Origin of the sequence: Porphyromonas sp. COT-290 OH3588, assembly GCF_000769075.1 — a bacterium.
Taxonomy (GTDB): Bacteria; Bacteroidota; Bacteroidia; order Bacteroidales; family Porphyromonadaceae; genus Porphyromonas.
The window spans coordinates 1-57,671 of sequence record NZ_JRFC01000024.1 but is presented as its reverse complement, the minus strand read 5'-3'; the positions used below and the strand labels follow the sequence as shown (position 1 = coordinate 57,671).

General features: G+C 50.0%; 33 protein-coding genes and 1 riboswitch (1 of these 34 running past the window's edge). Of the genes, 20 read left to right on the top strand and 13 right to left on the bottom strand.

What is annotated here, in order from left to right; genetic code table 11:
* The 7 genes from rnr to HQ48_RS06445 all read right to left on the bottom strand — a co-directional run.
* A protein-coding gene (gene rnr / locus HQ48_RS06475) for a ribonuclease R (RefSeq protein ID WP_044232525.1) crosses the window boundary here: on the bottom strand, positions 1-1,603 show its 5' portion. The gene continues 623 nt to the left of window position 1, outside the view; only the first 1,603 of its 2,226 coding nucleotides appear in the window; it begins with the start codon at positions 1,601-1,603; its stop codon lies beyond the left edge, outside the window.
* Between the two features lie 243 nt (positions 1,604-1,846).
* The gene (locus tag HQ48_RS06470) at positions 1,847-3,298 is read right to left on the bottom strand and encodes a CCA tRNA nucleotidyltransferase (RefSeq protein ID WP_044232522.1); all 1,452 of its coding nucleotides are present in this window, start codon (positions 3,296-3,298) and stop codon (positions 1,847-1,849) included.
* A gap of 152 nt (positions 3,299-3,450) precedes the next feature.
* Positions 3,451-4,812, bottom strand: coding sequence for a dipeptidase (locus HQ48_RS06465; RefSeq protein ID WP_044232519.1), 1,362 nt, complete (start codon positions 4,810-4,812; stop codon positions 3,451-3,453).
* Between the two features lie 712 nt (positions 4,813-5,524).
* A complete protein-coding gene (locus tag HQ48_RS06460; RefSeq protein ID WP_044232517.1) occupies positions 5,525-6,808 on the bottom strand; it encodes an anaerobic sulfatase-maturation protein in 1,284 nt (427 codons plus the stop codon).
* On the bottom strand, positions 6,805-7,464 hold the full coding sequence (gene bioD / locus HQ48_RS06455) for a dethiobiotin synthase (RefSeq protein ID WP_044232515.1): 660 nt from the start codon (positions 7,462-7,464) through the stop codon (positions 6,805-6,807). Before bioD ends, HQ48_RS06460 begins: the two co-directional genes overlap by 4 nt.
* A 21-nt stretch (positions 7,465-7,485) precedes the next feature.
* Entirely contained in the window at positions 7,486-9,789 is a 2,304-nt protein-coding gene (locus HQ48_RS06450; RefSeq protein ID WP_044232513.1) for a bifunctional (p)ppGpp synthetase/guanosine-3',5'-bis(diphosphate) 3'-pyrophosphohydrolase, read from the bottom strand.
* Between the two features lie 32 nt (positions 9,790-9,821).
* Positions 9,822-10,790: a calcium/sodium antiporter gene (locus HQ48_RS06445; RefSeq protein ID WP_044232565.1), complete on the bottom strand. Its 969-nt coding sequence runs from the start codon at positions 10,788-10,790 to the stop codon at positions 9,822-9,824.
* A gap of 1,083 nt (positions 10,791-11,873) precedes the next feature.
* Here HQ48_RS06445 and HQ48_RS06440 point away from each other — a divergent pair.
* The 4 genes from HQ48_RS06440 (at position 11,874) to HQ48_RS06425 (ending at position 18,083) form a co-directional block, all read left to right on the top strand.
* Entirely contained in the window at positions 11,874-13,388 is a 1,515-nt protein-coding gene (locus HQ48_RS06440; protein WP_044190668.1) for a cell wall metabolism sensor histidine kinase WalK, read from the top strand.
* A 53-nt stretch (positions 13,389-13,441) separates the two neighbouring features.
* On the top strand, positions 13,442-14,179 hold the full coding sequence (locus tag HQ48_RS06435) for a response regulator transcription factor (RefSeq protein ID WP_044190671.1): 738 nt from the start codon (positions 13,442-13,444) through the stop codon (positions 14,177-14,179).
* Positions 14,180-14,274: 95 nt separating this feature from the next.
* Positions 14,275-17,199 carry a pitrilysin family protein gene (locus HQ48_RS06430; RefSeq protein ID WP_044232511.1) on the top strand — a complete coding sequence of 975 codons (2,925 nt, stop codon included), beginning with the start codon at positions 14,275-14,277 and terminating at the stop codon, positions 17,197-17,199.
* A gap of 158 nt (positions 17,200-17,357) precedes the next feature.
* A complete protein-coding gene (locus HQ48_RS06425) occupies positions 17,358-18,083 on the top strand; it encodes a Bax inhibitor-1/YccA family protein (RefSeq protein WP_044232509.1) in 726 nt (241 codons plus the stop codon).
* A gap of 98 nt (positions 18,084-18,181) precedes the next feature.
* Here the strand turns inward: HQ48_RS06425 and HQ48_RS09510 are convergent, their stop codons facing one another.
* Together HQ48_RS09510 and HQ48_RS06415 are read right to left on the bottom strand one after the other, a co-directional pair.
* Positions 18,182-20,305: a YncE family protein gene (locus HQ48_RS09510; RefSeq protein ID WP_044232506.1), complete on the bottom strand. Its 2,124-nt coding sequence runs from the start codon at positions 20,303-20,305 to the stop codon at positions 18,182-18,184.
* The gene (locus HQ48_RS06415; RefSeq protein ID WP_152568340.1) at positions 20,292-22,238 is read right to left on the bottom strand and encodes a TonB-dependent receptor; all 1,947 of its coding nucleotides are present in this window, start codon (positions 22,236-22,238) and stop codon (positions 20,292-20,294) included. The genes HQ48_RS09510 and HQ48_RS06415 overlap by 14 nt, the downstream gene beginning before the upstream one ends.
* Positions 22,239-22,707: 469 nt before the next feature.
* Here HQ48_RS06415 and HQ48_RS06410 point away from each other — a divergent pair, with 469 nt between their 5' ends.
* Entirely contained in the window at positions 22,708-22,953 is a 246-nt protein-coding gene (locus HQ48_RS06410) for a hypothetical protein (RefSeq protein ID WP_044232504.1), read from the top strand.
* Between the two features lie 17 nt (positions 22,954-22,970).
* On the opposite strand, the gene HQ48_RS06405 is transcribed toward HQ48_RS06410, so the two are convergent.
* From HQ48_RS06405 to HQ48_RS06395, 3 genes are all read right to left on the bottom strand, one after another.
* Entirely contained in the window at positions 22,971-24,185 is a 1,215-nt protein-coding gene (locus HQ48_RS06405; protein WP_044232502.1) for a DUF5074 domain-containing protein, read from the bottom strand.
* Between the two features lie 417 nt (positions 24,186-24,602).
* Positions 24,603-24,818, bottom strand: a riboswitch (cobalamin riboswitch).
* A gap of 96 nt (positions 24,819-24,914) precedes the next feature.
* Entirely contained in the window at positions 24,915-26,744 is a 1,830-nt protein-coding gene (locus HQ48_RS06400; RefSeq protein WP_044232500.1) for a RagB/SusD family nutrient uptake outer membrane protein, read from the bottom strand.
* A 12-nt stretch (positions 26,745-26,756) separates the two neighbouring features.
* Complete coding sequence (locus HQ48_RS06395) at positions 26,757-29,897, bottom strand: TonB-dependent receptor (RefSeq protein ID WP_235300207.1); 3,141 nt, start codon at positions 29,895-29,897, stop codon at positions 26,757-26,759.
* A 1,204-nt stretch (positions 29,898-31,101) separates the two neighbouring features.
* On the opposite strand from HQ48_RS06395, the gene HQ48_RS06390 reads away from it, so the two are divergent.
* The 11 genes from HQ48_RS06390 to HQ48_RS09050 all read left to right on the top strand — a co-directional run bounded on the left by HQ48_RS06390 (position 31,102) and on the right by HQ48_RS09050 (position 50,980).
* Positions 31,102-32,469, top strand: coding sequence for a zinc-dependent metalloprotease family protein (locus HQ48_RS06390; protein ID WP_044232496.1), 1,368 nt, complete (start codon positions 31,102-31,104; stop codon positions 32,467-32,469).
* A gap of 73 nt (positions 32,470-32,542) precedes the next feature.
* On the top strand, positions 32,543-33,361 hold the full coding sequence (locus HQ48_RS06385) for a VanW family protein (RefSeq protein ID WP_044232561.1): 819 nt from the start codon (positions 32,543-32,545) through the stop codon (positions 33,359-33,361).
* 54 nt (positions 33,362-33,415) lie between these two features.
* On the top strand, positions 33,416-34,816 hold the full coding sequence (locus tag HQ48_RS06380; RefSeq protein WP_081969745.1) for a DUF4105 domain-containing protein: 1,401 nt from the start codon (positions 33,416-33,418) through the stop codon (positions 34,814-34,816).
* On the top strand, positions 34,817-36,376 hold the full coding sequence (locus HQ48_RS06375) for an alkaline phosphatase family protein (RefSeq protein ID WP_044232494.1): 1,560 nt from the start codon (positions 34,817-34,819) through the stop codon (positions 36,374-36,376).
* 76 nt (positions 36,377-36,452) lie between these two features.
* A complete protein-coding gene (gene secA / locus HQ48_RS06370; protein ID WP_044232493.1) occupies positions 36,453-39,749 on the top strand; it encodes a preprotein translocase subunit SecA in 3,297 nt (1,098 codons plus the stop codon).
* A 148-nt stretch (positions 39,750-39,897) separates the two neighbouring features.
* Positions 39,898-41,064 (top strand): alpha/beta hydrolase, encoded by a 1,167-nt coding sequence (locus HQ48_RS06365; protein ID WP_081969744.1) that lies wholly within the window; start codon positions 39,898-39,900, stop codon positions 41,062-41,064.
* Between the two features lie 6 nt (positions 41,065-41,070).
* Positions 41,071-42,087, top strand: a complete 1,017-nt coding sequence (gene ruvB, locus HQ48_RS06360) for a Holliday junction branch migration DNA helicase RuvB (protein WP_044232490.1) — start codon at positions 41,071-41,073, stop codon at positions 42,085-42,087.
* 24 nt (positions 42,088-42,111) lie between these two features.
* On the top strand, positions 42,112-43,617 hold the full coding sequence (locus HQ48_RS06355; protein ID WP_200879866.1) for a lipopolysaccharide biosynthesis protein: 1,506 nt from the start codon (positions 42,112-42,114) through the stop codon (positions 43,615-43,617).
* An 873-nt stretch (positions 43,618-44,490) separates the two neighbouring features.
* Positions 44,491-44,670 carry a hypothetical protein gene (locus tag HQ48_RS06350; RefSeq protein WP_044232487.1) on the top strand — a complete coding sequence of 60 codons (180 nt, stop codon included), beginning with the start codon at positions 44,491-44,493 and terminating at the stop codon, positions 44,668-44,670.
* A gap of 24 nt (positions 44,671-44,694) precedes the next feature.
* Positions 44,695-47,292 carry a hypothetical protein gene (locus HQ48_RS06345; protein ID WP_044232485.1) on the top strand — a complete coding sequence of 866 codons (2,598 nt, stop codon included), beginning with the start codon at positions 44,695-44,697 and terminating at the stop codon, positions 47,290-47,292.
* A 502-nt stretch (positions 47,293-47,794) separates the two neighbouring features.
* A complete protein-coding gene (locus HQ48_RS09050) occupies positions 47,795-50,980 on the top strand; it encodes a hypothetical protein (protein WP_052409001.1) in 3,186 nt (1,061 codons plus the stop codon).
* Between the two features lie 206 nt (positions 50,981-51,186).
* Here the strand turns inward: HQ48_RS09050 and trmD are convergent, their stop codons facing one another.
* Positions 51,187-51,864, bottom strand: coding sequence for a tRNA (guanosine(37)-N1)-methyltransferase TrmD (gene trmD / locus HQ48_RS06335; RefSeq protein ID WP_044232552.1), 678 nt, complete (start codon positions 51,862-51,864; stop codon positions 51,187-51,189).
* A 112-nt stretch (positions 51,865-51,976) separates the two neighbouring features.
* On the opposite strand from trmD, the gene HQ48_RS06330 reads away from it, so the two are divergent.
* The 4 genes from HQ48_RS06330 (at position 51,977) to HQ48_RS06315 (ending at position 57,467) form a co-directional block, all read left to right on the top strand.
* Positions 51,977-52,717: a 16S rRNA (uracil(1498)-N(3))-methyltransferase gene (locus HQ48_RS06330; protein WP_044232483.1), complete on the top strand. Its 741-nt coding sequence runs from the start codon at positions 51,977-51,979 to the stop codon at positions 52,715-52,717.
* A gap of 55 nt (positions 52,718-52,772) precedes the next feature.
* The gene (locus tag HQ48_RS06325) at positions 52,773-54,647 is read left to right on the top strand and encodes an oxaloacetate decarboxylase (protein WP_044186824.1); all 1,875 of its coding nucleotides are present in this window, start codon (positions 52,773-52,775) and stop codon (positions 54,645-54,647) included.
* 496 nt (positions 54,648-55,143) lie between these two features.
* Positions 55,144-55,770: a DUF3575 domain-containing protein gene (locus tag HQ48_RS06320; protein ID WP_044232481.1), complete on the top strand. Its 627-nt coding sequence runs from the start codon at positions 55,144-55,146 to the stop codon at positions 55,768-55,770.
* Between the two features lie 122 nt (positions 55,771-55,892).
* On the top strand, positions 55,893-57,467 hold the full coding sequence (locus tag HQ48_RS06315; protein ID WP_152568336.1) for a hypothetical protein: 1,575 nt from the start codon (positions 55,893-55,895) through the stop codon (positions 57,465-57,467).
* Positions 57,468-57,671: the final 204 nt, after the last annotated feature.

The window sequence follows — 57,671 nt, the reverse complement described above, 5'->3', positions numbered from 1 at the left end:
CCTGCGCTCGTAGGCGATAGCCAAGACGTCCTGCTACCTCGGCCAGCTGAGTCATCTTCTCTTGGTCTGGCTGGTCGTGCACTCGGTAGACGAACGTTTTAGCATTGCCAGACTCTGGTCGCCCAATAGCGAGAGCTACGGTCTTATTGGCTAGTAGCATAAACTCCTCAATCAATTGATGTGCCTCTAGGCTCTCCTTGATGTAGACAGATACGGGTCGTCCCATCTCATCAATCTCGAAGCGAACCTCTGGGCGATCGAAGGCGATACTTCCATGCTCGAAGCGTCTAGCCCTGAGTTTCTGCGCTAGTGTATTGAGCTCTAGTACCTCCGCTTTGAAGTCCCCTTCCGCTCCTTGGATCATCTCTTGAGCCTCTTCGTAGGTGAAGCGACGGTTGCTTCGGATTACACCTCGTGTAATGCGAGAGTCTATAATCTCTGCCTCGGCGCTCATCGTGAAGACACAACTGTAGCTATACTTGTCTTCGTCTGGGCGGAGTGAGCAGAGCAGATTGCATAGACGCTCGGGCAGCATCGGGATAGTACGGTCTACGAGATAGATACTCGTAGCTCGCTTGTAGGCCTCATCATCTATCTTGCTACCGGGACGAACGAAGTAGCTCACGTCGGCGATGTGTACCCCAACCTCTACTAAGCCGTTGTCTAGGTGACGGATAGAGAGCGCATCATCGAAGTCCTTGGCATCTCGTGGGTCGATCGTGAAGGTCGTAACGCTACGGAAGTCCTCTCGGCGTGCTAGCTCCTCGGGGGTAATCTCGTCGGTTAGCTCATCGGCAGCACGCTCTACCTCCTCGGGATAGCTATATGGCAAGCCAAACTCTGCAAGTATGGCGTGCATCTCGGCATTGTTGTCCCCAGCTTTTCCTAGCACATCAACAACGGTCCCATGCGGATTTTTGGCTCGCTTGTCCCAACCGAGTATGCGCACGATCACTTTGTCGCCCTTGTGTGCTCCATTCATTTGGTCGATAGGAATGTAAATGTCTTGGCGTAGCTCTCGGCTTTCGCTGACGAAGAAGGCATGGCCACGGCTGACCTGCAAGTTGCCTACATAGGTCTGCTCGCTACGCTCTAGAATCTCATCGATAATGACTTCGCTCTCTCGGCGGCGGCCCTTGGGCGTAGAGATTTTTATGCGCACACGATCTCCGTGCAGGGCTCTCCCTGCTGCTCGCTCGCTAAGAGGGATTGGCTCGCTACCATTGTCTGGCTCGAAGTAGTATCTACCCGAGCGACAAGTAAATTGACCCTCGAGTGTTTGTCCAAGTGCGGCGAGGCGATAGCGCCCCATCTCGACCTCCTCAAGTAAACCAAACATCACGAGCGACTCCAGCACAGATACGATCTGTCGCTTCTGTGCCATAGAGGTCTGACCAAATAGGTAGCAAACCTGTTTGTAGTTGAATACCTTATTAGGTTCTTGCTCAAACAAACGGCGGATAGCCTCCTCGATTTCTAGATTTGTAATGCCTCGTCTAGTAGATCGGGTGGAGGTGGTTGTGGCTGTTTTCCGTGAACTTACTTTGTGCTTCGTCTTTTTATCTTTCGTTTGACCCCTCACGGGTGTTTTCTTTTTACTCATATAAATTCTATGTCTTGTGTCTAAATGACGCCCCTTAATGGGTCTGATGCCTCCCCTAGAAATATGCAAATAAGGCGACATCCCATTGGACGGCACCACAAAGGTACGCCAAAATCCCCGATTTTCACCACTTTAGCATTCAGTTTGTCAAGCAAGCTGCTTGTTACTCTAGGCTATCGTAGTATGCAATAAGCTCCCGTAGATCCTACGAGAGCTTAATTTATAGTCCATAATTGGGGTCGACTAGACTTGCTTGGGCTTTAGCCCGAGTTGTTCCGCTTGGCCAAGCATATACTTGTATGCGGCATCATACTCGTTGGGGATCTCACCCTCTAGGATCGCATCTTTGATTGCATCTTTGATTAGCCCCACTTCCTTGCAGGGAGATAGCCCGAAGACTTCCATGATCAAGGCACCATCCACAGGGGGCTGGAAGTTGCGTATGCGATCTTTCTCCTCTATATCCTTGAGCTTCTGCCTAACGATGACGTAGTTGTCGAGGTACTTCTTGACACGAGCGGGATTCTTGCTCGTGATGTCAGCCTCGACCAGCATCATCAGGTCGTCTATGTCGTCCCCTGCCTCGAAGAGTAGGCGTCGAATGGCTGAGTCGCTCACCCCCTCGTCCACCAATGTAGCAGGGCGCATGTGTAGCTCCACGAGCTTCTGTACATACTTGAGTTTGCCGTCTAGGGGCAGTCTAAGGCGACGGAAGATCTTTGGGAGCATCTTAGCCCCGACGTAATTGTGGTTGTGAAACGTCCAACCTAGCCGTCTATCAAACCGCTTCGTACGGGGCTTGCCTATATCGTGTAGGAGTGCCGACCAGAGTAGCCACAGATCTCCGTCTTGTCTGCCACGAGCATTAAGTACCTTGGCGAGATTATCCACGACCTTGTAAGTGTGGGTTAGGTTGTCCTTGTGCCCTACGCCGTCCTTCGTTTCTGCTCCTTTGAGCTCTAGCAACTCAGGGAAGACCTCCGCCATTAGTCCTGTCTGCTCAAAAAGCTCTAAACCTACCGATGGGCGAGGGGAGAGGAGGATTTTGTTGAGCTCTACTACGATGCGTTCGGCAGAAACGATCTCGATGCGCTTGGCATTGCGACCAATGGCAGCGAATGTATCGGGGTCGATGAAAAAACCAAGCTGAGAGGCAAAACGAATGGCACGCATCATTCTCAGCGGATCATCGCTGAAAGTAAGATCTGGGTCAAGAGGCGTGCGTATGGTTAGGTTCTCCATATCGCCTAGCCCATCGAAAGGGTCTACTAGCTCGCCGTAGCGATCTGCATTGAGGCATATGGCCAAAGCATTGATCGTGAAGTCACGTCGCTGCTGATCTTCCTCCAGTGTCCCGTCCTCGACCATAGGCTTGCGACTATCGGACGAATAGCTCTCTCGCCTAGCGCCCACGAACTCAATTTCCAAGTCACCTTGCTTGACTTGTGCAGTCCCGAAGCGAGAGAATACAGCTAGATGAGCGCCACGCCCGAGGCGAGCGACTACAGCCTTAGCCAAATCAATCCCTCGCCCCACCGAAACGATGTCTATATCCTTGCTCGGCCTATATAGATATAGGTCACGCACGTAGCCTCCGACCACGTATGTTTCTAGCCCAAGCTCATCGGCAACCTCTCCGATAAGGCGAAAGATCGGCGTATCAATTTTGTCGTATATAAGCTCTTCGTCTATCATTTTGGTTTGTCTTCTGTCGGCAAACTTACTACAAAAACTTCATACCCACGGGTATCATATTTACTCCAAGCCTCTGCACAAAAGAATATTGGGGATAGAGTTATCATGAACCCTACCCCCATGGAGCATAAATTGTCAATGATTGTGCCTACCTATCTGGGAAATCGCTTGTAGAACTCTGCTACAGACTCGATCCCCTTGCGGAAGAAGTCTAGGCGCATATTCTCGTTGGGCGAGTGAATGGCATTGCTCTCTAGACCGAAGCCCATGAGTACTGTCTTGATGCCCAAGACACGCTCAAAGACCGCAATAATAGGGATACTACCACCTCGGCGCACAGCCAATGGGCGTACCCCGAAGGCAACCTCTACCGCCTCCTCGGCAGCTCGATAGGCTGGTAGGTCAATGGGGCAGAGATAGGCCTCACCTCCGTGAGTAGGCCTCACCTCTACGCGAACGTGCTTGGGAGCAATCGCCTTGATGTAGTCCATAAATGCTTGGCTGATCTTGTGGTGATCCTGAGCAGCCACTAGACGACAGCTTACCTTGGCGTATGCCTTGCTGGGTAGGACGGTCTTAGCCCCTTCTCCTTGATAGCCTCCCCAGATACCGCAGACATCGAAGCTAGGGCGGCAGCTATTGCGCTCGAGCGTACTGTAACCCTCCTCGCCCCACACGGCGTCTACATCTATCGCTGCTCGATATTTGGCTTCATCGAAGGGGACACGTGCGATCATATCACGCTCCTCTTGGGTCAGGTCTACCACGTCGTCGTAGAAGCCGGGTATCGTGATGCGTCCTCGCTCGTCTTGGATCTTGGCGATCAGCTTACACAGCTCGTTGATTGGGTTACCCACAGCACCTCCGAAGTGCCCAGAGTGTAGATCTCTATTCGGACCAGTTACCTCTAGTTCCCAGTAGGCTAGCCCTCGCAGGCCAGTGGTCAGAGAGGGAATCTCGTCGCTGACCATACTAGTATCCGAGACGATAATAGCCTCTGCCGAGAGCATCTCTTTGTGTTCCTGCAAGAAGGCTTCTAGATGTGTGGAGCCAATCTCCTCCTCGCCCTCGAAGAGGAACTTGACATTGCAACGCACCAATCCTAGTTTAAGTGCAGTCTCGAATCCCTTGACTTGGATCATCGACTGTCCTTTGTCGTCGTCTGCACCTCTAGCCCAGATACGTCCCTCACGCACCTCTGGCTCGAAGGGGCCACTCTTCCACAGCTCTAGAGGCTCTGCAGGCATGACGTCATAGTGCGCATATACGAGGATACTAGGTAGATTGGGGTCTTGTATGTACTCTCCATAGACAATCGGGTGTCCCTCGGTCTGATAGATCTCTGCCTTGGTCGCTCCGAGAGCAAGCAAGTGCTGGCGCCAGTGCTCGGCACAGCGTTGCATATCGCCCTTGTGCTCTCCTTTGGCACTGATGCTTGGAATGCGAATTAACTCGAATAGCTCCTCAAGGAATCGCTCCTCGTTGGCTGCAATGTATTCCTTAATTTGACTCATAGGAAGATATTATTTTGGAAGAAGTTGATAGCTAATGTCCTGTTCACTCGGGTAAATTTACGCCTTTCTGATTCAAGAAACAAACAGCGGATAGGGGTAAATGCCAAGGAGTCTAAGCAGTAAAGATCAATCCACTGCGGATATGATTGACGGGAGAGCTACGTTTTTCATCTTTTTAGTTAAATAGTGTAAAGGATTAACCCTCGTATTGCGGTAGGTAAGAGGACGCCTATGAGGAGCTTGGTTGTATACTTGATGCAAATTGGTGGGAAGATCTTGAGGCATTGGAGGACTGATTAGCCAAGGTGTGCCCACCAATCGAGTAAAATTGATGGGAAGAAGTGCCAAGCGATAAGCCGAAAATCTATGAGATCGCCCAGATATTTAATTTATATTATTGTTTAGCAGTCATTTGTGTTTCTGGCGTTTTGGACGGTTGTTTTCATGCTACTAGGGGAGAGGTGCGCCAAAGAGATCAGGTGCCGTGTAGCGCTTTCTAGGGGGGAAATACGCAGTCTGGTGTTTTTTTCTAGTTGTTTAGATGTGTTCCCATCAACATGCTGAAATCTGAGCTAAAATCTAAAATGGCAGTGCGCCACAACACGCAAACAACGCAGCAGTTTGCTATGACGCACCACCATCGGGATAATATGGCTGAGATACTAGAGATTTCGGTAGAACCTCTGTCTTAGTGTAAGTGCTCGATCGAGCTTCACAGCTCTCTACGAGCGATTGCCTCCATGACGAGTGATGCGGGTTTGCCTTGCATCAAGCAGGCCTTCATGTAGTCCATATAGGGGGCTACGTGTTCCCAAAACTGATAGTAACCAGCGCAGAGATAGTTGTGTCCCGCCTCGCCATCTCGGCTATTGGCGAAGCGATTTTTGGGGCACTCCCCATTGCAGGCGAATAGGTATAGGCACGTTCGGCACTGCTCTGTCAGCCCCTCTTGTTTGGCTCTGCCGAAGCGTAGCTGCTCCTCGCTGCTCATCATCTGCCCGAGAGAGCCCTCAAGCACGTTGCCTAGATGATAGCGTGGGTAGACGTAGTGGTCGCAGCTATATACATCGCCCGTATGCTCAATAACTCCAGCATGGCCGCAGGCAGGGGCCAACGTACAGACTCCGGGGGCTACACCTAGCCACCCAGCGAGTGTGGCGTCGAACATCTGCACGAAGATCTGACCCACATCTCGTCTGACCCATTGGTCGAAAACACCCGTCGTGAAGTCGCCCCACTGCTCGGGTAGCACGCTGTATGGTGCTAGCTCTATCTCGCCGCTATCATGCATCAAGCGCTGCTCAATCTCTCGATGAATGAAAGGCGCCTCTACCTGCTGATAGGCCTTAGCGCCACGGCGAATGCGCTCGACAATGGGGGTAAATTGAATGAACTGAGCTCCCGTCTGGCGTAGGAACTGGTAGTAGCGATCGGGTTCGTCGGCATTGAAGCGATTGACCGTCGAGAGAATATTAAACTCCACGCCCATGCGCTGCATCAGCTCAATGCCACGCATCACACGAGCGAAGCTAGGCGCTCCTCCTTGCGTACGGCGGTAGCGGTCGTGCTGCTCCTCTGTCCCGTCGAGGGATATCCCGATAAGGAAGTTGTGCTCAACGAAGAAGCGGCACCATGCCTCGTTGAGCAAGATGCCATTGGTCTGTAACGTATTCTCTACCCTACGGCCTCGCGCGTAGAAGCGTTGTAGATCAATGGCTTTTTGGTAGTACGAGATCGGGCAGAGCAGAGCCTCGCCTCCGTGCCAAGTGAAGACAATCGTCTGACCTTGAGGCTGAGCCTCGATATACTGTTTGATGAACTCCTCCAGCACTTCCTCGCTCATACGGGAGAGTTTTTGGGGTGCCTTTTGTGGTGTGAAGAGCTCCTCCTTCTGTAAGTAATAGCAATAGTCGCAGCGCATATTGCACGAAGCCCCCGGAGCCTTGCTCATGATGTGGAAAGGCTTTGCCCACGGCGAAATCGTCTGTGCACTCATTGAGCGACCTCCGTCCACGCTTGCATCTGTATCAACTCTGTTTCGGGGAAGTGTTTGGCTAGATACTTCTCCAAATAGCTGAGCGTATCTTCCTCAATCAGCTCATCTACTTTGGGGTATCTGTTGTAGATCAGATAGGTCACTTCGATGCCTCTAGATTGGCAAACCTCTAGGCTCAGGAGCGTATGGTTGATGCTCCCGAGGCGGCCACTAGTCACCAGAGCTATTGGGTAGCCTCGCTCCTTGACGAAGTCAATGGTTAGATAGTCTTCGGTGATCGGTACCATCAGTCCGCCTGCCCCCTCGAGCAGTACAAGCTCGTAACCATACTCACCGAGTAGGCGCTCTGTCGCTTTGTCGATCACGGTGAGGTCAATCTCCCGATTGTCTAGACGAGCCGCAAGATGTGGCGAGGCTGGATAGCTGAAGATGATGGGGGCGGTCGCTCCACTCTCATCGGCAGCCTGCCACCCCTCTCCAAGCAGCCGGCGGTGTAGCTCGATATCCTCCGAGCGATCATCGTTGCCCGTCTGTATCATCTTTTGGGTAATGGCCCTCACTCCTCGGTCGGAGTAGAGCTTTTTGAGCAGAGCTGTTCCGTAGCTCTTGCCGATATTGGTGTCGATGCCGCTGACGAATAGTACTTTTCTTTGCATAGTTCTCTCCACGGATGTCGATTAACTCATGAGCTGCGCCGTGCCGTGTACACGAGATACCATCATCAAAGATCTGTTGTTGCGCAGCAGAACTTGACTGATACGGTCAAGCTCCGAGAGCTGATGTACCATTAGGGTTACGTGCCCCTCGAAGATACCGTCCTTGGCGCATATATTGATGCTGGTGATATTGACCTTAAACTCCTCTAGTAGTGTCTGAGTGATCGAGTGCAAGATGCCCGCCGAGTCCACTCCCTTGACCGATAGCGTTGCCTCGAAGAGTGACTCGTGATGCTCGCCCCACTCCGTGGAGACGAGTCTATCGCCCTGACTGCTCTTGATGCGCATGGCTCTCTGGCAAGATTTGTCATGCACCTCGACGATATTCTTGTCCGAAACGATGCCGAGAACATCATCACCCGGTATTGGGTGGCAGCACAGAGCTACTCGATAGTTCAGGCGTCCCTCCGTCTCCTCTAGTATATACGTGCTTTTTCTGTCTATCACGCCAGAGGAGGTAGGCTCGTTGGTCTGGCGCTTAGCCTTGGCGGCTTTGCGAGCTGCCGTAGTACTCTGGTTTTTTACCCCAAAGAGCGAGAGGAAACGCGAGATATAGTTCGGTGCCTCTGGCTCATCTTTCATGATTAGGCGGGTATCTTCGTCCAGATTGACCTCACCAACGCCCACGGCGTGGAAGAAGTCATCTTTCTTCTCATAGCCATACGAGTGAGAGAGTCGGTCAATCTTGGAGGCTGTCACCGTATCCCCTCTGTCATGGAAGAGTTCTGTGACCATCTCTTCGCCTCGCTGTGTCCCTTCTCTCCTCTGTCGGCGCAGGGCTTCTTCAATCTTATACTTGGCTCGTGCCGTCGCCACGAACTCTAGCCACTCCTTGGCTGGTCGGGTGCTTTGGCTATCGAGGATCTCTACTTGGTCACCTGTGTTGAGGCGTGTGGAGATGGGTTTGACGTGGTGATTGACTTTCGCCCCGATACATCGATCTCCTAGGTCGGAGTGAATGGCATATGCAAAGTCTAGTACCGTCGCATTAGCTGGCAGGCTTAGGCTACGGCCCTTGGGCGTGAAGACCAAAATATCTTGCGTGTTGAGGCTGAGCTTGAGATTGTCGAGGAAGTCCATGGCACTTGGCGTAGGTACTTGCAGGACTTCTCGTATGGTGTCTAGCCACTGCTCTAGCTCCCGATCCTCCTCTACCTGAGTTCCCTTGTAACGCCAGTGAGCCGCCACTCCTTGCTCTGCTATATCATCCATACGTTTGCTACGGATCTGAACCTCTATCCAGCGACCGTCTGGCCCCATGAAGGTAGAGTGTAGTGCCTGATAGCCGTTGGCCTTGGGGTTGGAGAGCCAGTCCCTCAGCCGATCTGGGTGAGTACGGTAGATGTCGGTGATAGCAGTGTAGATATCCCAGCAGCGGTTCTTCTCGGGGTAGCCGTCGGAGCTATCGAAAACGATACGCACGGCGAATAGGTCATACACTTCCTCGAAGGGAACTCCCTTCTCCTGCATCTTGCGCCAGATCGAGTAGTTGCTCTTGGTGCGGGTCTTGATGTCGAAAACGATGCCTTTCTTCAGTAGCGAGGAGATGATTGGAGCGGAGAATCGCTCGAATAGGTCTTGTCGCCCGGCCTCGCTAGCTGCTACTTTCTCGCTGATGTAGGCGTAGCGATCTGGTTGCTCGTAGCGGAAGCTCAGATCCTCCAGCTCGGTTTTGATAGAGAAGAGTCCGAAGCGATGTGCCAGTGGAGCATAGACATAGAGTGTTTCGCCGATGATCTTGTATTGCTTGGCGGGGAGCATTGAGCCGAGCGTGCGCATATTATGCAGACGGTCGGCTATCTTGATGAGGATCACACGGGCATCATTGCTCATCGTGAGCAGTAGCTTGCGGTAGTTCTCTGCTTGTATCGACTCGGTGGCTTGGAAGTTCTCTCCCGATATTTTGGTTAGTCCGTCTACGATACGTGCTATATTATCCCCAAAGCGAATGCGTATATCCTCGACTGTGTACTCTGTGTCCTCTACCACATCATGTAGCAGGGCACAGCAAATCGAGGTAGAGCCTAGCCCCATCTCCTCGCAGATGATGCGTGCTACGGAGATAGGGTGTAGGATATAGGGCTCTCCACTACGACGCCTCACACCTCCGTGGGCAAGGCGAGCTAGGGTGAAGGCCCTGTTGATGATGTCTACCTTCTTGCGGTGATTACTCGCAAGGTAAATATCTAGGAGGGCTTTGTACTCCTCCTCTATCCGCATCTCCTCCTCGGGGGAGAATACGGGTTCGTAGGTATCGGTGACCATGACGGACTGATATTAGAGGTTACTAGACGAGGCTATATTTGGCTGAAAAGGTAAGCATTGTAGGCGATGAAGCAAGCGAATAGGATACCTCCCTCTAGGCGTGTAATGGTACGTTGCCCAAAGAATATGCCGAAGACGTAGAGGAGAATACTCGAGAGCACCATGACGAGGAAGTCCACGACCGTGACGCCCGACATCTTGATCGGTGTTACGGTGGCGGTAGTGCCGAGGATAAAGAAGATGTTGAAGAGCCCTGAACCGACTACGTTGCCCACGGCAAGCTCGGGTTCTTTTTTCAATGCAGCCACGACCGAGGTGGCAAGCTCTGGCAGAGATGTCCCCATAGCTACAAGGGTTAGACCGATGAATGCCTCGCTAACACCGAAGCTGCGAGCAATAGACGACGAAGAAGAAACGAAGAGATCCCCACCGAAGATGAGTCCTGCTAGCCCTCCTATGATGAGAGCGATGAGTAGCCACATTGGTTTACGCTTCTTGCTTGGGTCGCTCTCCTGCTCAATCTCACCAGCAGACTTAGCTATAGAGAATGTATAGGTCAGGAATATCAAGAAAAAGCCTAGTAGTGCTAGTCCCTCGCTTCTGCTGAGGAAGTTTTCTTGGCCAATCAAGCCACTAAATAGGGTATCCCAAGCAATCACGGCGAAGACACACGAAGCCAAGATGAGCAGAGGTATTTCTTTGCGCACAGTGCTGGCAGTGATGCTTAGTGGCGTTACCAGAGCCGTGATACCTACGATGGCTAGGATATTGAAGATGTTGCTCCCAACCACATTGCCGATAGCGATGTCTGCGCTACCCTTGAGCGCAGAGGTCAAGCTAACTACGAGCTCGGGGGCTGAAGTCCCGAAGGCTACTACGGTAAGGCCTACCATAAGCGGACTAAGCCCCATACGCCTTGCTAGAGCTGCGGCGCCGTCCGTTAGCGAATTGGCACCACCAATAATCAATACGATACCTAGGACAAAAAATAGTAAGTCAATTATCATAAAATAGAGTTTTTAAGCCTTATCAACCATTACGTGGCATGTCAGAAAAATTACACAGAGAAAATCTTTCGCTCGAGCATTAGGACACGAACAATTTTATACGGATTCACTCCTCGAGCAATCCTCCCCTTGAGTAACAAAAGTAAGCCACTAGTCGATAATAAGCAAATATTGTTCTATCATAATTTGAGGAGTATCTAGCCCCGTTGTTCCGTTGCCTGAATTTATATTTTAGACCAATTTTCAGAATGTTGGTGGGGAAGTATTCGTTGCTTAGACGAAAAAGTATAGGCCTCATATTTGCCCTCTAGGAGGCGCTACATGGCGACGGACTGCGCTGGTGTACTTCGACTCAGTCTAGTGAAAACAGTCGCTTAAAACGCTTGTTTTGTAAGTCGCTGTTCTCTATGTGTATAGATTCTTCTCTTAGCCGATTTTATAGATTTAGGGGCTTATTGTTTGCCATTCCTTCCCATCAATTCTCTCAGATTGGTGCACACATCTTGGTAGATGAGCCCATAGAAACGAAAAAGTCTTCCCTTCGATTTGGCCGAAGATGTAGGTAAAATGCTCCAAACTGGCCCTTGGAGAGGGTTTCTCTTGAGGATAGTTCGTTTGCACTTTTTTACTTATTTCGATCAAGAATGACCTTGCCGAGATGATCAGCACACCGATTAGAGATTCCCTTCTCGTGACTAGTTAAGAGAGCTCGGTAGGTGTGCTGATGGCACTGTTATGGGATAGATAATACTGGGACTTCATCAGGATTTGAGTAAATATGCTCTCTCTCATCTATGATAAACCTAAAAAGTAAGGGCTATAAGAGGTTGTATAGTTTAATATATGTGCTATTTAGAAATGATTTATGATTGATAATTAGCGGGTTAATTGTCTAATTGTAAAATCAATGGTTTTTCATTACTTTTGCGCAAACTAATAGACTGCGTATAAAGTCTGTTCTAGAGGCGCTTAGTTGATAGGAGGATCATAATCGGGGTAATGAGCTTCAAGATCGAGCCACGTAGATAGAAGTTCAAAGTCTTGGAAAAAGTATTTTTAGACTAGAGGAGCTCAGCTGTGAAGAAGAAGGCAATTTTAGGGGTAGGTTTCACCCTACTACTCGTCTTTATTGTTCTGTTTGGATTGCAGTACACCTATTATCAGCGTGTCATCAGCATCCGAAAGGAGCAGACGCGTCAGATGGCCAAGGATGCGCTTGCCGAGGTCGCTGGGGATATTGAGCTACGTGAGCTAATCCGCTACCTAAACCTAGAGCTCAACGCATCGGTCATGCAGGGTCAGATACCCTCTCCAATACATCTGCCTTATAGACACCAGCAAGAGAAGAAGGCGACGCTGACGGGGATACAAGCCATAGATGGCAATTCTAGCGAAACATTTGAAGACTCGGAGCTGCCGGCCATTAGCAATCGCATGATGCAGACCTATCTTATGCGCCGAGATCATCTAGACGAGTATATGCTCAGGCATCTCTACGAAGAGTACTCCTACGATAGCATTCCTCAGCTCATCAACCCTCGCTTCATGACCCAGCAGCTACGCACACGACTCGATAGCAAAGGTGTCTGCGAGGCTTACAACATCATGCTCTGTGACGCCAAGGGGCGCAAGCTCTACGAGTTTACACAGCCGGGTATGCTACAGAAGGATCGTAATAACGAAGATGTGGTGATTCAGCGCCTCTTTGTCAAGCAGAGTAACCCAAACCAGATGACCCCATTCCTGCGCTTGACCCTAGACTTTAGTCCGAGTCGTAGTGAGATGCTGAGCTTTGCGCTCCCCGGGCTTATCTCTACCATTTTCGTTTTGATATTGGGAGGCTTCGTGATTACGATACTGGTAAGGCATCTATCCTTCCAGAGCATGAAGACGAGCTTTATCAACAATATGACGCACGAGCTCAAGACTCCCGTTAGCTCTATCAAGCTAGCCTCAGGGCGTCTGCGTGATAGAGATGTCATAGAGCAGCCAGAGAAGCGCTCCAAGTTCATCTCTATCATTGAGCACGAGACGGGGCGTATGCAGCTGCTTATCGACAAGGTATTGCAGTTCTCCGTGCTCGACGGTAAAACTAACCCAATGCCTCTGCGCGAGCTAGAGCTCAATGAGATTTTGCTCCCCGTGGCTGAGATCTATACGGCTCATGCGCAGAACAAAGGAGGCGATCTGACCCTCGACTTGGAGGCCTACGATACATGGATCAAGGCCAATAAGGTACACCTGACCAACGTTATCTTCAACCTGCTCGACAACTCGGTCAAGTATGCTCACCCCGATAGACCTCTACAGCTTAGGCTGGCTACCGAGAATGTAGAGTCCTACATCAAGATCGTGGTCGAGGATAACGGTATCGGTATCCCCAAGGATAGCCTCAAGAAGGTCTTCGAGCGGTACTATCGTGTCCCCACGGGGCATAGGCACGACGTCAAAGGTTTTGGGTTGGGCTTGGCCTATGTGGCTTCCGTCATCAAGCAGTTTGACGGGCGGATCTATGCAGAGAGTAAGCCAGAGGGTGGCACACGCATTGTGATTAAACTCCCCGTGAGCCAAGGGAGCTATATGAGCCAATAGAGTTAAGTAGTTTAGTTACGGATATTTCAATAAATTAATTATAGGGTAAACTTATGGGAAATCAACTAAGAATTCTTCTCTGCGAGGACGAGGAGAATATAGGTAACATCTTGGTAGAGCTTCTAGAGAAGAACAACTTCGAGGTAGATCATTGTCGTGACGGTCAGCAGGGTTGGGAACACTTCCAGCAGAAGGAGTACGACCTATGCTTGCTAGACGTCATGATGCCTCAGAAAGACGGTATGACGCTCGCCAGAGAGATCCGTGGTGTCAATAAGGCTATGCCAATCATCTTCTTGACAGCTATGGGTATGCGTGAGAATATCCTCGAGGGCTTCCACGCTGGAGCTGACGACTATATCACCAAGCCATTCAATATGGAGGAGCTTGTGTTGCGTATCGAGGCCTTGCTTCGTCGTGCTGGCACCCTCTCTAGGGATATGAATGAGCCACAAGAGGTGTATCAGCTTGGTAAATACAGCTTCAATACCACCACACAGCAGCTTTGCCTCGGTGAGCATATCATTCGCCTAACTACCAAGGAGAGCGAGCTACTGACCCTGCTCTGCCAGTTTGCCAATAAGACCCTCGAGCGTAGCCATGCCCTCAGAGAGATTTGGGGCATCACAGAAACTCAGGTAGATCCCGAGCATGCTTTCTCCCAGCGTAGTATGGACGTTTATGTAACTAAGCTACGCCGTATGCTAGACCTTGATCCGACCATTGAGATCAAGAACGTACACGGTAAGGGCTACAAGCTCGTAGTGCCTCCTGTCCGCAAGCGTAAATAATCATTTGAGTACCTATTGAGTAGGACTGTGATAGTGACTAGAACCAGTTGCTACCTCAGTCCTATTTTCTTTTCATCAACTAATTATATAGGATTATGAAAAAGTCTATGCTGATCCTTACAGGTGTGCTTACCCTATCGGGCCTGAGCGCACAGGAGTACAAGACACTCCAGAAAACAGATCCTGCCGGCTACAAGTACGAGGAGGTCACCGACGACCCCACGCACACCCGTGTCTACACGCTGGAGAATGGCCTAACCGTGTATCTTAGCCGCAACCCCAAGACACCACGTATCCAGACCTACATTCCGGTGCGTGCTGGCTCCAACCATGACCCAGCCGACAACACAGGGCTGGCACACTATCTAGAGCACATGCTCTTCAAAGGCACCAGTCGTTTGGGCGCCCTCAACTGGGAGAAAGAGCGTGTCGAGCTGAAGAAGATTAGCGATCTCTACGAGCAGCACAAAGCTAGTAGCGATAGCCTAGAGCGCCGTCGCCTCTATCATCAGATCGACTCGATCTCTACTATTGCTGCTGGGTATGTGTCGGCCAATGAGTACGACCGCCTAACAACCTCTATCGGAGCCCAAGGGACCAATGCCCACACTTGGGTAGAGGAAACGGTCTACAAAAACGACATTCCCGCCAATGAGCTAGAGCGCTGGCTACAGATCGAGAGCGAGCGATTTGGCGAACTGGTGCTACGCCTCTTCCATACCGAGATCGAAGCCGTCTACGAGGAATTTAATATGGGGCAGGATCGTATCAGTAGCCGTGTCTTCGAGCAGATGGGTAAGGCACTCTTCCCAACGCACCCCTACGGACAGCAGACGACCATTGGGACGAGTGAGCACCTCAAGTCACCCTCTCTCGAGGCCATTGAGCGTTATTTCTACAAGTACTATGTACCCAACAACTATGCTATCGTACTGGTGGGCGACCTTGAGTACGACAAGGCCATTGCTCTGGTAGATAAATACTTCGGCAAGAAGCCTGCTAAGCCTCTAGAACACCCAAAGTTCGCACGTGAGCTACCCATCGCCAAGGCTCAGACCTACGATGTGTACAGCAAAGATCCCGAGTACCTCTTCCTAGCCTATCGCCTAGACGGTGGTACGGGCTCTATGGACGCTGCCTATCTGACATTGGTAGATATGATTTTGGCTAATGGTAAGGCTGGGCTGATCGACCTAGACCTCAACCAAGCACAGCAGGTGATGCAGGCTGGTTCGTCCCCAATGATTCACAAGGAATACAGCGTGCATCAGCTCTTTGGTATGCCCAAGCAGGGACAGACTCTAGAGCAGGTACGTGAGCTACTATTGGCACAGATTGAGCGGATCAAGCAAGGGGACTTCCCTGAGTGGCTCATCGAAGCTACGATCAACGACCTTGAGCTACAGAAGATCCGTGCCACGACCGAGCCCAACGATGTAGCCACTGAGCACTATACAGCTTTTATACATGGGCAGAAGTGGGGAGATCGCCTCAAGTTCATCGAAAATCTGCGCAAGATCAAGAAGGCCGATCTCGTCGAGTTCGTCAAGAAGCACTACGCAGACAACCATGTCACCGTCTACAAGCGTATCGGAGAGAACAAGGATCTGATCCGAGTGCAGAACCCCGGCATCACACCTCTAGAGCTGGATCGTAGCACTATGTCTACTTTCGGCAAGGAGCTACTAGCCCAGCAAGCGCCAAGGCTCAATCCGCTCTATATCGACTACCAGAAGGAAATCAAGCGTACCCAGATTGGCAAGCAGACCATCGAGTATATCATTAACCCAGACAATGACCTCTTTGAGCTGACTTACCTATTCGATATGGGGCAGTACAACGATAAGAAGCTTGACCTAGCCATTCAGTACCTTGGGCTAATCGGGACAGATAAGCTCACACCTCAGCAGATTCGCCAAGAGTTCTATAAACTAGGTGTTAGCTATTCGGTACGCTCTATGGGTGAACGCATGCAGATTATCCTCACGGGGCTCAAGCGCAATATGGATGCAGGTATTCGCCTGCTTGAGGATCTGCTGCGTGGTGCTAAGCCCGATCAGGCTATTTTAGACGAACACATCGCTCAGACGATCAAGGCACGTGAGGATAATAAGAAGAGTAGCCAAGCCATTTTCCGTGCAGAAGTAAACTATGCGATGTACGGAGAGCATTCGCCTCAGAGGGATATTATCCCCACTCGTGAGCTCAAACAGATCAAAGCTGCCGAGCTAACCAATCTGATTAAAGGGCTTATGGACTATAAGCATCGCGTGTTCTACTACGGCAATGACGTCGAGGGCATCAAGAAATCCCTCAAGCGTAACCATAAGTTTGGCACTAAGGACTATCCCAAGGCTACCGTCTACCAGCAGCAGCCCACAGGCGGCAAGATTTACTATGCCGACTATGATATGGTGCAGGCGCAGATGATGATGCTTCGCCGAGTGGCTAAGTACGATGCCAAGGAGATGGCGCTCTCATCTATGTTCAATGCCTACTTCGGTGAGGGTATGTCGTCTATCGTCTTTCAAGAGATCCGTGAGGCTAAGAGCTTGGCTTACTCTGCATATGCCTATTATGGCGGAGCTAGGAAGCTCGGCGACTACAATTACATACAGGCATTCATTGGTACGCAGGCTAATAAACTTACCGAAGCCTTCAATGCCATGGAAGGCCTAGTGCAGAATATGCCCGAGGCGGAGAAGAACTTCGAGACGGCCAAAGAATCTGTACTGCGAGATATCGAGAGCGAACGCATCACTCGTCAAGACATATTCTGGCAATACGAGTCGCTCAAACGTCTAGGTATCCCCAACGATATGCGCCGCCAAGTCTATGAAGAGGTCAAGAAGATGACGCTAGCTGATCTAGTTGCCTTCTTCAATAAGTCCATTAAGGGCAGCGACTACACCTATGTGCTTATCGGCCGTGAGTCCGATCTACCCCTAGACTTTATGAAGAAGTATGGACAGATCCAGAAGTTAGACGTAGACTATCTCTTCAATGACAAGCAGGACTAAGCCGCTTGTCCACGACATAGCTAGATAAATGTCAGAGGCTACTTCTCTACTATGAGAGGTTGCCTCTGCTTCTTTCGGATCCATGGAGTAGTCACTGGGCAACTATATATACGGAGATCCTGTTATATTTGTAAAACTATTCGATAATTAACGAAGATATGAACAATCAAAATTATTATCCAGAAGGATCTCGCTCGGGAGGTTATATCTACGAGCAAGATGTCGCTGTGGTACAGCGCTCACTGATCCAGCGTGTGTTTCTATGGATGACTATGGGGCTCTCAATCACGGGGCTTACAGCGATGCTGACTTATAGCAGCTCGCTCTTCTACGAGTTGATGAGCAATAGCATCCTCTTTTGGGGGTTGATGCTCGCCGAGTTGGGTATCGTTTTTTACCTAAGCTCACGTGTGATGAAGATGAGCTTCATGACCGCCACGATACTCTTTGCCGCCTATTCTATACTCAATGGCGTGACGCTTAGCCTCATCTTTGCCGCCTATACGATGCAGTCTATCGCCACGACTTTCTTCGTCACTGCTGGGACATTTGCCGCTATGGCCTTTGTGGGGTATGTAACTAAGAGAGATCTATCCAAGATGGGTAGTATCTTGATGATGGCGCTCATAGGTCTGATTATCGCTACGGTCGTCAATATCTTCCTCAAGAACTCTATGTTTGAGCTCGTTATTTCGGGTGTCGGTGTGCTTATCTTCACGGGTCTGACCGCCTACGATACACAGAAGATCAAGCTGATGCTCCATCAAGCAGAGAGCGAAGAGGTCGCCAAAAAGCTCTCGGTAATCGGTGCGCTAACGCTGTACCTAGACTTCATCAACCTCTTCCTATATCTGCTTCGCTTCCTAGGCTCACGCAACGAGTAGTAGTAGCATCTGCTAGAGCAGGCCACTAGTAACAAGCCCTGCCAACCTCGACTGATACGTTAGGTTGGCAGGGCTTGTTTTTGTTGAGTGCCTTCGTGCTACTTCACGAGCTTGGCGCTGGAGATAGACACGCCCAGCAGGTGCAGGTCTTCCACGCCCTCGATCTCCGTAGAGCTCTCGCCGATCCAGCCATTGTCGCTCATCACGCCCGTGTAGATCTTGATGAAGTCTATCCCCGAGAGCTGCACGGGCTTGCGGTTACGATCCACTGCCCAAGCGATGTCTATGGCAGAGCCGTCGGCTGTATTGGGGTGGTTATCGGCATAGCCATAGCGGAAGCTATGGCGAACGAAGAGGCCATCATAGGGGTTCTCAGGTTTCTCATTGATCACGTTGTGAGGGAGCTTGGTGCCCTCGAAGCTAATTTCTCTTCCAAGCCATGTAGGGTAGTAGCTCTGTGTGTGGTAGCTATTCTTCTGTACATAGCCCGATTTACCGAAGCTATCCGTCCAGCGGATATAGTCGATAGTCCTATCGGACGGTGCTTCTGGTTCGTCAGTAGGCCGATAGTAGGTAAGGCGATAATCATGGTAGATGCCTAGATCATTGCCAGCCTTGCGTGCTTGATTGTAGAATGCCTCTCGCTCGGGTTGCTCCCCACTACCTGCTATCTCGTACCATTCGTTCTCGTCGGGGCGGCCATTGCCGTTCTCATCCTTAGCCACCATGATAACACCTGCTTCGCTCGCCCGCTCGAAGGCGTTTCCCAGTACCCTAAAGTCACACAGCCCCTCACGGTTCTCAATGCGATGGTCGAAGCCCACTACGACATAGCCACCCCAGCCACCTAGAGTGATCAGTTCGTTCCTTTTTTGCTTAGGGCTCTGTCGGCCAATAGCGGCTAGGACCTTGGCATTCATTGTCTGCTGTGTATCTCCAGCCTCTGATCGGGGCATTTTATTGACGAACTGACCGGGGGCTGGTACATACGCTAGTACTTTGCTGACGTAGGGGTTACGTCCCTTGGGATAGGTGTCTGGGGTACTAGGTATATCGGTATTATCCGATAGTCTAAAAGGTGTGAAGACAATTTTGGAGGGTAATACACCTGCCTCGGTAGACCATTGATATTGCCCCGAGGCCGAGAAGCAATAGACCTTGCCGGGGGCTACATAGTCGCCTGCGTCGGTCACGAAGATCTCACGTGTCTCGGGATTGACAGCGATGCCATAGGGCGTGCGTATGCGTGCTGCCGTGCCGTCGAGGATTCGCTCGCTCTTGATTGCTCGGGTACGTGTATCTAGTAGGGCATAGTTGGTCTTCTGGCTGTTCGGTAGGTGGCTATATCCGTAGAGATAGAGGTCATGCCCGACGATGGCAAGATCGGAGCAGGCGATGCCCAGCCCCTCGGGTGTAAGGAGTTGATCGGTCTTCGTGTTGAGAACGTATAGGTTCGGTGCTATGGTCTTATAGTCGCCTCGAGAGGAGATCCAGAGTTGCCCCTGCTCGTCTAGGCGTAGGCGATGTAGATTGATGCCCACCTCAATGTGCTTGACTTCGGAGAAAGTCTTTAGGTCGATGACCGATAGTCGAGTGTCGTAGTTGGGAGCACGATAGCCGCCTGAGTTAGCCACATAGAGCCGATCGCCCACTACTACAAGCTCCTCGGGTTGATAGCCAACCGTGCATTCGCCTACGATCTGTAGTGTTGCCGTATCGACCTTGATGACTTTACCTAGGCGTGCATTGGGGTCTATCTGTATTGGGCCTGCATACGAGCTGATATAGGCGAACCCTCCGTCGAAAGTGATGTGGCGACAGTTGGGGATAGAGATCTGCCCAATATGGCGGGCGTTCTTGGCGTACATCACTTCGACGAGGTTCGACACATTGACCACAGCCCAGAGCCGATCGCCATAGAGCTTGAGATCATTGGCTACATCTCCCAGCTCCTTGACTACCATAGGGTTACGCTCTGCGAAGATGTTGTGCCGATAGATACCTGTGGTGTAGTCGAAGTAATCGAGCGAGGCGGTATTGCGCCCCATCGTCCCTTCGTTGAGTAGATAGAGCCCCGGATAGTGCCGTGCCATGGAGCTAGGCTCTGTGACACGATTGCTCACCGAGGGGACGACGACCTCTTCCTTGCGACATGAGGCCAGTAGACCGAGCATCATCAACAAAGCCGAAGTGATGAATAGGCGAAAGCTAAAAGATTGCATTGAGTTTAAGTCTAAAGTTAGTACCGGGCATGGGGTAGCTCTTGACTACCTCGTACTGCTGATTAAGGAGATTATTTACCTCGAGCGTCCCTACGAGCTTTAGGCTCGAGAGCTGCCAAGTGTATGAGAGGGATAGGTCGTGCGTGTACCAAGGCTGTATGTGGAACTCTTGTAGGTTGGCCACCGAGTGGTAACGCTCTCCCGTGTAGATGAAGCTGTAGCTCCAGACCCACCTCTGCCAGTCCGCTCCCACAGTGACGGAGCCAGCATGCCAAGGCACGTAGGGGATTTGCCCGCCGTACCAAGGGCTTGTTGTGTCGGTATGTTCGCTAGCCTGTTGGTAGGTATAGCTCAGACGAGGCATGAGGCGAAGCGAAGCTAGCTGTATGGTAGCTGAGGCTGAGAGGTCTAAGCCTACGATATCGACCAGACCGAAGTTGAGCATCGTCCAGCGAAACTGATTGGACGTTGGCATGGCAACGATCTTGTCTCGCACTCGATTGTAGTATGCATCGGCTTGTAGCTCTAGCGTGCGTAGAGGAGTAGAGGTATAGCTCCTACGCCATACTGCCCCTACATTGTACTGTACTGTGTACTCTGGGTTGAGTAGTTTGTTGCCGATGAAGGTGTAGTAGAGGTCGCTTAGAGTTGGTAGGCGAAAGATATGTTTATAGAAGGCACGTAGGCTTAGCCCTCGATTTACCCACGGCTGCCACGAGGCCACGATGCTCGGCGATACAATGCTACGCCACTGGGGCGCATCGTGCTTAGTGGCATCTCTGACGAGGGTATGCAAGAGGCTCGTTTGTATGCTCAGTCGAGGCGAAGAGTAGCTGCCCGAGAGGGCGGAGAGTAGCTGGGCTCGATGTGGATAGGCGAAGTCTGTAAGGTCAGCACGCACAGCATTGTACTGAGCATCGGTCGAGAGAGCTAGCCCCCAGCCTTGGTCTAGGGTTATGAGCTGGGCTACGGATAGATAAGCCTCGTGCTGATGGTAGCGATTGTCTATGTACATTGTACTTACGTCTAGGCGAGGGTCGGAGATATAGTGCAGGTAGTCGTAGGCATACTTACCTAGGACTTGCATCTGATATCGCCCTTTGGGTTCGTACTGCATAGTGCCTTGTACGAGCAGGTTGGTATCCCACTGTCTGTCCTGATTGCGAAATAGCCCCGGCACTTCCCGCACCACAGCCCCGGGGTAGCCTCGCTCGGAGTTGTATAGATAGAGCTTGCCCGTGTAGCGGCTGTGAGCTCTGTGGTGATACAGCCCTAGCTCTGTGCGCAGAGCACGTACATCACCGTTCTGTCTGAGGGCAGTGGTATCGTAGCCGTCTTTGCGTCGATAGCGAAAAGGATACTGCCCAGAGGTATAGAGGTATTCGCCCGAGAGCGAGAGGTCGGTGCGGGGCGAGAGGCGATGCTCCCAGAGGAGCGAAGGATTGAGGGTGTGGAAGCTCCCCACTCGTAGCCCTACGTTGATGTTATGCTGTCGCCCTAGGTCAAAGCTCGGGCGACGACTGCGCAGATAGAGGGCACTAGAGGAGGCATAGTCACGAGCCGACTGTAGGAGTTGGCTCTTTTGCCCATTGTAGACGCTGATGGTCTCCATGTTTTCAAGTGAGAAACGTCCTAGGTCGATGATACCATTTTGGGCGTTCCCTAGCTGCACACCGTCGTAGAATACGCCGACATGGTGGCTGCCCATACTACGGACGTTGATTGTTTTGAGCCCACCTATGCCTCCGTAGTCCTTGATTTGTACGCCCGAGTAGTACCTAAGTACATCGGCTACCGAGAGTGCACCAAGGCGAGTCAGTTCGCCTCGAGTAAGCAACTGCGAGGGCGCCAGAGTTAGTCGCCTCTGCTGGGCATGTACGACGATTTCGTCGATAGTGTGCACAGAGTCACGCACCGATGGTTCTTCGGCCATCAGCGTACCTATAGCCCAGAGGCACATCAGTACGAAAGCTAGAGTTCTGCTCACTGCACGTTAGATAGTGGTATCATAGACCGTATTGCTTGGTCGGTGGTTAGCCTAAGTAAGTTGTCTGTTCGTGTGAACAAACCTGCTCGGGCACCAGCCTGTTTTTGGGAGCAAGCCTTGCTTTATATAGAGGAAGCTTTGCTCTATATGGAGATAGGTTTGCTCTATATAGATCTAAACTACCTCCAAAGTTTACAAGCCGATGAGTTCGATTTTATTTTACAAAGATTGGATTGTTGATTCACAAAGAATGTATGTTCCTTGACGGAGGGAATACGATTGATATGCATCGTATGCTTGAAATCTCAATCGCCAGCAGGGTCAAGGCTCTAGGAGTAGACTCTGCTAGCGATCGAGAGATGGTGTCATATTTCAGAAAGGGCTTCGTCAGTTGTTACTCGCCTTTTGGGGCAATATGCACATTGAAATTGTGCTTCTTAACCCACTCGGCATACTTTTCTGGGGGGAGGACAACGATCGTTACCTTCTGGGAGAATATCTTTTGGCCTATCTAGGGAGGAGTGTCACCAAGCTCAAGAGTTTTGACGCCGGAGGTGCCGAAAGCCACCTTCCCAATCTTCTTGATATTTGGCAGAGATATCTGCTCGAGTGCCTTGGCGAAGTAAAACCCTCTAGCCCCGACCTCCTCGATCAGTGGTAGAATAATTTGTCCCTAGTTTAGTAGAGGCTGCTACTTATTGGGTAGATTAGGGCGCAGAAAGGAGTGTATAGGCCGTCGGGTTGCCCTTCACTTTTGATTGGGTAGCTCTTCTGTGCTGTACCATCCCAAGCCATTTCCATTACTTTAGCCTCCTTGTAGCGATTGTAGGCAGGTAGCTGAGAGAGATAAATTACCTTGCTCCTCGCACTAGCACCTATGTAGCCGTATAGGATCTCAGTAGTGGAGTAGATATTTTTGAGCTCCTTGGACTGCTCGCTGAAGCTGTATATAGCCGAGCCTGTGCGCAAGAATATCATTGCCCCCTCTGTAGTAGGCGCTGCAGCGAGTGTGCAGCTACCAGCCCATACTCCCTTTAGGCCAAGCTGTTCGCCTAGGTCGTAGCTTCCTTTTTCCTCTAGGTTCTGAACCTTCACCAGGCGAGTCTTCTTGTTTTTGCTCTCGGCTTGTATCATCCAAATCGCTTGACTCTTGTTCGCCACATCGTAGCAAGGTGCAATGCCGAGGCTAGTATAACCCTCGGGGTAGGCTAGAGAGGCCACTTGACCGCCTTTGCCGATGCGATACAAAGCCTGAGCTCCGGCTACATAAACGACCTCTACCCCCTGCTCGTGTACAGTAAATAGGCGAGCGTATAGAGGCTTGGCAACCTGAGTGATGAGTGTAGCTCGTTCACGATCGGCACCCGTTGCGTTCAGAGGGAGGCTGTAGAGCTTACCATCGTTGGTAACGAAATAGAGTAGGTCGTGGGCTACCGTGAGGTGGGTTGGCGATACTTTGCTGTTTGCAGCGATGACATCTGGCGTGAAGGTGTCTAGTAGCTTGAAGGACTTGTCGAAGATACTGATGTGTTTGAGATCACCTCTCTTATCGCCATTCTGACAGACAATGTAGAGCTTGTCCTTACTGATGCAGAGATCTTGAGCCACGTTGCCTAGGCTCTTGCCGTTGACCTGACGCACCACGTCGCTAGTGATTGCTCCGCTAGCTTTGTCGATGAAGGCAAGGACGCCTTCTCCGTCGCTCATATTGCCTTCGCTGAGGACTAAAACTCCATCCCAGTTGTTGATGTTTAGCCCTGTTTCGCTAGGACGATTGGGAGTAGGTAGGCTGGGCTTCTGTGATACTTGAGGGCCATCAGCCTGACAGCCTGCTAGGCCTAGACCAAGTGTCAAGGCTAGTAAAGACGTCCGTAGTAGATTCTTTAGTGACATAGCTTTTTCGTTTTTAATTTTAATGATTACTAAAAAGGCATACTAGGAGCTCAGTGTCTAGCTCCTAGTTATTCGTATAAGTCATGACATCGCTTGGCTCCAGATAGCGGAACTGTGATACCACTCCACTTTTTTTGACAAATCGGCGACTATGCCCCGTGCGTGCTAGTAGCGCTTAGGCTCATATAAACACACAAGCAAGGTTGGTCACTTGTAAGAGAGTCGATATATACTGTGGATTCGAGAGGTGCGTGCGTAAGGTTTGGGAGTTGGTGGTTGCTCGAGATCCCTATATATAATATAATATGGTATAGGGGGCTTACTACCTACTTCTGATGAGCGAACGTAACCTCTTGTTGAGGGCTTAACCTCTAGAGATGGTTCAATACTAACCTTATGCTCTATACCGCGAAAGCACAAAATATCGACCGACATGGCAGGTCTTCCGGCTTATCTCTAACGCACTCTCGCCTTCCCACTGAGCTAAGTCAGCAGTGGCATCTGAGAGGGTATCCTCTGACCTTCGAGATCAGGAGAATTACGGCAGCGCGACTGCACAGGGCTTACACCTGTTTCCCTTGTCCATGAGAGCGCAAGAGCTCCATAGGACTAACCATATCTGGGGCAAAGATACTAAAAAACTAATGCGAGATGCTCCGAGGGCTGTGCAAGAACGTTGCTTACACAGCCCTCGGAGAATTCACACTCTCGGAGATTGGCGACAGATTCTTAGATACCCCAGCCGGGGTTCTGCGTCCATTTGCCTTTGGTCCTAGCGATCATGTCAAGGCGAATGGGCAAGAGATAGTCACGCTTCACATCGAATTGCCAACCTGCCTCATAGCCAGATGCTGGATTGATGGGCAGAATATAGCGATATGGGTCGCCGGGTTTGCCAGAGAGGAAGAGGTTGTTGTTTTTAGGCTGGTCGTAGACAAAGGTCTGTCCCTTGTAGCTCTCGTGCCCATTTAGATTGCTCCCGATGAAAAGCGCACCCATGGCTCGCTTGCCTACGATCAACTCATCGGCTGCAGCCCAGCGCAAGATATCGTAGAGGCGCCGTCCCTCGCTAGCCTGTTCTATGCGGCGCTCACGTCGAGTGGCTTGTATGTATTTGTCTAGGCCTCTGAAGGGATAGTCGGCCTCGGTATTGTACTCACGGTCGAAGTCTACACTAGGCATACCGACACGATCTCTAAGAGGCTGGAGGGCTTCGACGATTTTGCCTGCATTGGCTGCTCCGTCTAGTTCGGCTAGGGCCTCTGCATAGTTGAGCAGTACATCGGCATAGCGTACTTGTATCCCCGGGGTAGCCCCCTTAAACTCTGCGTCTAGATTGCCCGTGTAGTCTATCTGCACATGCTTAAGCAGTGAGTAGCCCGTCATGTTTTGGTTGAAGGAGCTTCCCCTGAGAGGTGGTACGACGTAGGTTGGCTGATCTGGACGTAACTTCTGCCCCGGCATACAGACTGTTTGTGACAGGCGAGGGTCACGCAGGGTAGGTTTGAGCTCCTCGCCGAAGACTTTCTTGGCGTTGAGCTTGGCGTCGCCTACAAAGGGTTTGCCCTCTAGGGTTAGGTAGTCGTCTACGAGCGAGGCCGTCACACCGATGCTACCGCCCCCATTGTTGAGGTAGCGATTGACGTTGTTGCCTACTTGGTCGCCATCGTACCGCTTGAACCAGAGCACCTCCTTATTGGAGGAGAGATTTGTCGTGGCAAATAGCTCACGATAGTCGCTCAGCGGATTACCCGTCGTGTGTATGCGCCATACATTTCTATCCATAATAGCTCTGGCGGCTGAGGCTGCTTGGGTCAGATAGTCCTTGATTTTGGCATCTGTAATGCTGGGGTCGAAGAATGGGTCTTGCTCGGCCCTGTGGTACTTCTCCCATGTTGCTTCGAAGAGTGCGACCTCGCTCTTGAGTGCACGTGCTACATCTCTATGCACCCGCATCGTAGCGGAGCTACTCTGCTCACTTAGGTTCTCGATAGCCGTGTCCAGATCTGCCAATATCTTGTCCACCACAAAGGTACGGCTGTCACGAGGGCGGTCTATACCCTCTAGCTTGGCCTCTAGTGGTTGGTCGAGCCAAGTGATGGGGCCGTAGTCTACCAATAGACGATAGTAGTACCAAGCTCGGAAGTAATAGGCCTCCCCTACGAGGTGGTTGTACTGTGCGCTCCCTTTCTCTGCTGCATGACCAAGGTTGGCAATCAGGTAATTGACATTGCGGATCTGCGTGTAGGCTTCGAGTTTGCTGGCGTTGCTTAGAGCCAGCTGTCCGTTGAGTCGTGTATTAGGAGCACTTGCCGATAGATTGTCGCTAGCCACATCATTGCCAGCGATGCCGCCACCACCACCGGGGCCGAAGCCTTGGTGACGGAGCCCCGACTCATAGAACTGGTCGATGTAGTTCTGCATTTCCCCTACACTCATGAAGGGGCTGTTGGTTGTCAGCACGCCCTCTGGCTGGAGGTCTAGATTGTTGCACGCTGTGGTGCAGACAGCAGCCAGCAGGGATAGGGATAGGGATAGGATTATATTGTTACGTTTCATCGCTGTTGCAAATTATAAATTAACGGTAAGACCACAAGAGAGGACGCGATTCATCGGATAGTTCTTGTCTGCACTATATCCGCTTGTTGCGAAAATCACTTCTGGGTCAAACATGGTCTTGAGGCTTGTGAAGGTGAGCAGGTTCTCTCCAGAGAAGAAGACTTGCAGGCCGTTGATGCCAAGTTTATTGACCCACATTTGGGGAATATCGTAGCTCAAGGTGAGGTTTTTCAGACGGCAATAGGCTGCATTCTGTAGATAGCGGTCGGAAGTCTGTCGGGTTTTGCTCTGGAACGACCCGATCGCCCCCACTCCGTGGATATAGGGTTTGGGGTAATATGCCCCGGGGTTGTCCTCTCTCCAGTAGTCTAGATGCTCTTTGAATACCGTTACCTGTGCGTATGCTCCAGATCCCCAGAAGTAGGCTGCCCCACCGGGGTTCCAGTCCCGCTTGCCTACGCCTTGTAGCATGAAGCTCAGGCTAAGTCCTTTGTAGCTGATGCTACCATTGACCGAGTACTGGTATCGAGGGGTTGTGTCGCCGATGATATCGAGGTCACCCATGTCGCCGACTTTGTTTTTGCCATTGTTGATGCGACCGTCACCGTTCAGATCTCTATACTTGACGTCACCCGGAGTCCAAGGTCTTTTGCTCAAGAAAGAGAGGTCGTGCTGGTCATTGTAGGCTTTGGCTTCTTCTGCTGTTTGGATTAGTCCGTCGGCTCTATATCCCCAGATCTCGCCTACAGATCTACCCTCGTACCACGATCCTTGTGGGTCGCTCTTGGTTGGGTTCTCGTATTTGGTGACGATAGAGGTAGCGTCCGAGAGTATCCCCGTGACCTTATACGTGATGTCTTTGCCAATCCGTCCTTGATAGCCGAGCGATAGCTCCCAGCCTCTGTTGCGTAGACTTGCGTTGTTGGTTTGGGGAGCGTCTGCCCCGAAGTAGTCGGGGAAGGGTAGCCCCGGGCCAAGCATATCTCTCGTATCTCTCTGGAAGAGATCTATCGACCCAGTAAGGCTATTCCCCCATAGGCCGAAGTCTAGCCCTACGTTGATGCTCTCTACCTTCTCCCACGTGGTGGTTGGGCTGATGACTCTAGGGGCATTGGTGTAGCTATGTCTGCCGTCGGGGAAGATGTATTGCCCTAGCCCACGACTTAGCTCCATCGTAGAGGCGAAGGTGTATAGGGCGGCACCAGCTTGGTTGCCTAGTAGACCGTACGAACCTCTGAGCTTGAAGTTGGATAGTGTGCCAGAGAGCGACTCCATAAATTGCTCCCTGTGTATGTTCCATCCGAGCGAGGCGGAGGGGAAGAAGCCCCAGCGGCTATTCTCGGCAAAGCGGGAAGATCCGTCGTAGCGCCCATTGAGCTCTAGTAGATAGCGGCCGTCGTAGCTGTAGTTGAGGCGGCCGAAGAAGCCTCGTGTAGCCCAGCCATTGCGCACATCGGTGGGCACTTTGTCGCCAGTACCCATACCTACGTTGGGGTTGGTCTGGGAGAATAGCCCAGTGATAGAGCTGCCGAGGTAGCTGCTGTGGCTGCTCTCCTGCTGGAAGCCTCCCATTACCGTGAAGTCGTGCTTCTCGCCTAGTGAGAAGAGGTAGTTGCTGTACAGATTGAACGACGAGTATTTGTGTCGATCGAACTGGCGAGTAAATCTGCCGTCACGAGCTATACCAAGCTCCGAGCGTACGCCTAGAGAAACAGACTTGCCGTCTGCTCCGTAGATGAGTGGAGCCTTGTTGAGTGCTTCGTACTCGTGTAGAGAGAGCCTATGCGTGTAGTCGAGGAAGATGAACCAGTTCCTCAGCGGCTGTAGCTCTATGCCTGCCGAGAGGTTTAGGTTGTTGTCTTTGCCATGAGTGTATGTTCCGCTCTGTAGATAGGGCACCATACTGAGCTCTGTGAATCGGCCATTGGGGTCGATCTCGGAGATAGTCGGGAAGAAACGAGCGAGGCTGTGGAAAAATCCATTGCTCAATCCGCCCGGGCCGAATGGGGAACGGTCGTCCGTATGCATGAATTTAGTAGAGGTCTTGAGCTTGAGCCACTTGGTGAGCTGTGAGGTGAGGCTGGCCGAGAAGTTGTATCGGCTGAATGCCATATCGGCATAGCGTAGGATCCCTTGCTCATTGTAGTAGCCTCCAGATACGTAGTACTGGGCAGCTTTGCTCCCTCCACTTAGGCTGAGAGTGTGATTGTGTTTGAGAGCCAAGTCCTTGTAGTGGAGCTTGAAGTAGTCTACGTTGCCGATCCCCTTCTCCGTATTCTCATAGGCGGGGTTCATGCTGTGGTTTTTGGGGAGGTCGGCCCAAGGGTCTACACTCGAGGGGTCATTGATATACTTCTCGAGTAGTGCTATACGCTCTGGGCTATACTTACGAGGTGCGCCTGCATTGGTCGCACCGTCATTCCAGAAGTGAGCGAAGTCTACCGAATTGACCATTTTGGGTAGTACCGTCGGTGTAGACCAGCCCACGTTGCCCTGATAGCTGATGCGCATCTTGCCTACATCTCCTCTCTTTGTGGTGACAAGGATTACTCCATAGGCGGCACGGGCGCCGTAGATAGCACTCGCTGCGGCATCTTTGAGTACACTGATGTTTTCGATGTCGTTGGGGTTTACTTCCGCCAAACTCATCTCTACTCCGTCTACCAGTACGTATGGGCTGGCGCTACCAGATAGGTTGCCTTGACCACGCAGGGATAGGGAGGCCGATGCTCCGGGGCGCCCAGACTGATTGTTGCTGACCAATAGCCCGGGGACTAGCCCTTGTAGACTTTGGGTGGCGTTGGTGACAGGGCGACGGGATAGCTCTCCGCCTTTGACGGAGGATACCGCTCCAGTCAGATTGACTTTCTTCTGCACGCCATACCCCACGACTACTAGCTCCTCCAGCTGTGTATTATCCTCTAGTAGGACGATCTGTAGTGCTTGGCCTCGATAGACCGCTTGCTGGGTTACATACCCGATAGATGAGAACTCTAGCTGGCTACCGAGCTGAACCTTGGGGATTGAGAACTGTCCGTCCAGATCCGTTACAGCACCGATATTGGTTCCCTTGACCAGTACTGTGACTCCGATGAGTGGTTCGCCTTTGGCATCTTTCACCACGCCTTGGCATACGCTCTCGGCTTGCTGCATCAAAGTGATGTGCTCTGAGGCTGGGATAGTCACTCTAGCCTGAGCCCAAGGGGTCGTCAGTAGTAGTGCCATTCCTAAGCAGTAAAGATTTTTTGCCATAAATGTTGCGTATTAAATGGATAACTTAATGTATGATGTACGACTTCGTAGTATGTGCTTCTTATATTTTGTTTTCTAAGTTATCAAAGATTGCGCTCATGTCTTTATTAAATGACGCAGTTTTTTATTCTATTAATGCAAATATAAATACTTCCGTTTGATAAAAACAGCAAGATCTGTATAAATTACTGCTCCTTAATTGTGCAGGGTCGTGACTTGTTGGTTGTACCGTTTCTATGCCTCATGAAAGAAAAATTGGGAGGGTAGTAGGGAGAGGACTATAAGGGGTACCCTAGCTCTCGATTTACTCTACCTGAGATCTTTTGTGGGATTTTCTTTTATGAAAGTTTACATCTTTGGCGAAGATTGATCATGTTTCCTTGCAGATAAGGGCTCTTTTGGATAAGATATGCTAGACCTCGTATTTGCCTCCTAGGAGGCTCTGTACGGCGTTTGGCCTCATTTTGGCACTTAGTTCCCAGACGCATGAAAAGAGGTGCTTAAAACGGGCTTTTTGTATTGGATTGATAATCAGATGTGTGTTGGTGTTTTTGGGGCAGTTTCATCTAAGCAAGGCGATTATTTTGGAGTTTCTTCCCATTAATCTCTCCAAATGTGTGGACACACCGCGCTGGATTAGTCCTACAATCTCAGAAAATGCTCCCATCAATTTGCTATCCTAGGCGAATAGCTGCGTCAAAATGTGCCTTCGGTTCGTCCAATTGGGTACAAATCCGTTTACACCCTTTAACCAAAAACGTGCAAAGTCGATCCCCATAGATTGTAGCATCATCGCCCCTCGGGCGAAGCGAGTGCACAAGAGTGGATAAATTTCAACGCAGCTCACTGCGTTGCTACAAGACGAAAATAGCCAATCGAAAGGCGACGGATTGGGCGGAGCGATGAGTTCGTCGTTGAGGGTAATGTCAGGATTCAGGAGTGATTAAGCAAGACATCGCTATCGGCACTGACAACGATGGCGTAGCTAGAAGGATTGTGATGATCGGTATTTAATACGGCCCTCTGTGTTTCAGTGGAGATAACCTATTTTCATTGATAGGGTTTGTTGTATCTTTGGCAACGACTAATTAGGTAATTGCAATTAATGATTCGTCAATATCTAATCAATACCAAGCTATACGCATATTTGTGTTTAGCCATATTTGCTGGGGTAGGCCTCTGCGCTCAGCAGGTTGTACCCGTGACCCTACAAAGCCAAAAGTTGGAACCCATACGCTGTGGTACCTGCTTGCAGGGATCTACCCATAGTATCGTGACCACAGCAGACTTATCTCCACTCGCAGAGGTAGATGAGTCCAAGACTACGGTGCTGGACTATATGGTTGTCTTCGATCGCTCGGCTCAGCTCTACATGAGTGATAAGGGTGGGGCAGAGATTTTTGCTGCCAAGATCGTCACCTCTGTCAATGAGGTATTTCGCAATTCCGACATCAATGCTGAGCTTAGACTCGCTCATATTATGCTCCTAGAGGAGGAGATACCCAGTGTTCACCAAGGGTTGAATATTCAGAGCTCCCCTAGTGTACAAGAGATGCGTCGCAAGTACAAGGCTGATCTGGTGACCGTGTGTAGCAACCCCTTTTACGATGGGCTTAGTGGCAAAGCAGTGCCAGAGGCAAATCGTATGGCGGCATATAGCAGCATTCATGTGACGAGTATTTTTAGCTCACTCACCGCTGCGCACGAGATTGGACATATCTTCGGCTGTCAGCATTCGCGCATCCAAGAGGACTCAGGGAACCACCCCTACGCCGTGGGAGTTGGTAACCCACCATACTATAGTGTTATGGGGGCTGCCGTGGGCGATATTACCGAGCTAGCTCCCATATTCTCTAGCCCCAAAAGTGTTTGGCGTGGTGTACAGCTAGGCTCCGAGCGAGAGAATAGTGTTCGCAAGATCAAGGAGCGTTTGGCCGAGGTCGCTAGCTTTGGCGACTACCTAGAGCCTCGCTACTATGCCGAGCGTGAGCAGATTGAGGTAGGAGCACAGGCGCAGACTGTGAGTGTTTTGATTCGAACGAGCGAGTTCTTTCAGCCCAGTAGTGATGTCCCTTGGCTACGTGTGGTGTCCCCTAGTTACTCTCTCGATGATGTGCCTTTGGTCGTTGCTGTCGAGGCTAATACTAGTGCTCAGAGTCGTACCGGGCATATCAAGATCGCTGGGACGGACCACTACAAGGCTGTTACCATTACGGTAACTCAATCCTCGTCGAGCACTACGGCAACCAATATGGTAGCTGTAGACCCCGTGATGCAGATTGCCTCGGGATACCTTGCCCTCTCTCTGTCTAGCAGGGGGGAGCTATCGGCCTATACCCTACAAGGGGAGCTGATATTCTCCAGAGAATTTGCCTCTGGAGATTACCAAGTGAGTCTTGACGGATTTCCTCGCCCTCTTGTCTTGCAGGCCAAGACGGCCCGTGGCCGTACTACGCTCAAAATACCATACTAGAAGGGCGCTGTCTACACCCACCTTGATGCTTTCTAAGAAGTATGACACGTATCTATATTATATAGCACCTCTCATGGATTACGTTGAGCAACTACGCATCAGGGGGCGCCTCCGTCGGTACTTGGGGCGTGAGTACTACATCATCAGGAGAAGTCTGCGGGATTTGTTCGGCTCGACCAAATGGGCTAAGCGACGTGCGTTGCCTCGTTGCCTCTATACACTCAAGGAGCATCGATCCATCATTTTGCGTCCGCTCAAAGATGTGGATATGTACTTGCAGGAGAATAAGCGCACCAACTTGCGGCTAGCGATTGCAGAGCTCAATGGTTTAGTCATCGCTCCCGGAGAAGTTTTCTCGGTGTGGCGCAATGTAGGTCGCCCCTCGGCACGCAAAGGCTATCTGGAGGGCTTGGTGCTTAACCAAGGTCGGGTAGATAAGGGTATCGGAGGAGGGTTGTGCCAGCTAGGCAATTTGCTCTTTTGGCTATTTGCACATACGCCGCTAGCTATCACAGAGCGGCATCGGCATAGCTTCGATGTCTTCCCAGACACTAACCGAAGCATTCCTTTTGGTGCAGGGGCCACACTCTCGTACAATTACATTGATCTGCGGGTGGAGAATAGAACCGAGGATACCTACGTCCTAGAGCTGTGGCTAGACGATACGTATCTCAACGGTCGCATCAGAGCCTCCGCCCCAGCCGAGGCCAAGTACCGCATCGAGGAGCGTCGGCATCGTGTGGTCGCTCAGCCGTGGGGTGGCTATACACGACACAATAGTATTGTGCAGGTCGTCACCTACCCAGACGGTAGGGTAGAGGAACGCCCCCTCGTAGAGAACCATGCTGTGATGATGTACAACCCAGTCCTCTATCCGCCCACAGAGCAATGACCCTAATGGAAGAACCCCAAGCTAAAAACACTACTTAGCCAAAGAAGACAAGATATGATGTTAGACAAAATCAAGATACTATGCTTCGCTATAGGATTGATGCTCTCGGGCGTTGTGCTACGTGCCGAGGGTTACTATGGTTTGCCCGATTCGCTTAGTACTCGGGCGCAGATGAGCATTTTGGTCGCCAGCCCGAGTCCTCTGGAGGTCTACACACTCTATGGGCATGCTGGCTATCGTGTGCAAGACCCAGAGCAGGGGGTTGATGTAACCTTCAACTACGGGATATTCGATTTCTCCGACGACTTCTTGCCTAGATTCATCAAGGGGCAAACAGACTACATAGTCGTGGCACAGAGAACCGAAGACTATATGCAGGAGTATTTGGGTAGAGGTAGTCAGGTCACAGAGTTGGTACTCAATCTCTCCTCGGAGGTGCGAGCAAACGCTTGGCGCTACCTGCTGTGGAATGTCCAGCCCGAGAACCGAACTTATCGCTACAACTTTTTCTACGACAACTGCGCTACTCGTCTGGTGCAGATCTGCGCCGATGCAATTAGACGCACAGACCGAATAACTCCCATAGCTGGAACTGGAGAGATGCTCCGAAAGGTACATCGCCTGCAACTCCCGGGGGCAGAGGTTGAGCAGAATACATACGGACATGCCCGCAAACCTTGGTCGTATATCCCCCTCGTAGGCGTCGATGTGGGTGTGAATAAGTATAACCTCTCGTGGCGTGACCTAATCAACGAGTTGGAGGGTGAGTTCCCGTGGTTGGTCCTTGGGACTGATTTAGCATTGGGAATGCCTACAGATGAGGTGATGGCCGATGCGGAGCGTATTTTTCTGCCCCATCTATTGCAAGAAACACTAGAGAAGAGCTGGTATCTAGAGTATGAAGAACGGCTGAGCGATGGTGTAGTAGAGTCTAGACGCTCGCTCGTCGAGCAGGAGGCAGGCATTATAGCTCATGTGAATACTCATGGAGAGCAGGCTCCCTTGGAGTCTCGCCCATGGGAGAGTTACTTGATACACCCGACAGTAATCTTCCTCCTCTTGGCTCTGCTCTCGCTATACATATTTATTAAGGGAGGAGGTCGCTGGCTTATCATGCTTATCTTTGCCGTAAGTGGTCTGGCAGGTTGTCTGCTCTTCTATATAGCCATACTCTCGGAGCATCCGCACGTATGGCCCAACTTCAATCTGTGGGTATTACATCCTCTACACTTACTCCTCGCTGTCCCATTCATGCTTCTCGGTAGATCCTCCCGTTGGGCATATCGCTATCATTTTGCTAACTTTGTGGCTCAAGCAATGTTTCTGGCTTTGGCATGGTGTTTGCCACAGACATTCAACGTAGCAGTCTACCTGCTCTCGCTCTCGCTTCTGTTGCTTTCTCTGTCACAGACCAAGCGTTCGGCGATAGAGCCGCAGGAGAGCTACTTACGATAAATGGAACAGCGACATATCAGATATCTACTCTCATCGCTCGTAGCCCTTGTGGCCATACAGATGCAGGCAAGTGCTCAGCAGTTGCCTCATATGGTCGTGTGCATCACTGTAGATCAGCTTCGCTCGGACTATTTGACCGAGCTAGAGCCTATGATGAGCCAAGGAGGCTTCAAGCGCATGCTCCAAGAGGGCAAGGTTTATCCCTCGGTTCGCTTCCCTCTAACGCCTATTGATGGCGCATCTGCGACCACATCAATCTATACCTCCGCCTACCCAGAGATGCACGGAGTGGAGGGGCGTTCGGTCTATCTGCGTAGCAAAAACAAAGTTCAGCCGACACTTTGGGACGAGTCCGTCCACGGCGTCTACACTCGTGAGAGGCTCTCGCCTCGTGCGATCCAAGTTAATACGCTAGCTGATAGGCTCAAGGAAGCATCATCGGGTTCTGCCCTTGTCTATAGCGTCGGCATCAATGCCGAGGAGGCAATGGCTGGTGCGGGCGTACTGGCTGATGGTTGTTTCTGGCTAGACGATCGTGTAGCAGCTTGGTCTACATCGAGCTTTTACCCGAGTATGCCTCAGTATCTCGATCGTTACAATAAGTCAGACGATGGACCCAACCGACGTCTTATCTCGGGAACCATGCGTTGGTCGCCTCTACGCTCCTACGCAGATCAGGCTGTCGGCTACTCCTCTTGGCATAAGAACTTCACCAAGTACTATCAGGGCCACGAGGCTGCAGCATACAAGCGCAGTGCTCTCGCCAACGAGGAGGTTACCACTCTAGCCTTACAGCTCATCAGACAAGGCGGCTACGAGTATCGCAAGGCGCCTAGCCTGCTCTCTGTATCCTACTCCGCCGCCCCTCATGGCTCGGGAGAACTAGAAGTAGAAGATGCGGATACCTACCTGCGTTTGGATCGAAATCTAGAGCAGATTTTCCAAGCCCTAGAGGAAAAGATAGGGCTCAAGAACTGCCTCATCAGCCTATCGGGCACAGGCTATACAAGCTATGAAGTGCCCAAACCGCAGATTGGCGCCAAATTAGCCAGACAACTTAGCATCAAGAGGGCCACAGCCCTACTTAATATGTATATCTCCGCTCTACATGGGGCGGGCAGTTGGATCGAGCAAGTCCAAGACGGGCGACTCTATCTCAATGGTAAGCTGGCAGAAGCTAAGAAGATTGCCCTGCGCAATCTACAGGAAGAGGTCGCGCTATTCTTGCGTCAGGTCGAGGGGATTGGCTCAGCTACTTCGGCACATGAGATCCTAACCTCCAATGCACTCAATCGGCAGCAGCGAGCGCTCAGGCGTAGCATTCATCATAAACATCTAGCGGATGTCTATTGGAGCCTTACTCCGGGCTGGTATCTCGAGGAGATAGCCGAACATCCGTCCCTGCAACGTGCTACGACTACGGCGATTGCTTCTCCTTTTGTTCTCATGGGAGCGGGGGTAGATCCCAAGCGGTTTGACTTCCCAGTGCAGGAGGCTACCGACATTGTTCGGGCTATCTCGTGGGTGCTGAGGATTAGACCGCCCAATGCAGCAATCTAATACGCTCAGATCGGAGCACATCAATTAAGCCCCACGAGGGGAATGTCATATCAAGTAAATAAAAACAAGACAATATATGGGATTAAATGAGTTTTTGTCGAAGCTATTCGGCAATAAATCACAGCGAGATCTCAAGGAAATCAAGCCTTGGGTGGAGAAAGTAAAGGCTGTGTACAGCGAGATCGAAGCCCTCAGCGACGACGAGATCCGTGAGCGCACAGCCAAGCTACGCCAGCAGGTGCAGGACTATGTAGCTGAAGAGCGCAAGGAAGTAGAGGAGCTAAAGGCCTCGGTAGAGGGTAAAGACCTAGATGAGCGTGAGGACATTTGGCGCAAGGTAGACAAGATCGAGAAGGCCATTCTCGACAAAATGGAGGAGGCATTAGACCAGATTATGCCACAGGCTTTCGCCATCGTCAAAGATACTGCTCGTCGCTTCGCTCAGAACCCAGAGATACGAGTACGTGCCACAGAGCTAGATAGAGCTTTGGCTGTGAGCAAAGACTTTGTTCGGATCGAGGGCGATACAGCGATTTATCAGAATCATTGGCTCGCTGGTGGTAACGAGCTCACTTGGGATATGGTGCACTACGACGTACAGCTCATCGGAGGTACGGTACTGCACAAGGGTAAGATTGCCGAGATGGCTACAGGGGAAGGTAAGACACTTGTGGCAACACTGCCAGTATTCCTGAATGCCCTTACGGGGAATGGAGTACATGTAGTGACGGTAAACGACTACCTCTCCAAGCGAGATAGCGAATGGATGGGACCTCTGTATATGTTCCACGGTCTGACTGTAGACTGCATTGACAAGCATCGTCCCAATACACCAGAGCGTCGTGCTGCATATAACGCCGACATCACTTTCGGTACTAATAACGAATTTGGCTTCGACTATCTGCGTGACAACATGGCGACTAGCCCAGAGGATCTGGTACAGCGCAAGCATAACTACGCCATCGTCGATGAGGTGGACTCCGTCTTGATCGATGATGCCCGTACGCCGCTCATTATCTCTGGTCCTGTGGCTCGTGGTGATGATCAGCTTTTCGAGCAGTTCCTCCCCAACGTAGAGCAGGTAGTAGATGCACAGCGCAAGCTAGCCCAGCAACTCCTTATTGATGCCAAGAAGAAAATTGCCAGCGAAGACAAGAAAGAGCAGGAGGAAGGCTTCCTATTACTCTTCCGCACCTTCAAGGGCTTACCAAAGAATAAGGCTCTCATCAAGTACTTGAGCGAACCCGGCATCAAGGCTGGTATGCTCAAGACCGAGGAGTACTACATTCAGGACAATATGCGCAATATGCCGATTGTAACGGATGAACTCTACTTCGTGATTGATGAGAAGCATAATAGTATTGAGCTAACGGACAAGGGTATTGACCTGCTGACTCGTGGTACAGACGATACGCAATTCTTCGTCCTGCCAGACATCGCCTCGCGCCTAGCAGAGCTCGAGGAGCAAGGGCTAAGCACCGAAGAGATGGCCGAGCGTAAGGAAGCTCTACTGGCCGACTACTCAATCAAGAGCGAACGTGTACACACGGTCAATCAGCTCCTCAAGGCCTATGCTCTGTTTGAGAAGAACGACCAGTATGTGGTCATGGACAATAAGGTGATGATCGTAGACGAGCAGACAGGCCGTATCATGGACGGCCGTCGCTACTCTGACGGGTTACACCAAGCGATTGAAGCCAAGGAGCGTGTGAAGGTTGAGGCCGCGACGCAGACTTTCGCCACTATTACGCTGCAGAACTACTTCCGTATGTACCACAAGCTCGCTGGTATGACGGGTACTGCCGAGACAGAGGCTGGAGAACTCTGGGATATCTACAAGCTAGATGTGGTGGTGATCCCAACCAACCGTCCTATCGCTCGCCAAGATCTCAACGACCGCATCTACAAGACTGCACGTGAGAAGTACGCCGCCGTCATTGAGGAGGTTGTACACATGGTCGAGCAGAAGCGCCCCGTACTTGTAGGTACGACATCGGTCGAGATCTCCGAGTTGCTCAGCAAGATGCTTACGCTACGCAAAATTCCTCACAACGTACTTAACGCTAAACTACACCAGAAGGAAGCTGAGATCGTTGCTCTAGCTGGTCAGCCCGGAGTAGTAACTATTGCGACCAATATGGCTGGTCGTGGTACGGACATTAAGCTCCCCGCTGCAGTTAAGGAAGCTGGAGGTTTGGCCATCATCGGTACCGAGCGTCACGAATCTCGTCGTGTAGACCGTCAACTACGTGGTCGTTCTGGTCGTCAGGGAGATCCCGGTAGCTCTGTCTTCTATGTATCTCTAGAGGACCATCTGATGCGTTTGTTTGCTTCTGACCGTTTGGCTACTATGATGGATCGCCTCGGTCTAGAGGAAGGCGAGATGCTTGAGCACAAGATGCTGACTTCTGCTGTAGAGCGTGCTCAGAAGAAGGTTGAGGAGAATAACTTCGGCATTCGTAAGCGTCTGCTTGAGTACGATGACGTGATGAATTCGCAGCGTGAAGTGATCTACGGCCGTCGTCGCCATGCTCTAATGGGGGAGCGCATCGAGATGGACGTTATGAATACACTCTATGATGCAGGTCGATCGATCATCGATACGCATCTTGAGACACAGGACTATCAGTCCTTCAGTGTAGACCTCATGCGTTATATGGCGATTGAAGCTCCGTTTAAGGAAGAGCACTTCCGCCGTGGTCGTGCCGAGGCTCTAGCCGATGAGCTCTACGATGCCGTCAGTGAGGCATTCGCTCGTAAGACACGAGCTATTGCCGAGAAAGCAGACCCAGTACTGCAGCAAGTTTTCGCCGAAGCGGGCCATGTCTACGAGCGCATTCAGATTCCTCTCACAGACGGCCGTATGTTCTACAATGTGAGCTGCAACCTCAAGGAAGCAGCCGAAACGCATGGAGCTTGCATCGTCAAGGAGTTTGAGAAGGTACTCGTGCTACACATGATTGACGAGGCATGGAAGGAACATCTCAGAGAAATGGACGAACTGCGCAACTCTGTGCAGAACGCCAGCTACGAAAATAAGGATCCGCTCTTGATCTACAAGCTCGAGAGCTATGAGCTATTTCGTAAGATGCTCGACGAGATGAATCGCAAGACCGCCTCTGTGCTGATGCGTCTGCATCTGCATGCTCCCGAGCAGCCTGCCGAGCAAGAAGCTCCTCGTCACGTCGAGATTAGACAGGACGAACCAGCTCCTCGCCGTCAGCAACCTCGCTACCACGAGAGTCGCTCAGCGGAAGAGGCCGAAGCTGCACGCCGTCAGCCAGCACGCGCCGAACATAAAGTTGGGCGCAATGATGCTTGCCCCTGTGGTAGTGGCAAGAAGTTCAAGCAATGCCACGGCAGAGGTCTTTAGCCTAGCGAATGCATTTATCTAAAAAGGATGAGGTGGAACTATGGTTCTGCCTCATCCTTTTTTGTTCTCGCCCATGTCGCCTCGTCATCTTAGCTGTGTTGGTGTTTTTTGTACCTTTGTTTAATCATTATTGATGATTGGACAAAGTATGAAGATAATTCGATTGATTTGCTTGTATTGGCTTGGTTTGTTGCTCAGTCTTGGGACAAACCTAAAGGCGCAGAGCCATTACAAACCTGATATACTAGGCGAGCCGTACGAGAGCCGAACTATTAGCTTGCCCGATGACTATAGCGGTCCCGTGGAGGCGACGCTCATTCGCCACAAGTTGGATAGACGCTTTACTCGTGCTGTGCTGTATATTCATGGCTACAATGATTACTTTTTTCAGGCGGAGCTAGGCGATAGTATTGTCAAGCATCGGTACAACTTCTACGCCCTAGACCTGCGCAAGTACGGGCGTTCCCTTCGCCCCGGACAGAGAGCTTTTGAGTGTCGTGATGTGCGTGAGTACCAAGCTGAGATCTCTCTAGCACTCGAGCTGATGCGCAAGGAGGGGCACAGCGAGATCTATCTCATGGCACACTCTACGGGCTGTCTCATCTCTGCCCTCTATCTGCACGACACGAGAAATAAGGACGGCATTCGAGGCCTAATCCTCAATAGCCCTTTTATAGATTTCAATTCGACCGCATTCAACGAGCGTTTCCTCTTGCCCCTAGTAACTTCTGTCGCTTGGCTCGTTCCTAATATGGTGATTATCCCCCCCTCCAAGCCAAACGAATATGACCACTATAGTAGTAGTCTGCTCAAAACAGCGCATGGCAAGTGGAGCTACCGCACCGATTGGAAGATGCCGCAGGGCTATCCGATTCGTACCTCGTGGCTACGAGCTATTAAGCGTGGACATAGACGAGTACAAGCGGGCTTAGATATCCAAGTGCCTATCTTGCTTATGAGTAGCGGTGCTAGCATACGTCCTCGAGCAGGGCAGTGGGAGCCTCGCTATGGTAAGGCTGATTTGGTGCTTGATGTGGAGGACATGTGGCGCTATGGCTCTCGACTAGGTCGAGAGGTACACTTCGCCAAGATCACCAATGGGATACATGACCTATTCCTCTCGCCCGATGATCAAGCCCGTACGATGGCCTACGACACCCTTTTCTTCTGGCTCAGAACGCAGGAGCGCAGAGATATTGCCAATGGCCGCCCCGTCGTAGAGCGTGCGATCGAGGACCACTCCGTTACATCGGCTGATAGCCTCGGAGGCAAGGTCAATATCAAGTTCCCCATACTCTACCAAGAGCCCAAATAGCCCTCGATGATACAAGACTTCGACATACGTGAGAGCCAACGAGAGCAAGAGGCTGACCATGCCCTTCGCCCTCTCTCATTCGATAGCTTCAGCGGACAAGACAAAGCCGTAGAGAACCTCAAAATCTTCGTCGAGGCCGCACGTATGCGCCAAGATGCCCTAGACCATGTGTTGCTCTATGGCCCTCCGGGGCTGGGCAAAACCACACTCTCGCATATCATTGCCAATGAACTAGGGGTGGGGATCAAGATCACCTCGGGTCCCGTCTTGGATAAACCCGGGGATTTGGCTGGTCTGCTGACTTCTCTTGAGCCCAATGATGTGCTGTTCATCGACGAGATCCACCGCCTAAGTCCAGTGGTAGAGGAGTATCTCTACTCGGCTATGGAGGACTACCGCATAGATATCATGCTAGACAAAGGGCCTAGCGCTCGTTCGATACAGATTGACCTCAATCCGTTCACCCTAGTTGGGGCTACCACACGTAGCGGTCTCCTCACGGCTCCCCTGCGTGCTAGATTTGGGATCAATCTACACCTTGAGTATTATGATAAGGATACCTTGGCGGGCATTCTGATGCGTTCTGCTCGGATTCTACAGACCCCCTGCACCCCAGAGGCGGCGGTTGAGGTCGCTGGCCGTAGCCGAGGTACGCCACGTATTGCCAATGCGCTACTACGCAGAGTCCGGGACTTTGCCCAAGTCAAGGGGACGGGGGCGATAGATCGAGAGATCGCCTGCGTAGCCCTAGAGTCCCTCAACATCGACCGCTATGGTCTAGACTACATAGACAATAAGCTCCTCGGTACGATCATCGACAAGTTTGCAGGCGGGCCTGTAGGGCTCACGACCATTGCCACAGCCCTAGGCGAAGATCCCGGGACGGTGGAGGAGGTCTATGAGCCATTTCTGATCAAGGAAGGCTTCCTCAAGCGTACGCCACGAGGCCGAGAGGTTACAGAGCGTGCCTATGCTCATCTAGGGCGATCGGCCATGCCTCGTATGGGCGACCTATTTGACTAATATCTGTGTACTATAAACTTGAGTATGGCCAACCCCCTCAAATCTCTTATTAAGGATACCGCCGTCTACGGACTTAGCTCTGTGGTTGGGCGGTTTCTTAATTGGCTGCTTACGGCACTTTATTCTCGTGTCCTCTTTACGGGCGAGTTTGGTGTGATGACGAATCTCTATGCCGTGATAGCACTGCTGCTCATCGTCCTGACCTATGGTATGGAGACGAGCTTTTTCCGCTTCTCTTCGACGCATGAGCGACCCAGCTTGGTCTACTCCACAGTATTGCGTGCTATCGGTGCGACTTCGGCTCTCTTTCTGATTTTGGGCTTGATTTTTCTCTCTCCCATCACGGCCTATCTAGGGAGAGAGGGAGATGAGGGGCTTGTGGCGATGCTACTCGGCATTGTCGCTCTAGATGCTTTCGCTACCATACCGCTCGGCTACCTGCGTTACGCCCAAAGGCCGTGGTGGTTTATGGGGGTACGTATGGGCTTTATTCTTCTGACTATTTTGCTGACCCTTTTGGCTTTCTACGGCCTGCCTTGGCTGGCGGAGGGTTTCCCGAGCCTCTTCGGTGGCTGGGAAATCTCTGGGCATGGCTTGTACTACATCATGGGGATTAATCTCATTGGCAATATCGTCCAGATTTTGATGCTCTCGCCTACGTTTAAGCATGCTTGTGATGGCTTCGACTGGGGGCTGCTCAGGCGTATGCTCAGCTATGGCTGGCCGATTCTCTTGCTTGGCTTGGTGGGTAGCTTCAACAACCAAGCGGATAAACTACTATTCCCTCGCCTCTTTGACGATAGAGCTCTGGGCGAGTCGGAGCTTGGCATCTATAGTGCTTGCTACAAGATTGCCGTCATCATGATTCTCTTCACACAGGCGTTTCGCTACGCTTACGATCCGTTCGTCTTTGCTCGGAGCAAAGAGGGAGGCGAGTCGGCTAAATCTGCCTATGCTGTGTCGATGAAGTATTACATCATCTTCACACTATTCATCTTCCTTGGGGTAATGTCTACCCTTGAGTTGCTGCAGTACTTTGTAGGGCCCGACTTCAGAGGTGGTCTGGCTGTGGTACCGTGGGTAATGGCTGGGCAACTTCTCTTCGGTATTTACTTCAATCTCTCCCTCTGGTACAAGCTCACAGACCGAACCTATTGGGGAGCTATCCTCTCGGTGGTTGGCTGCATTTTGACAGTGCTGATCATCGTGCTTGGTACACCGCATTATAGCTATATGGCTTGCGCTTGGGCGAGCGTCGTGTCCAATGGCCTGATTACACTACTCTCTTACTTCTTAGCTCAGAGATACTATCCTATTCGCTACGAATTGGGGCGGATAGGGCTATACGTAGGGCTAGCTCTAGGCCTGCTTCTAGCCGAATGGCTACTGGCCGAGTATGTGACCGACTATGTTTGGGTAACTCTACCCTTCAACCTGCTGATGTGCCTTGTTTACCTACTTGTCGTGCTGAAGCTAGAGCTCCCGAGCGGAGGGCTAAAGCCACTACTGGCAAGGTTTAATAAGCGTTAAATTCCCGATCCCCAAATTTATATTTTAGACCATCTCTCTGCAGATTGATGGGATGATGTGCATAAGTAGTGGATAACTTGTGTAGACCTCGTATTGGCTCTCTAGCAAGCTCTATACGGGGCTTAACCTGTTTGGAGCGCCAACCCTCTAGTCTAGGGGAGATCGTTGGTTAGAATGGATTTTTGTAATGCGTTCATATAGTTGTATATAGATATCTATTTCCTGCAGATTGATATGTTTGAAGCTCATTCTCTACTATTTCTTCCCATCAATTTTTCTGAATTGATGGACACATCGCAGTGGATTAGTCCATCAATCCGATAAAATCAGTCCTTCGATTTTTCAGTACACTTTACCACAAAAAGGAAAAACGAAAGCTCTTAGCAAGAATATACTAGAAAGCAAACCACCCAAAATAGGTCAAACAACCTCAAAACTAGGTGTATGAGTGGTGTGCCTGTTGGGGATAAGCTTGTTGGGTATATCACTGACAAATAAAATATTGATATCTATTGACAGTATCAATATGGCAACTAAACCAACCGAACCAGTTCCCAGTATCCTTCAGTTGAAACCATTGCAAAAAGCCTCTACTATGGGAGGAATTGAGTGGTGCGATGGCTTCAAAAACCTACAAGCTATAAAATTAATAGTATAATAGAAAGCTACTTTGCGAAAAAAATAATATCTTTGCGCTCAAATTAAAACTGATACAAAGCACTATCTTAATTTATCATCAGATGATTTTATAGAGTGTGTGCCTATATGAGGCCCGCACTCTTGTAGATCATGGAGTAGAGATAGGCTTTGCGGTCATGTTATGATTTTTCATCTTTCAGAATTATAATATATGGTACTAATTAAGAAGTAAATATGACAAAAGCTAAAACAATCAATCCCTCTTTCTCCGGAGGGAAGTTGCAGTATCAAGGTCCAGAGGTGGAGCTATACAATCTTCACACCCCTATAAGCTTGCTTACAGATGCCTCTGACTCAATCATTGCTATTGACGGAGAAACCGAGAACTTTATAGATGGAGATGATTTCTACTAACGTAATGATTAAAAGTAAACAGGAATGAAATTGATAAAATTTGTTGTCACATGCTTGCTTGGGGTAAGCCTCATTGCTTGTCAAGACAAGATTCGACAGGAGGAAGATATTCTTTCTAAGCCTAGTCCAGAGGAGAATATTGAGAAAGATTTTATCCCCCTTTTTGAGGCCGAGATGGCTCTCCCAGAGGAACAATTAAAGGGCTTCCAGGTAGGCTTTGATAGGTTGAGCAATACTACTGGAGACCAATCGAAAATTTTCTCCCCTCGTATCCGATTTCGCAAGCGAGATAATAGTGTTGAGCTTCTCTTGAGAAGAGAGAAGGGTGGGAATGTTAAGTTCATCCGAGAAAGGGCTGTAGCTAAGGTCATTCCAATTGATGGGTCTGGCAAAGAAACAGAGATGGCTTCTAACAAAGCTAAGGTAAGGATCTGGGTTCGCAAGCCTAATCCGAAGAAAAATAATCTGCCTTTCACCTTTGAGGAGGGAGAGACTTGGCATGCCATGATAATCATGAACTCGGACAACAAGACTATAACTGATAAAAGTGGCAAACAGGTAGCAGTATTCGGAGAAGAAGAGGAAGATAGAGAGAATCTGAATAGAAGTGGGCGTAGCATTGTAGAGTTTGTAGGAAAGAACCAAACTGCAGGGTCAGGTGATAAGGACACTTTTCGTGTCGCAAGGTATGGTCAAGAGGTGGGGCGACACTCTATCCCTCTTATTTCTAATTGGAAGGAACTCAAAATTCAAAAAAATGCCAAGCCTTCGACTGACCCCAGAGTGCCAGACGAACCCAATACTCTGTTTCGTTTGGCCAAGAATGAAGATTCGTTTACCATTAAACCCCAAGGGTTGCTTCTGCACTATCAGATTGTAGCAAACGTGTTTGAGGGCATTGATATGAGGCGAGCGGGGATCGTATCAAATGTCTTTGATTTTCAAGGAAGATATTTGCTTGATGAGGAAAATCTCAGGAAGGCTTTCGATGAAAAAGATCCACATGGATTTGGTATTCCAGCCTGGGAGGGGCAGCAATCAGCAGTGAAAAATTATATAGGATTTGAGATGTATAAAGCCACTTCAGACGATTACTCTTTGGGTTTCCCTTGGGATATGCCTAAGATCTTCGATTTGTTTGAGCCAGCAGGGTCTGGACAAGTTGGGCAGAAGATGGCTGAAACCTATAAAGAGTCTGACATATCTATGGCATTATTCTACGGATATAGACCATCAGATCAATACAGAGGAAAATTCGTGGGGATGGCGGTTGGTTTGACCACGCCTAGGACCGAGAGTACTTACGATGACCCTCCTGGCAACTACCCAGATGTAGCCAATCATATACAATGGGCTGTACCGAAGAAAAGTGTTCCAGCTAAGCCATTTACCTATCTTTGGATAAATGCACACTCGGCTCACAATCAAGATGGATATTACACAAGTAAAAAAAGTATCACAGAGCTATTTCCTGGAAAAGACTCTGATGAGTATGAACTCTTTCTTAAACAGAAAAATGTTCGGTCTCAACCTATGGTGGTCGTGCACCAGACCAATGCAACGTTTGGTCATCAGCTTGGGAAGGCCCCTAGATTGCATGCCATGATAACGACCGACCTCATGATTACAGAGCTTACATATAAAGAGGATAGTGGAAAAAACTACTCTGTAGTTGAGCTTCAGAATCCGTCTAAGCTAGATATTAACCTCAATGAGTATGCTCTTGTTCGTTTGAGGTTTGATGGAAATAAAATGAGTTATCTTAGAACAGATAATACATTTACGGACAGGTTGGAGGACTTGAGCGATGCTGATTTCTACTTTCTTAAAGATCTAAAAGAATCTGATATGGTTTCCATTTACAAACCTAATAATGATCAAGCCTCTGTTGAATATGGAGCTAAAGAGAGTGCTTATGCGGGTACGTATGTGGGCTCAGTCAATAGATATTTCAATAAGTTTGAAGAAAATGGAAAGAAGCTATTAGCTGCGGGTCAGATTGTTCTGATCGGAGCTTCTGGTTATGAAATAAAAAGCGCACATCTAGAATTGAAGTCTTGGTGGCCGACTTTCTTCCCTCGTGATCCTCGATATAATTCTTGGTATCTGGCTCAGAAGAGATTCCGCTATTTTGCACGCACCAGTCACAGTAATGTATTAGACATCAATAGTGGTAACAATACTCAAGTAAAGGATGGTTTGGCATTGGTTAAATTGTTTACTACTCAGCAAGGTAAAAAAAAGAAAGTTATCGATACTACAGCTCCTATTGGATTGAGTGGTTTTGGTTTCTCTGGCACTCTATATGACTACAAGCAAGAGTTTAATAAAGTAGCAACCACAACCTCCTATTACAGCCAGAAGCGTAAGGATGGTGTTGTATTTCCTTTTATGGCTCCTTATCGTACGAAGAGGGTTGAAACAGATTCTTGGAGCGATGACTGGGAACTACTTGCAAATCGGAATGATTTAGGCTATAGATGGCTAGCTTCTATAGATGCTGCAGGCCGTATCTCAGGAGGAAGGATTATGAATCTTCATCGATATCGCTATTTTGCAAAAGAGCGAACGCCTCTAGGTCAGCCAGACAAATATATGTCGTCTAGGCCAGAACAGCGCTAATTCTGGTCTGCTATCACATACCTCAGAACGTTGGGTTTGGAGGTATATGACTAAATGACTTCAGCCCCTCACTAGCCTCTAAGCTAGTGAGGGGCTGAAGTCATTTATGTAGGCATAACTACTCTCCCAGCGACTAATAACCACAACCTCTAAAAGGAGCAAAGTGCCATGCGACGGCCTTTGCAGATTGATATGTTTGAAGCTCATTCTCTACTATTTCTTCCCATCAATTTTCTCGAATTGATGGACACATCGCAGTGGATTAGTCCATCAATCCGATAAAATCAGTCCTTCGATTTTCAAGTTTGCCTTTGTAGTGTGGCTCAAATTATCCCGAAGATCATTGATATATTTTAACAGATGATTTATATCTTGCATGCAGACTGACTCTGTGATCGTCGTGTGCAAGTAAAAAAGACGGGGTATTTGATGTGGGTTGATTTAATAAGTCGCTTTTATTGATATATTTGTGTCGAGTACAAATACAAAAGAATACAAATCTATGAGAAACCAATTACGTACTTGGGTACTACTCTTGAGTATCCTGCTGGCTAGCCCTTGGGCCAGCGCACAGAAAACTGTTCGGTTCGTCAAGGCTGGTGGCTTTGGCGATGGCTCTTCTTGGACTAATGCCTCGGGTGAGCTACAGAAAATGATAGATGCCTCGTCCGTGGGCGATGAAGTCTGGGTTGCTGCTGGGCTCTATCACCCGACAGAGCTAATTAAGTCTAGTAAAAAGCGCTCTCTGACTTTCAAACTCAAGGATGGCGTATCGCTCTATGGTGGCTTCTCTGGAGTAGAGGTAAGCAAAGATGATCGAGCTCGGGCTGAGGTGGAAGCGCCTATGCACTTTGTTTTCAAAAATCAAACTATCCTAAGTGCAGATATTGACGCCGAAGAAGACGTATGGGTGCGCAAGATCGCCGAGGGGTCTACTGCTCGCTATATGTGGGAGATCTCTGGCAATAGAGGTAATGCCAACCATCTACTCTACTTGGACAAGAAGGCGACTAAGCCAATCACGATCGATGGCTTCGTTCTCACGGGGGCTTACGCCGATGTATATCAAGCCAAGTCTGCTGGAGCTGCTCTCTATGCTTCTGGAGCTATTCGGCTGGTTAATAGTATTATTCGTCGCAATGCTACCTACACTCGTGTGGAGGGAGATTTGGCTTTTCACGGGGGAGCCGTTTTCATTGGTCAGGGCAAGGAGGCCCAGATACGCAACTGTTTGTTTGAGGATAACCAAGCCTATCTACCCACGTTGAGCGCTAGTGGAGGCTCAGTCTACATGGAGGGTGGTATTGTAGAGAACTGCATCTTCCGAGGTAGTGTGGGGGTAGACGAGGGCGGAGCTATTACGATACATGGCGGTACCGTGCGCAACAGTCACTTCTACGATTGTTATGGCGCCAAAGGTGGCACTATCTCTGCTATAGATAGCCGTATAGAGGCCTGCCTCATCGCTCATAGTAGAGGCCTAGTAGGTGGGGGTATTTACTCCGAGGGTAGTGTCATACATCACAGTCAAATCATCAATTGCTATGCCGATGATCCTGCATTTGGGGATACGGGCGGTGGTCGAGGAGGTGGCATTCTAGGTAAGGTCAATACCACGATCATTGGCTCTATTATTGCCAACTGTACTGCCGGGAGCCGTGGTGGAGGTGTGGAGCTCATAGCAGGAGGTAAGCTCTATCACTCTACGATTGTACAGAGCAATGCCCGCCTAGTTAATAAGCCTATTACTAACCTTGACCTAGGGGAGGGCTGCATCCAAAGAAACAATCTCGTGGCGGACGATCTTGATCTGAGTAACTTCGTCGCCCCTTCTCGGAGCACGGGATTCCAAAAAGACGTAGACGGGCGCACCGAAGTACTGAGGGCAAATTGGGCATTAGCCCCCAAAAGCTCACTGATTGGCCAAGGAGATCTGGTCCCCGAGGTCAATGAAGAGCAAGATCTATTGGGCAATAACCGCATTAGGAATGGCGTCATTGATCCCGGAGCCATTGCCTTCGGTTCAGGAAACTCCTCCGATCCTAACATTAGATTTACTCTAGAAGAGGAGAACCAGACCATTACCCTCACTATTGGTGGCGCATCGGGGAGCCAATTCTCTATCGACTTCGGCGATGGCAGCCTCAAAGAATACTCAGGTGCCCAAAAGATTATCGAGCAAGTCACAGGTCGAGAGGTCAAGATATATGGCAAGGATATTTTGATCTTTATCGCCAACGATCAGGGCATTACCAAGCTAGACCTTAGCGGAGCGAAGGAGCTCATGAGGCTACAAGTGATGAATAATAAGCTCGAGGCTCTAGACGTGAGCCAATCTCCGAATCTATATATGCTCTACTGCGATCGCAATCAGATTAAGACTCCGCTCAATCTATCGGCTCAGCGCAGGATGAACGTCATCAGCTGCCACAGCAATCAGATACCGGGACAACTGAATCTGAAGCATATCCAAGGGCTGATCTCTCTGTTCTGCCACGGCAATAAGCTCACCGAGCTTATACTCCCCGACAATGGGCAAGGGCTGACAGAGATTGTATGCGATGACAATGAGCTCACGAGCCTTAAAGTTTTGCATCTGCCAGATCTGACCGAGTTAAGCGTAGCCGACAATAAGCTCACGAGTATTGACTTGAGCCAAAACACTAAGCTGACAAAGCTCTACGCCGTGAGCAATGAGCTCAGATCCATAGACCTGCGTCACAATAAAGTTCTAAAGACTCTCACGCTTACCGATAACGAACTTAGTAGTATCGATCTATCTGCTAATATGCTTCTAGAGGACCTATATCTCGGTGATAATGACTTGGCTCAGATAGATCTCTCGGCCAATACCAAGCTGACTTGGCTCATTGTCAGTGGCAATAAGCTCCGCTCACTAGATGTGAGCCAACAGCCTAGCCTCAAGCAAATCAAAGCCTCGGACAACGAGCTGGAGAAAATAGACCTATCGCACAATCCTGATCTCTCGATCCTCTGGCTAGGCAACAACCGCCTCGAGGAGCTAGACCTCAAAGCACAGAAGCGACTGATTTGGCTCGTGTGCGATAGCAATAGGCTCCAGAGCCTAGACCTCAAGCACAGCCCTGCTATCTCTTGGTTGGAGTGTGAGGGTAATCGGCTGACGCAGCTCGACCTATCGGCACAAACCAACTTACAGAAGCTATTCGCAGGGCACAATAAACTTATTGGCATCAATCTAGAGCATTGTCAAGGTGTACAGGGCATCAGACTTGAGGATAACCAGATACCGGCCGACAAGCTCGCCAAACTTTTAGCCGACCTCCCCGATGTGAGCGCAGTACAGGTCAATGATAACAACAGAGGCTGGGTCAAGACAATAGACATTAGCCTTAATCCTAGTAGTCATCTAGTCGATATTAGTGCGGCCACAGCCAAGGGGTGGGGGGTTACGAATACTCCCGGCAAGACTCTCTCGATAGATGAGATTGGTACTGCCCTGTCCGAGTTCTACTACGATGCCACCACGAGGCGTTTGCAGATAGGATTAGGCATTCGAGAGGTGGCGATATATGATGCATTGGGGGGCTGCGTTGGTCGCTTTGTCGTAGAGGGAGGTTCGCTAGACCTCACCACTCTATCAAGTGGTTGCTACATTGCAGTAGGTTACTCTGTGGCTCGTCCACAAGTCCACCGCTTCTGCCGCTAAGTGCCCGCTTATATATCGTTAGTCAAAAAGCTAAGCCTCTGCAGTGATCGTATAAGATCGCATTGCAGAGGCTTAGTAGGTTTCTAGCTTGTACGCTCGGCAGTCACTAGAGTGGTGCGAGATAGGGCAGAAGGGTAGGGTTGGGCATTTACCTCACTGTCTAGCGCATAGTAGGTCTATGGGGGTGTTTACATCTGCCGTTACGTTTATTTATGTAGCAGGTCTGGGCGAAGTCGCTCGGTGCGTTCTAAGGCCTGCTCCATCTTCCATTGCTCGATTTTGGCAGCGTGACCGCTCAGCAGGACATCAGGCACACGCCAGCCCTTGTAGTCGGCTGGGCGGGTGTAGATAGGTGGGGCTAGGAGATTGTCTTGGAAGGTATCGCTCAGAGCACTCTCAGCATCGCCGATCGCTCCCGGTAGCAGACGAGCTATGGCATCGGTCATCACGGCTGCTGCCAATTCGCCCCCTGTGAGTACATAATCGCCTATCGAGATCTCACGTGTAATGAGGTGCTCTCGCACACGGTAGTCGATCCCCTTATAGTGTCCGCAGAGTATGATGATATTCTCCAGCAGGCTCATTTCGTTGGCCATAGGTTGGTCAAACGTTTTGCCGTCTGGCGAGGTGAAGATTACCTCATCGTAGTGACGTTGTGCCTTGAGAGCGTTGATTGCTCGCTCGATCGGTTCGATTTGTAGCACCATACCAGCCTCTCCGCCGAAGGGGTAGTCATCGACACGCTTCCACTTGTCTGTCGAGTAGTCACGCAGGTTGTGTATGTGCAGATCTAGAAGGCCTTTGGCCCTTGTCCGCCCGATGATCGAGGTAGACATAGGAGCTTCCAGCATCTCGGGTAATACCGTAATAATATCTATTCTCACACTCGTGAAGTCAATTGAGGAAAAAAGTTTGTAATTCTTGTACAAAGGTAGCCACTATCTCACAATAATGCTTTACCTTTGGTGTTGGTTAAATGAAATGGATGTGGTCGCAATGCGAGATTTACCACTTTTTTATGCTCCTGATATAGCGACACGGCAGGAGCTCCCAGAAGTAGAAGCTGGGCATTGTCAGAGGGTTCTGCGAGCCAAAGAGGGTGATGAGATACTCATCACTGATGGCCGTGGTATGCTCTACGAGGCACGGCTTGTAGAGGTGAGCAAACGGCGTTGTGGCGTTGAGCTGACTAAGGCGGAGAGATGGGAGAAAGCGTGGCGTGGACGCATCACCTTGGCAGTAGCACCTACCAAAGCTATCGAGCGTATGGAGTGGTTGCTGGAGAAAGCGGTAGAGGTTGGTATCGACCGTATTATCCTACTCAAGGCCAAGCATTCGGAGCGTAGGCATATCAATGCTGAGCGACTGGAACGCATCATGCTTAGCGCAATGAAGCAGTCGCAGAAGGCCTTCCTCCCCGAGCTCATCACAGAGCAAGCAGTGGCGCAAGCCTTCGAACTGTGCCATGGAGATTGCTTGCTTTTGGCTCACTGTCGTAGATCGGAGGGGGGAATTCAAGAGCGCAAGCTCCCCAACCATTACTATCGCCCGAGCGAGGACGTGACTATATTCATCGGCCCCGAGGGGGATTTTACCGTCGAGGAAATCCTCCAAGCTCAAGAGCATGGAGGCCATGGCATCAGCCTTGGCGAGAGTCGCCTGCGTACAGAAACGGCTGCTCTAGTAGCCTTGCAGTGGATGCACACCCTACAGCTGCTAGAGGATAGCCCTCAATAAGGAATAGAAATCATAGAAAATAAAGAATACTACTGCTTAATACCGTATCATTCTTATGGAAAAGAAAGAAATTAAATTTAGCCTAGTCTACCGCGACATGTGGCAGTCCTCTGGTAAGTATCAGCCACGTAAGGATCAGCTCGAGCGTATCGCCCCTGTCATCGTAGAGATGGGCTGCTTTGCCCGTGTAGAAACTAATGGTGGAGCTTTTGAACAGGTAAACTTGCTCTACGGCGAGAATCCTAATAAGGCAGTAAGAGCCTTCACCAAACCTCTCAAGGAAGCTGGTATCCAGACACACATGCTAGACCGCGGGCTCAATGGTCTACGTATGTATCCAGTGCCTGCCGATGTTCGTCGTCTGATGTACAAGGTGAAGAAGGCTCAAGGCGTAGACATTACACGCATTTTCGATGGTCTCAACGACGCACGCAACGTAATCCCCTCAATCAAGTATGCTCTAGAGGCTGGCATGATCCCTCAGGCTACGCTCTGTATCACGCATTCGCCAGTACATACGGTAGAGTACTATGCAGCTCTAGCCGATCAGTTCATCGAGGCTGGCGCTCCAGAGATCTGCCTCAAGGATATGGCAGGTGTGGGTCGTCCTGCTTTCCTCGGTCGTTTGGTTAAGGCGATCAAGGATAAGCACCCCAATGTCATCATCGAGTACCACGGGCACTCTGGTCCCGGTTTCTCTGTAGCCTCAATGCTTGAGGTGTGTAAGAATGGTGCAGACATCATTGACGTAGCTATGGAGCCCATCTCTTGGGGTAAGATTCACCCAGACGTCATCACGATCCGTGAGATGCTACACGACGCAGGTTTCAAGGTGCCCGAGATCAATATGGACGCATACATGAGGGCTCGCTCGCTCACACAGGAGTTCATCGACGACTTCCTTGGGCTATTCATCGAGAAGAGCAACTATCTCTGTACCTCACTGCTCGTGGGCTGTGGCCTACCCGGTGGTATGATGGGGTCTATGATGGCCGACCTCAAGGGGGTACACGCAGGTATCAACATGCACCTCAGAGCCAAGGGCGAGAAGGAGCTAAGCGTAGATGATCTGCTCGTTAAGCTCTTCAATGAGGTAGAGTATGTATGGCCACGTCTTGGCTATCCACCTTTGGTAACGCCATTCAGCCAGTATGTGAAGAACGTTGCGCTGATGAACGTATATAATATGGTAACGGGTAAGGAGCGTTGGCTCGCTATCGACAATAATACATGGGGCATGATTCTCGGTAAGTCAGGTCGTCTTCCCGGGAAACTTGATCCAGAGATCATCGCTCTTGCGAAGGAGAAAGGATTGGAGTTCACAGACGAAGACCCACAGAGCAACTATCCCGATGCACTTGATGAATATCGCAAGGAGATGGACGAGAACGGTTGGGAGTATGGTCAAGACGACGAAGAACTCTTCGAGCTCGCCATGCACGATCGTCAGTATCGCGACTACAAGAGCGGTGTAGCTAAGCAGCGCTTCATGGAAGAAGTAGAGAAGGCTCGTACCGCTGAACTTACTAAGCAGGGCTACAACGAGGCCGATGCACTCAAAATCAAGCGCCAAGGTACAGAGCCCATTATTGCAGCTGCCTCGGGTAGCATCATCTGGGAGGTTGATCCTACAGACTACTCTACTGCTCCAGCCGTGGGTACATCAGTTAAGACCAATGAGCCTATCTGCTACATTCAAACTGTGGGTGGCTATATGGAGCCAGTGATTAGCAACTTCACTGGTCGCCTGACCGAAGTCCTAGCTCAGGGTGCCACAGTGCGCAAGGGCGAAGCGATCGCTTATGTGCGTCCTAGTGAGCAGGAAGAGCTATGGATAGAGAGCGAACCCGAACGCCTCAAGCGTGTAGAGAAGCTCGAGGAGGTTCGTCATGCAGTCACACGCAGACGTAATAGCCGTAGCTGTTGCTAGATGCGGTGGGGTTGTTTCTTTACTTAGGTAAAGTGCAGCCTATCCAATAATCATTAGAGGGTATCTTGGCGGTCGATCGTAGAGATCGAGGACAAGGTGCCCTCTAGCTTTTCCACACACGAACTCCATTTATTTAGTAAGAGTTTCCATCGTAAGAACTCCTAGGCCCGTAATCATCTTGATATATACCATTAACACTTTTTGTTTTAGTTTTTTGAGTAACTTAGCACCGTTTCCTGAGGGCTGTGCAGCATCCGATTTATAGTACAATTGCCCTTTCTTGCTTGAGGTTTGGTCTTTCTGTTAAGGTTGTATTTCTGTCACTAATAGCCTGTTAAGGTGAATTAGGGAATGGGGTTGTATGAGATATTAAAATATTTTATATACCTTTGCGCGTCGAAAATCACGTATCTCCCTTTGCATAGTGTGTACTTATTAAGTCAAGGGTGATGCTATGAACCTCCAAATATGATGTAATTTTACCCTTACTTGAACAATGAACAAGTATCTATTCGCTTTGCTCTCTCTTCTCGGACTGTGGAGTTGTGGTGGAGAGCTCAAAGCTCAGACTTATGCCGTTAGGTCAGACATGATCTCTAACCTATCGGGTAATTTTAATATTGAGATATCTAGTTCTATAACCAAGCATGTGTCGCTGCACTTGCCTCTCTTTGTTCGGCCTGCCAATTTGGGGCTTCCTTATTCGATTGGGCTCTACAATCTGAAAAATAACAATGGTTATTCTTCGCGAGAGATACCTCTATTCGAGTCTATCGCAACGGATCAGTCCATTAGTATTCAGCCGGGTATGCGATACTGGACCCTACTCTCCAACAACTACGGTCTATTTATTGGAGCGTTTGGCATAGGGGAGATATTTAAGCATGGAGGATTCGAGAGATACTCGTATTATATACAAGGATATTCTGTGGGGGCTGGTGCTTCCATTGGGTACGCTAAGGTTATCACACCCAATTGGAACTTTGAGTTTGAGTTCGGCTTGGGAGCTGTTGTACGCTTCTATGATCGCAGAAGTATCAGCAGTAGTAGAGTGCTAAGTCACAATAGAGATTTTACGTGGGCTGTCCCTCGCTGTGGTATTAACCTTGTTTATTTGCTGTAGATGAGATTAAAGTAAATTTTGATATTGAATAAAAAATGAACCGACAACAGACATACAAGCTGTTTTTTAGTGTTGCAGGCTTATTGATGATTGCTTCATGCTCTAGGCCGATTACCAAAACTTTGTTCTTACAATCGGGTAGGCCTCATATTTATCTACCTACCAACAAGGAGGAGAAGTCGGGAGGCATTCTCTCCGAGCGTGTGTCGTACGAAACGAAAATTGACACCATTCGTCCAGCTCATAAGCCAGCCTTAGATGACGAGGATATGAAGAGTGTGACGTTGGAAACCTTTACTGTGGTTGCAGATAGACCTAAGTTGAAGATCTCTACTGTGCGTAATGGTAAAATCAATCTGACGTTTTTGATGACAGTCCCCAAGGCTTTCATGGACAATCGTTGGCAGATTGTTTTGACGCCACACCTAATTAATGGCGATCAGACCTCTGCTCTGCCACCAGTAGTCCTCAAGGGCAGCCAGTTCAAGAAGGTGCAAGACGAAGAGTTCGCCAAGTTTGCTAAGTTCGAGAAGGATATCATTGATCCTAGTGACTATGACAAGAAGTTTTTTGACCAAAAGAAGCACAGTCTCTTTACCAAAAATCTCCAGCACAAGTACCTAGACCACTACACGGCTGAGTACAAAAGGTTGCAGGACTATCAGGCGTGGAAGCATATTGCTGAGGTACGCATCATGAATGCGAACGCACGAAGAGAGGGTCGGTACTATCAGCGCCTCAACGACAAGGCTATCGAGATGCTTGGCTCTGCCTACAACGATGATCTGTATGGCCTAGACTCTAGCAAGGTGCATCGTGGCTTCTCTGGTAGATACAACGAAGAGCATCGTAAGAACTACCTAGACAAGAAGCTCAGCACCTTGACGGTGGATAAGGTACCTAAGAACTATAGAAAGTACTTTGAGAAGAACTTTACCCTTGACTCGCTCAAGAACAAATCTCTGACCGAGAAGGATAGTGCCAACATTGCTAAGCATACTTATTTCTTCAAGGACATTGCTCAAAACGAGTCCAAGATCAAAAATAAGGATACTCACCGCAGGCATCTCGTGCGCTTCCCAGAGGTTGAGAACCCTGCACTCTCCGACTCGATCCGTACGGGTAAAGATTTTGTCTACTTGTATAGTCAAGATATTGATGTAACGGAAGATCTACAGCGCAAGCTCAGTGTTATTGTAGAGACACGTGTTACGGCGATGGACCAGAGTAGCTGGCATCAAGGCGGTGTCGATACACTCAACTTTATTGTGTCGGGTATGAACGACCTTGTAGACAAGACGCTTATATCTCGTCTGGACGAAGCCGACCAAGCGATCTATCAACAGGGCCTCGATAGGCTTGCAGTGAGAGATTATCGTGGTGCACTCAACATCATTAACCAGTATCCAGACTACAACTCGGCAGTCTGCTTGGCTGCTCTAGGCTACAACGATCAGGCGATTATGCTCCTCGACCGTATCACAGCCACTGGGAAGGCCGATTATCTGCGTGCGATTGTTTATGCCCGTATGAAGAAGCTCGAAGAGGCTAAGGAAAGCCTACTCTCGGCCGCTCGCAAGGAGTCTACTCTTGCCTTCAAGGTGGAGATTGAGCCTGAGTTTGCTGTACTTCTAGAGACTTACCCTGAGTTACAGGAGCAACTGGAGAATATCGGTGATGGGCTAGATGAAATGTAATTGAGCATATATCAGTAGTTAATTAAATAGTAGAGGGCTGTAGGTTCGTTAGTACGGACTTGCAGCCTTCGTTTTTGTGCGTCGGAGAGTTGGGGGTGTCGCTCGAGGAGACCGTTGCACGGCATTTTGCCTCTTTTCGGTTAGAAACGTTGTATATATCTCTGATTATTACTATCTTTAATATGTAATTAACTGTATCGACAT

What these genes read in the sequence shown, in the direction of transcription:
- HQ48_RS06390 (WP_044232496.1), top strand. Translation starts at nt 31,102, where the DNA reads ATGATTCGTCAATATCTAATCAATACCAAGCTATACGCATATTTGTGT.
- HQ48_RS06410 (WP_044232504.1), top strand. Translation starts at nt 22,708, where the DNA reads ATGCACATTGAAATTGTGCTTCTTAACCCACTCGGCATACTTTTCTGG.
- HQ48_RS06380 (WP_081969745.1), top strand. Translation starts at nt 33,416, where the DNA reads ATGATGTTAGACAAAATCAAGATACTATGCTTCGCTATAGGATTGATG.
- HQ48_RS06365 (WP_081969744.1), top strand. Translation starts at nt 39,898, where the DNA reads ATGAAGATAATTCGATTGATTTGCTTGTATTGGCTTGGTTTGTTGCTC.
- HQ48_RS06435 (WP_044190671.1), top strand. Translation starts at nt 13,442, where the DNA reads ATGGGAAATCAACTAAGAATTCTTCTCTGCGAGGACGAGGAGAATATA.
- HQ48_RS06465 (WP_044232519.1), bottom strand. Translation starts at nt 4,812, where the DNA reads ATGAGTCAAATTAAGGAATACATTGCAGCCAACGAGGAGCGATTCCTT.
- HQ48_RS06415 (WP_152568340.1), bottom strand. Translation starts at nt 22,238, where the DNA reads ATGGCCGAAGAACCATCGGTGCGTGACTCTGTGCACACTATCGACGAA.
- HQ48_RS06320 (WP_044232481.1), top strand. Translation starts at nt 55,144, where the DNA reads ATGAACAAGTATCTATTCGCTTTGCTCTCTCTTCTCGGACTGTGGAGT.
- HQ48_RS06325 (WP_044186824.1), top strand. Translation starts at nt 52,773, where the DNA reads ATGGAAAAGAAAGAAATTAAATTTAGCCTAGTCTACCGCGACATGTGG.
- ruvB (WP_044232490.1), top strand. Translation starts at nt 41,071, where the DNA reads ATGATACAAGACTTCGACATACGTGAGAGCCAACGAGAGCAAGAGGCT.
- secA (WP_044232493.1), top strand. Translation starts at nt 36,453, where the DNA reads ATGGGATTAAATGAGTTTTTGTCGAAGCTATTCGGCAATAAATCACAG.
- HQ48_RS06400 (WP_044232500.1), bottom strand. Translation starts at nt 26,744, where the DNA reads ATGAAACGTAACAATATAATCCTATCCCTATCCCTATCCCTGCTGGCT.
- HQ48_RS06430 (WP_044232511.1), top strand. Translation starts at nt 14,275, where the DNA reads ATGAAAAAGTCTATGCTGATCCTTACAGGTGTGCTTACCCTATCGGGC.
- HQ48_RS06345 (WP_044232485.1), top strand. Translation starts at nt 44,695, where the DNA reads ATGAAATTGATAAAATTTGTTGTCACATGCTTGCTTGGGGTAAGCCTC.
- HQ48_RS06355 (WP_200879866.1), top strand. Translation starts at nt 42,112, where the DNA reads ATGGCCAACCCCCTCAAATCTCTTATTAAGGATACCGCCGTCTACGGA.
- HQ48_RS06350 (WP_044232487.1), top strand. Translation starts at nt 44,491, where the DNA reads ATGACAAAAGCTAAAACAATCAATCCCTCTTTCTCCGGAGGGAAGTTG.
- HQ48_RS06405 (WP_044232502.1), bottom strand. Translation starts at nt 24,185, where the DNA reads ATGTCACTAAAGAATCTACTACGGACGTCTTTACTAGCCTTGACACTT.
- HQ48_RS06395 (WP_235300207.1), bottom strand. Translation starts at nt 29,897, where the DNA reads ATGCAGCAAGCCGAGAGCGTATGCCAAGGCGTGGTGAAAGATGCCAAA.
- HQ48_RS09510 (WP_044232506.1), bottom strand. Translation starts at nt 20,305, where the DNA reads ATGCAATCTTTTAGCTTTCGCCTATTCATCACTTCGGCTTTGTTGATG.
- HQ48_RS06425 (WP_044232509.1), top strand. Translation starts at nt 17,358, where the DNA reads ATGAACAATCAAAATTATTATCCAGAAGGATCTCGCTCGGGAGGTTAT.
- HQ48_RS06460 (WP_044232517.1), bottom strand. Translation starts at nt 6,808, where the DNA reads ATGAGTGCACAGACGATTTCGCCGTGGGCAAAGCCTTTCCACATCATG.
- bioD (WP_044232515.1), bottom strand. Translation starts at nt 7,464, where the DNA reads ATGCAAAGAAAAGTACTATTCGTCAGCGGCATCGACACCAATATCGGC.
- HQ48_RS06450 (WP_044232513.1), bottom strand. Translation starts at nt 9,789, where the DNA reads ATGGTCACCGATACCTACGAACCCGTATTCTCCCCCGAGGAGGAGATG.
- HQ48_RS06470 (WP_044232522.1), bottom strand. Translation starts at nt 3,298, where the DNA reads ATGATAGACGAAGAGCTTATATACGACAAAATTGATACGCCGATCTTT.
- HQ48_RS06330 (WP_044232483.1), top strand. Translation starts at nt 51,977, where the DNA reads ATGCGAGATTTACCACTTTTTTATGCTCCTGATATAGCGACACGGCAG.
- HQ48_RS09050 (WP_052409001.1), top strand. Translation starts at nt 47,795, where the DNA reads ATGAGAAACCAATTACGTACTTGGGTACTACTCTTGAGTATCCTGCTG.
- HQ48_RS06375 (WP_044232494.1), top strand. Translation starts at nt 34,817, where the DNA reads ATGGAACAGCGACATATCAGATATCTACTCTCATCGCTCGTAGCCCTT.
- HQ48_RS06385 (WP_044232561.1), top strand. Translation starts at nt 32,543, where the DNA reads ATGGATTACGTTGAGCAACTACGCATCAGGGGGCGCCTCCGTCGGTAC.